This is a genomic window from Lactobacillus sp. XV13L (assembly GCF_059900875.1).
On the sequence record NZ_JBWXGD010000006.1, the window covers coordinates 1 to 56,535 of the forward strand.

At 45.8% G+C, this 56,535-nt stretch carries 54 protein-coding genes, 27 tRNA genes and 1 riboswitch (1 of these 82 only partly in view); of the genes, 71 read left to right on the plus strand and 10 right to left on the minus strand.

Features of this window, described 5'->3' with window-relative positions:
- The first annotated feature begins 57 nt into the window (after window positions 1-57).
- The 16 genes from AC2JF6_RS04670 to AC2JF6_RS04745 all read left to right on the plus strand — a co-directional run bounded on the left by AC2JF6_RS04670 (window position 58) and on the right by AC2JF6_RS04745 (window position 1,458).
- A tRNA-Val gene (locus AC2JF6_RS04670) sits at window positions 58-130 on the plus strand.
- Between the two features lie 4 nt (window positions 131-134).
- Window positions 135-207 (plus strand) — tRNA-Lys (locus tag AC2JF6_RS04675).
- A gap of 12 nt (window positions 208-219) precedes the next feature.
- A tRNA-Leu gene (locus tag AC2JF6_RS04680) sits at window positions 220-301 on the plus strand.
- A gap of 30 nt (window positions 302-331) precedes the next feature.
- Window positions 332-404: transfer RNA gene (locus AC2JF6_RS04685), tRNA-Thr, on the plus strand.
- Window positions 405-416: 12 nt separating this feature from the next.
- Window positions 417-488, plus strand: a tRNA-Gly gene (locus tag AC2JF6_RS04690).
- A 10-nt stretch (window positions 489-498) separates the two neighbouring features.
- A tRNA-Leu gene (locus AC2JF6_RS04695) sits at window positions 499-584 on the plus strand.
- A gap of 9 nt (window positions 585-593) precedes the next feature.
- A tRNA-Arg gene (locus tag AC2JF6_RS04700) sits at window positions 594-667 on the plus strand.
- A 5-nt stretch (window positions 668-672) separates the two neighbouring features.
- A tRNA-Pro gene (locus AC2JF6_RS04705) sits at window positions 673-746 on the plus strand.
- A 28-nt stretch (window positions 747-774) separates the two neighbouring features.
- Window positions 775-848 (plus strand) — tRNA-Met (locus AC2JF6_RS04710).
- Between the two features lie 13 nt (window positions 849-861).
- Window positions 862-935, plus strand: a tRNA-Ile gene (locus AC2JF6_RS04715).
- Between the two features lie 31 nt (window positions 936-966).
- Window positions 967-1,040 (plus strand) — tRNA-Met (locus tag AC2JF6_RS04720).
- A 3-nt stretch (window positions 1,041-1,043) separates the two neighbouring features.
- A tRNA-Asp gene (locus AC2JF6_RS04725) sits at window positions 1,044-1,117 on the plus strand.
- 6 nt (window positions 1,118-1,123) lie between these two features.
- A tRNA-Phe gene (locus tag AC2JF6_RS04730) sits at window positions 1,124-1,196 on the plus strand.
- A gap of 18 nt (window positions 1,197-1,214) precedes the next feature.
- A tRNA-Gly gene (locus tag AC2JF6_RS04735) sits at window positions 1,215-1,285 on the plus strand.
- 5 nt (window positions 1,286-1,290) lie between these two features.
- A tRNA-Ile gene (locus AC2JF6_RS04740) sits at window positions 1,291-1,364 on the plus strand.
- Between the two features lie 4 nt (window positions 1,365-1,368).
- A tRNA-Ser gene (locus AC2JF6_RS04745) sits at window positions 1,369-1,458 on the plus strand.
- A gap of 20 nt (window positions 1,459-1,478) precedes the next feature.
- Here AC2JF6_RS04745 and AC2JF6_RS04750 read toward each other — a convergent pair.
- Both AC2JF6_RS04750 and AC2JF6_RS04755 read right to left on the minus strand, forming a co-directional pair.
- Window positions 1,479-1,706 carry a transposase gene (locus AC2JF6_RS04750; RefSeq protein WP_500729626.1) on the minus strand — a complete coding sequence of 76 codons (228 nt, stop codon included), beginning with the start codon at window positions 1,704-1,706 and terminating at the stop codon, window positions 1,479-1,481.
- Window positions 1,707-1,723: 17 nt separating this feature from the next.
- Window positions 1,724-1,933: a transposase gene (locus tag AC2JF6_RS04755; RefSeq protein WP_500729627.1), complete on the minus strand. Its 210-nt coding sequence runs from the start codon at window positions 1,931-1,933 to the stop codon at window positions 1,724-1,726.
- Window positions 1,934-2,493: 560 nt separating this feature from the next.
- On the opposite strand from AC2JF6_RS04755, the gene AC2JF6_RS04760 reads away from it, so the two are divergent.
- From AC2JF6_RS04760 to AC2JF6_RS04865, 22 genes are all read left to right on the plus strand, one after another.
- Complete coding sequence (locus AC2JF6_RS04760) at window positions 2,494-2,634, plus strand: hypothetical protein (protein ID WP_500729628.1); 141 nt, start codon at window positions 2,494-2,496, stop codon at window positions 2,632-2,634.
- 25 nt (window positions 2,635-2,659) lie between these two features.
- Entirely contained in the window at window positions 2,660-2,989 is a 330-nt protein-coding gene (locus tag AC2JF6_RS04765) for a hypothetical protein (protein ID WP_500729629.1), read from the plus strand.
- A 357-nt stretch (window positions 2,990-3,346) separates the two neighbouring features.
- Window positions 3,347-3,418: transfer RNA gene (locus tag AC2JF6_RS04770), tRNA-Glu, on the plus strand.
- A 27-nt stretch (window positions 3,419-3,445) separates the two neighbouring features.
- A tRNA-Ser gene (locus tag AC2JF6_RS04775) sits at window positions 3,446-3,532 on the plus strand.
- Between the two features lie 10 nt (window positions 3,533-3,542).
- Window positions 3,543-3,616: transfer RNA gene (locus AC2JF6_RS04780), tRNA-Met, on the plus strand.
- A 3-nt stretch (window positions 3,617-3,619) separates the two neighbouring features.
- A tRNA-Asp gene (locus tag AC2JF6_RS04785) sits at window positions 3,620-3,693 on the plus strand.
- A gap of 6 nt (window positions 3,694-3,699) precedes the next feature.
- Window positions 3,700-3,772, plus strand: a tRNA-Phe gene (locus AC2JF6_RS04790).
- 7 nt (window positions 3,773-3,779) lie between these two features.
- A tRNA-Tyr gene (locus AC2JF6_RS04795) sits at window positions 3,780-3,861 on the plus strand.
- Window positions 3,862-3,865: 4 nt separating this feature from the next.
- Window positions 3,866-3,936: transfer RNA gene (locus tag AC2JF6_RS04800), tRNA-Trp, on the plus strand.
- A 13-nt stretch (window positions 3,937-3,949) separates the two neighbouring features.
- Window positions 3,950-4,022: transfer RNA gene (locus AC2JF6_RS04805), tRNA-His, on the plus strand.
- Between the two features lie 7 nt (window positions 4,023-4,029).
- A tRNA-Gln gene (locus AC2JF6_RS04810) sits at window positions 4,030-4,101 on the plus strand.
- Between the two features lie 24 nt (window positions 4,102-4,125).
- Window positions 4,126-4,196, plus strand: a tRNA-Cys gene (locus AC2JF6_RS04815).
- Window positions 4,197-4,237: 41 nt separating this feature from the next.
- Window positions 4,238-4,322 (plus strand) — tRNA-Leu (locus tag AC2JF6_RS04820).
- A 116-nt stretch (window positions 4,323-4,438) separates the two neighbouring features.
- A complete protein-coding gene (locus tag AC2JF6_RS04825; protein WP_500729630.1) occupies window positions 4,439-5,611 on the plus strand; it encodes a glycosyltransferase family 4 protein in 1,173 nt (390 codons plus the stop codon).
- Window positions 5,604-6,647, plus strand: a complete 1,044-nt coding sequence (locus tag AC2JF6_RS04830; RefSeq protein WP_500729631.1) for a glycosyltransferase family 4 protein — start codon at window positions 5,604-5,606, stop codon at window positions 6,645-6,647. The genes AC2JF6_RS04825 and AC2JF6_RS04830 overlap by 8 nt, the downstream gene beginning before the upstream one ends.
- Entirely contained in the window at window positions 6,647-7,672 is a 1,026-nt protein-coding gene (locus AC2JF6_RS04835; protein ID WP_500729632.1) for a lysylphosphatidylglycerol synthase transmembrane domain-containing protein, read from the plus strand. The genes AC2JF6_RS04830 and AC2JF6_RS04835 overlap by 1 nt, the downstream gene beginning before the upstream one ends.
- A gap of 69 nt (window positions 7,673-7,741) precedes the next feature.
- Window positions 7,742-9,802: an LTA synthase family protein gene (locus tag AC2JF6_RS04840; protein WP_500729633.1), complete on the plus strand. Its 2,061-nt coding sequence runs from the start codon at window positions 7,742-7,744 to the stop codon at window positions 9,800-9,802.
- A 69-nt stretch (window positions 9,803-9,871) separates the two neighbouring features.
- A complete protein-coding gene (secG, locus tag AC2JF6_RS04845; RefSeq protein ID WP_500729634.1) occupies window positions 9,872-10,105 on the plus strand; it encodes a preprotein translocase subunit SecG in 234 nt (77 codons plus the stop codon).
- A gap of 65 nt (window positions 10,106-10,170) precedes the next feature.
- A complete protein-coding gene (gene rnr, locus AC2JF6_RS04850; protein WP_500729635.1) occupies window positions 10,171-12,507 on the plus strand; it encodes a ribonuclease R in 2,337 nt (778 codons plus the stop codon).
- Window positions 12,508-12,516: 9 nt separating this feature from the next.
- On the plus strand, window positions 12,517-12,975 hold the full coding sequence (gene smpB / locus AC2JF6_RS04855) for an SsrA-binding protein SmpB (RefSeq protein ID WP_500729636.1): 459 nt from the start codon (window positions 12,517-12,519) through the stop codon (window positions 12,973-12,975).
- 271 nt (window positions 12,976-13,246) lie between these two features.
- Entirely contained in the window at window positions 13,247-13,903 is a 657-nt protein-coding gene (locus AC2JF6_RS04860) for a nitroreductase (RefSeq protein ID WP_500729637.1), read from the plus strand.
- A gap of 74 nt (window positions 13,904-13,977) precedes the next feature.
- Window positions 13,978-15,312: a hemolysin family protein gene (locus AC2JF6_RS04865; protein WP_500729638.1), complete on the plus strand. Its 1,335-nt coding sequence runs from the start codon at window positions 13,978-13,980 to the stop codon at window positions 15,310-15,312.
- Window positions 15,313-15,361: 49 nt separating this feature from the next.
- On the opposite strand, the gene hpt is transcribed toward AC2JF6_RS04865, so the two are convergent.
- Window positions 15,362-15,937, minus strand: coding sequence for a hypoxanthine phosphoribosyltransferase (gene hpt / locus AC2JF6_RS04870; protein WP_500729639.1), 576 nt, complete (start codon window positions 15,935-15,937; stop codon window positions 15,362-15,364).
- A gap of 240 nt (window positions 15,938-16,177) precedes the next feature.
- On the opposite strand from hpt, the gene AC2JF6_RS04875 reads away from it, so the two are divergent.
- Window positions 16,178-17,260 carry a M42 family metallopeptidase gene (locus AC2JF6_RS04875; RefSeq protein ID WP_500729640.1) on the plus strand — a complete coding sequence of 361 codons (1,083 nt, stop codon included), beginning with the start codon at window positions 16,178-16,180 and terminating at the stop codon, window positions 17,258-17,260.
- Window positions 17,261-17,420: 160 nt separating this feature from the next.
- Window positions 17,421-17,511, plus strand: a riboswitch (TPP riboswitch).
- A gap of 46 nt (window positions 17,512-17,557) precedes the next feature.
- Window positions 17,558-18,142: an ECF transporter S component gene (locus tag AC2JF6_RS04880; RefSeq protein ID WP_500729641.1), complete on the plus strand. Its 585-nt coding sequence runs from the start codon at window positions 17,558-17,560 to the stop codon at window positions 18,140-18,142.
- A 153-nt stretch (window positions 18,143-18,295) separates the two neighbouring features.
- On the opposite strand, the gene udk is transcribed toward AC2JF6_RS04880, so the two are convergent.
- Window positions 18,296-18,937, minus strand: coding sequence for a uridine kinase (gene udk / locus AC2JF6_RS04885; RefSeq protein WP_500729642.1), 642 nt, complete (start codon window positions 18,935-18,937; stop codon window positions 18,296-18,298).
- Window positions 18,938-19,128: 191 nt separating this feature from the next.
- On the opposite strand from udk, the gene AC2JF6_RS04890 reads away from it, so the two are divergent.
- The 19 genes from AC2JF6_RS04890 (at window position 19,129) to AC2JF6_RS04980 (ending at window position 36,227) form a co-directional block, all read left to right on the plus strand.
- On the plus strand, window positions 19,129-19,980 hold the full coding sequence (locus AC2JF6_RS04890; RefSeq protein WP_500729643.1) for a LysR family transcriptional regulator: 852 nt from the start codon (window positions 19,129-19,131) through the stop codon (window positions 19,978-19,980).
- A 99-nt stretch (window positions 19,981-20,079) separates the two neighbouring features.
- On the plus strand, window positions 20,080-21,555 hold the full coding sequence (locus AC2JF6_RS04895; RefSeq protein ID WP_500729644.1) for an FAD-binding protein: 1,476 nt from the start codon (window positions 20,080-20,082) through the stop codon (window positions 21,553-21,555).
- 13 nt (window positions 21,556-21,568) lie between these two features.
- Window positions 21,569-21,811, plus strand: a complete 243-nt coding sequence (locus AC2JF6_RS04900; protein WP_500729645.1) for an SDR family NAD(P)-dependent oxidoreductase — start codon at window positions 21,569-21,571, stop codon at window positions 21,809-21,811.
- 5 nt (window positions 21,812-21,816) lie between these two features.
- Window positions 21,817-23,010 carry an MFS transporter gene (locus tag AC2JF6_RS04905; RefSeq protein WP_500729646.1) on the plus strand — a complete coding sequence of 398 codons (1,194 nt, stop codon included), beginning with the start codon at window positions 21,817-21,819 and terminating at the stop codon, window positions 23,008-23,010.
- 745 nt (window positions 23,011-23,755) lie between these two features.
- Window positions 23,756-23,977, plus strand: coding sequence for a hypothetical protein (locus AC2JF6_RS04910; RefSeq protein WP_500729647.1), 222 nt, complete (start codon window positions 23,756-23,758; stop codon window positions 23,975-23,977).
- Between the two features lie 262 nt (window positions 23,978-24,239).
- The gene (locus AC2JF6_RS04915) at window positions 24,240-24,575 is read left to right on the plus strand and encodes a PTS sugar transporter subunit IIB (protein WP_500729649.1); all 336 of its coding nucleotides are present in this window, start codon (window positions 24,240-24,242) and stop codon (window positions 24,573-24,575) included.
- Between the two features lie 14 nt (window positions 24,576-24,589).
- Window positions 24,590-24,961 carry a PTS sugar transporter subunit IIA gene (locus AC2JF6_RS04920; protein ID WP_500729650.1) on the plus strand — a complete coding sequence of 124 codons (372 nt, stop codon included), beginning with the start codon at window positions 24,590-24,592 and terminating at the stop codon, window positions 24,959-24,961.
- A 169-nt stretch (window positions 24,962-25,130) separates the two neighbouring features.
- Window positions 25,131-25,403, plus strand: a complete 273-nt coding sequence (locus AC2JF6_RS04925; RefSeq protein ID WP_500729652.1) for a hypothetical protein — start codon at window positions 25,131-25,133, stop codon at window positions 25,401-25,403.
- A gap of 308 nt (window positions 25,404-25,711) precedes the next feature.
- Window positions 25,712-25,873, plus strand: coding sequence for a helix-turn-helix domain-containing protein (locus tag AC2JF6_RS04930; protein ID WP_500729653.1), 162 nt, complete (start codon window positions 25,712-25,714; stop codon window positions 25,871-25,873).
- The gene (locus AC2JF6_RS04935) at window positions 25,824-25,991 is read left to right on the plus strand and encodes a hypothetical protein (RefSeq protein ID WP_500729702.1); all 168 of its coding nucleotides are present in this window, start codon (window positions 25,824-25,826) and stop codon (window positions 25,989-25,991) included. The genes AC2JF6_RS04930 and AC2JF6_RS04935 overlap by 50 nt, the downstream gene beginning before the upstream one ends.
- A gap of 219 nt (window positions 25,992-26,210) precedes the next feature.
- On the plus strand, window positions 26,211-27,788 hold the full coding sequence (locus tag AC2JF6_RS04940; protein WP_500729654.1) for an ATP-binding cassette domain-containing protein: 1,578 nt from the start codon (window positions 26,211-26,213) through the stop codon (window positions 27,786-27,788).
- Between the two features lie 287 nt (window positions 27,789-28,075).
- On the plus strand, window positions 28,076-28,291 hold the full coding sequence (locus tag AC2JF6_RS04945; protein ID WP_500729655.1) for a garvicin Q family class II bacteriocin: 216 nt from the start codon (window positions 28,076-28,078) through the stop codon (window positions 28,289-28,291).
- Between the two features lie 725 nt (window positions 28,292-29,016).
- On the plus strand, window positions 29,017-29,439 hold the full coding sequence (locus AC2JF6_RS04950; protein WP_500729656.1) for a helix-turn-helix domain-containing protein: 423 nt from the start codon (window positions 29,017-29,019) through the stop codon (window positions 29,437-29,439).
- Entirely contained in the window at window positions 29,432-30,070 is a 639-nt protein-coding gene (locus AC2JF6_RS04955; protein ID WP_500729657.1) for a Fic/DOC family protein, read from the plus strand. The genes AC2JF6_RS04950 and AC2JF6_RS04955 overlap by 8 nt, the downstream gene beginning before the upstream one ends.
- 17 nt (window positions 30,071-30,087) lie before the next feature.
- Window positions 30,088-30,906 (plus strand): Fic family protein, encoded by an 819-nt coding sequence (locus tag AC2JF6_RS04960; RefSeq protein ID WP_500729658.1) that lies wholly within the window; start codon window positions 30,088-30,090, stop codon window positions 30,904-30,906.
- 39 nt (window positions 30,907-30,945) lie between these two features.
- Complete coding sequence (locus tag AC2JF6_RS04965; RefSeq protein WP_500729660.1) at window positions 30,946-31,920, plus strand: Fic family protein; 975 nt, start codon at window positions 30,946-30,948, stop codon at window positions 31,918-31,920.
- A gap of 72 nt (window positions 31,921-31,992) precedes the next feature.
- Window positions 31,993-34,275, plus strand: a complete 2,283-nt coding sequence (locus AC2JF6_RS04970; RefSeq protein WP_500729661.1) for a DNA topoisomerase — start codon at window positions 31,993-31,995, stop codon at window positions 34,273-34,275.
- 436 nt (window positions 34,276-34,711) lie between these two features.
- Window positions 34,712-35,062 carry a hypothetical protein gene (locus tag AC2JF6_RS04975; RefSeq protein WP_500729663.1) on the plus strand — a complete coding sequence of 117 codons (351 nt, stop codon included), beginning with the start codon at window positions 34,712-34,714 and terminating at the stop codon, window positions 35,060-35,062.
- 568 nt (window positions 35,063-35,630) lie between these two features.
- Complete coding sequence (locus tag AC2JF6_RS04980) at window positions 35,631-36,227, plus strand: recombinase family protein (protein WP_500729664.1); 597 nt, start codon at window positions 35,631-35,633, stop codon at window positions 36,225-36,227.
- A 189-nt stretch (window positions 36,228-36,416) separates the two neighbouring features.
- Here the strand turns inward: AC2JF6_RS04980 and AC2JF6_RS04985 are convergent, their stop codons facing one another.
- The 3 genes from AC2JF6_RS04985 to AC2JF6_RS04995 form a co-directional block, all read right to left on the minus strand.
- Entirely contained in the window at window positions 36,417-36,497 is an 81-nt protein-coding gene (locus AC2JF6_RS04985) for a putative holin-like toxin (RefSeq protein WP_500729701.1), read from the minus strand.
- Between the two features lie 877 nt (window positions 36,498-37,374).
- On the minus strand, window positions 37,375-37,782 hold the full coding sequence (locus AC2JF6_RS04990; RefSeq protein WP_500729665.1) for a hypothetical protein: 408 nt from the start codon (window positions 37,780-37,782) through the stop codon (window positions 37,375-37,377).
- Window positions 37,783-38,658: 876 nt separating this feature from the next.
- Complete coding sequence (locus AC2JF6_RS04995) at window positions 38,659-40,104, minus strand: 6-phospho-beta-glucosidase (RefSeq protein ID WP_500729666.1); 1,446 nt, start codon at window positions 40,102-40,104, stop codon at window positions 38,659-38,661.
- Between the two features lie 299 nt (window positions 40,105-40,403).
- On the opposite strand from AC2JF6_RS04995, the gene AC2JF6_RS05000 reads away from it, so the two are divergent.
- The 4 genes from AC2JF6_RS05000 (at window position 40,404) to AC2JF6_RS05015 (ending at window position 43,504) form a co-directional block, all read left to right on the plus strand.
- Entirely contained in the window at window positions 40,404-40,874 is a 471-nt protein-coding gene (locus tag AC2JF6_RS05000; protein ID WP_500729667.1) for a Dps family protein, read from the plus strand.
- A gap of 129 nt (window positions 40,875-41,003) precedes the next feature.
- Entirely contained in the window at window positions 41,004-41,702 is a 699-nt protein-coding gene (rpiA, locus tag AC2JF6_RS05005; protein ID WP_500729668.1) for a ribose-5-phosphate isomerase RpiA, read from the plus strand.
- Between the two features lie 143 nt (window positions 41,703-41,845).
- Window positions 41,846-42,766 carry a nucleoside hydrolase gene (locus AC2JF6_RS05010; RefSeq protein ID WP_500729669.1) on the plus strand — a complete coding sequence of 307 codons (921 nt, stop codon included), beginning with the start codon at window positions 41,846-41,848 and terminating at the stop codon, window positions 42,764-42,766.
- 12 nt (window positions 42,767-42,778) lie between these two features.
- Window positions 42,779-43,504, plus strand: a complete 726-nt coding sequence (locus AC2JF6_RS05015; RefSeq protein ID WP_500729670.1) for a GntR family transcriptional regulator — start codon at window positions 42,779-42,781, stop codon at window positions 43,502-43,504.
- 65 nt (window positions 43,505-43,569) lie between these two features.
- Here AC2JF6_RS05015 and AC2JF6_RS05020 read toward each other — a convergent pair whose 3' ends face one another.
- On the minus strand, window positions 43,570-43,941 hold the full coding sequence (locus AC2JF6_RS05020; protein WP_500729671.1) for a bacteriocin immunity protein: 372 nt from the start codon (window positions 43,939-43,941) through the stop codon (window positions 43,570-43,572).
- A gap of 4 nt (window positions 43,942-43,945) precedes the next feature.
- Window positions 43,946-44,710: a DeoR/GlpR family DNA-binding transcription regulator gene (locus AC2JF6_RS05025; RefSeq protein ID WP_500729672.1), complete on the minus strand. Its 765-nt coding sequence runs from the start codon at window positions 44,708-44,710 to the stop codon at window positions 43,946-43,948.
- A gap of 275 nt (window positions 44,711-44,985) precedes the next feature.
- Between AC2JF6_RS05025 and AC2JF6_RS05030 the strand changes: the two genes are divergently transcribed.
- The 6 genes from AC2JF6_RS05030 (at window position 44,986) to AC2JF6_RS05055 (ending at window position 53,394) form a co-directional block, all read left to right on the plus strand.
- The gene (locus AC2JF6_RS05030; RefSeq protein WP_500729673.1) at window positions 44,986-47,385 is read left to right on the plus strand and encodes a phosphoketolase family protein; all 2,400 of its coding nucleotides are present in this window, start codon (window positions 44,986-44,988) and stop codon (window positions 47,383-47,385) included.
- Window positions 47,386-47,654: 269 nt separating this feature from the next.
- Window positions 47,655-50,324, plus strand: coding sequence for a calcium-translocating P-type ATPase, PMCA-type (locus tag AC2JF6_RS05035; protein ID WP_500729674.1), 2,670 nt, complete (start codon window positions 47,655-47,657; stop codon window positions 50,322-50,324).
- A 204-nt stretch (window positions 50,325-50,528) separates the two neighbouring features.
- A complete protein-coding gene (locus AC2JF6_RS05040) occupies window positions 50,529-51,266 on the plus strand; it encodes an amino acid ABC transporter ATP-binding protein (protein WP_500729675.1) in 738 nt (245 codons plus the stop codon).
- Between the two features lie 10 nt (window positions 51,267-51,276).
- Window positions 51,277-52,092 carry a glutamate ABC transporter substrate-binding protein gene (locus AC2JF6_RS05045; protein ID WP_500729676.1) on the plus strand — a complete coding sequence of 272 codons (816 nt, stop codon included), beginning with the start codon at window positions 51,277-51,279 and terminating at the stop codon, window positions 52,090-52,092.
- Complete coding sequence (locus AC2JF6_RS05050; protein WP_500729677.1) at window positions 52,089-52,727, plus strand: amino acid ABC transporter permease; 639 nt, start codon at window positions 52,089-52,091, stop codon at window positions 52,725-52,727. Before AC2JF6_RS05045 ends, AC2JF6_RS05050 begins: the two co-directional genes overlap by 4 nt.
- 13 nt (window positions 52,728-52,740) lie before the next feature.
- The gene (locus AC2JF6_RS05055) at window positions 52,741-53,394 is read left to right on the plus strand and encodes an amino acid ABC transporter permease (RefSeq protein WP_500729678.1); all 654 of its coding nucleotides are present in this window, start codon (window positions 52,741-52,743) and stop codon (window positions 53,392-53,394) included.
- A gap of 186 nt (window positions 53,395-53,580) precedes the next feature.
- On the opposite strand, the gene AC2JF6_RS05060 is transcribed toward AC2JF6_RS05055, so the two are convergent.
- On the minus strand, window positions 53,581-54,489 hold the full coding sequence (locus AC2JF6_RS05060; RefSeq protein WP_500729679.1) for a LysR family transcriptional regulator: 909 nt from the start codon (window positions 54,487-54,489) through the stop codon (window positions 53,581-53,583).
- 254 nt (window positions 54,490-54,743) lie between these two features.
- On the opposite strand from AC2JF6_RS05060, the gene AC2JF6_RS05065 reads away from it, so the two are divergent.
- Window positions 54,744-56,024 carry an SLC13 family permease gene (locus AC2JF6_RS05065; protein WP_500729680.1) on the plus strand — a complete coding sequence of 427 codons (1,281 nt, stop codon included), beginning with the start codon at window positions 54,744-54,746 and terminating at the stop codon, window positions 56,022-56,024.
- Between the two features lie 18 nt (window positions 56,025-56,042).
- Window positions 56,043-56,535, plus strand: partial view of an FAD-dependent oxidoreductase gene (locus tag AC2JF6_RS05070; RefSeq protein WP_500729681.1) — the start only. Its footprint extends 989 nt past the window's final position; the window shows 493 of its 1,482 coding nt (coding positions 1-493); the start codon lies at window positions 56,043-56,045; its stop codon lies beyond the right edge, outside the window.

Consider the following 56,535-nt stretch of genomic DNA (forward strand, 5'->3'; position numbering starts at 1 on the left):
CGCCGAGAGTAGTTGGTGGGAGACTGCCTGCGAGGGTAGGACGCTGCCGTGCTTTATGGAGGATTAGCTCAGCTGGGAGAGCATCTGCCTTACAAGCAGGAGGTCACAGGTTCGAGCCCTGTATCCTCCATACCGAGTCGTTAGCTCAGTCGGTAGAGCATCTGACTTTTAATCAGAGGGTCGACGGTTCAAGCCCGTCACGACTCATGGCCCCATTTTGCGGGTGTGGCGGAATTGGCAGACGCGCTAGATTTAGGTTCTAGTGTTCTCGGACGTGTGGGTTCAAGTCCCACCACCCGTATTCGCCAGTATTGTACCATATTTACATTATGCCGATTTAGCTCAGTTGGTAGAGCATCTGTCTTGTAAACAGGGGGTCGTACGTTCAAATCGTATAATCGGCATTACATATTTATGCGGAAGTAGTTCAGTGGTAGAACATCACCTTGCCATGGTGGGGGTCGCGGGTTCGAATCCCGTCTTCCGCTTTCATTACTTGCCGGGGTGGCGGAATTGGCAGACGCACGGGACTTAAAATCCCGCGGTTGGTTTCAACCGTACCGGTTCGACTCCGGTCCTCGGCACTTAATGACGCACCCTTAGCGCAACTGGATAGAGTGTCTGACTACGAATCAGAAGGTTGAAGGTTCAAATCCTTCAGGGTGCATATAACGGGAAGTGGCTCAGTTTGGTAGAGCACCTGGTTTGGGACCAGGGGGTCGCAGGTTCGAATCCTGTCTTCCCGATTAGTAATCTTTTTGTGGTTACTTTATTGGCGGTGTAGCTCAGCTGGCTAGAGCGTCCGGTTCATACCCGGGAGGTCGAGGGTTCGATCCCCCCCGCCGCTATTTGCTAGAGCTTGGACCTTTAGCTCAGTTGGTTAGAGCAGACGGCTCATAACCGTCCTGTCGTAGGTTCGAGTCCTACAAGGTCCATTTGATGGGTTTTGTACTTTTATATTAACATCGCGGGATGGAGCAGTCTGGTAGCTCGTCGGGCTCATAACCCGAAGGCCGGTGGTTCAAATCCACCTCCCGCAATATGGTCCATTGGAGCAGTGGTTTATCTCGCCTCCCTGTCACGGAGGAGATCATCGGTTCAAATCCGATATGGACCGTAAGATGGCTCGGTAGCTCAGTCGGTAGAGCAAAGGATTGAAGCTCCTTGTGTCGGCGGTTCGATTCCGTCCCGCGCCATTAACAAAATAATTTTGTGCGGGTATGGTTTAGTGGTAAAACGAAAGCCTTCCAAGCTTTAGTCGCGAGTCCGATTCTCGTTACCCGCTTTTTGGGGCCTATAGCTCAGCTGGTTAGAGCGCACGCCTGATAAGCGTGAGGTCGATGGTTCAAGTCCATTTAGGCCCATTATGGAGACTTACTCAAGTGGCTGAAGAGGCGCCCCTGCTAAGGGTGTAGATCGGGTTATTCCGGTGCGAGAGTTCAAATCTCTCAGTCTCCGTTTATAAAAGCCTTCAATTGTCACGATTGAAGGCTTTTTTGTCTCTTTGGCAAACATCCTGTTGATAGAGTTTGATAATATTTTTGATCGAGCATCAGGTGACTGAAGCTGCGGTAGCCGTATGCAGTGCGTTCAATCTGTTTGATCTTGCGGTTGACCCCTTCTAGGCAGCCGTTAGATTCTTTGTACTTGGCTGCGTTAAGCAGGTTAGATAGATTGTCCTTGAAAGTTTTGCGCGTAGTCCTCATCTGCCAGCCTAATTTTTCTAGCTGGTCAAAGGGCTTGAGATAGAGTCTTCAGAAATATTTGAGCAGGCGATAATTGCGACTAGCCTGGGATACTGCTTCATGATCTGAATGCGGCAGGCGTTAAATGAGCGGTTGAGCATCTGGACGACGTGGAAGCGGTCCAGAATCACCCGAGCATTCGGGAAAAGTTCCTTGGCCATGCCCGCATAATAGTAGTTGAGGTCCATGGAAACCGTTTTGACGCGGCGGCGTACAAGCCGGGGTAATGTCTGAAGTAGGTCATGATGGCCTGCTTATAGCGTGTTGGCAGGATCTTGACCACCTGGTTAATTTTCAGGTTAGGGTCTTTAATGTTGAGTAAAAGTTTAATATAATCAAGTTGAGAGGTCATTAGTAAACTCCTAAATAGATCTGAAGAGTAGTGTCAAAAGATATATGGCAAGAGGGTTGAGGGCCTCTTTTATTGTGCCCAAAAAATCCTGCTGGTAGCATATCATAGAAGCTAGACTAAGATATCTATCAACAGGATTTCTTATAGAGCACTTTTACGTGCTCTTGCCACTACTGTCGCAAGAAAAAATTTATAATATTTGGTTGGATATCAAGCAAGCAAATTGTTTGGTGCTGTTAGGATTTGTTTAAAATCATTACCATTCAAGATCAATTGAATGCATCTGGCGAATGATGATAATGACTTTATATCAGATGTTATAGCTAAATATATATAACCAATAATGTGGACCGTGACCTCTATTCTACAACTAAATTAAAGTAATAGAAATAAACTATGCAGGCATATGCCACTGCTATTGTTACAATTGATCAGGTCAACAAGGAACTGGAAAAGGAATGGCAAGAAGCCATTAGTAAACTTCAAGGTAGTTACGGTTCAGAGGCAATTACTTCTAGTGTTAACGGGCACGTTTAGCCAAAAAGTTTCTGATAGCAACTCGATGGCTGAGTTTGAAGCTGCGAAGCTAAAGGCGGAGCAGAATATTGCCAAAGCTGTTATCCAGGACGCGGCTGCGAGCGCTAAGAACAGAGTCGATGAAGACGAAGTCAAGCACAAGGACGGCAGCAAGTTCGCAGACAGTGAGAAGGCTACAATCAAGGCTAATATTGACAAGGCAGCAGCTGATGGCGTGGGTAAAATCAGCACAGACAAGACTGCTGGTGAAGCCAACAGCATTTGTGACGATGCGGTCAATATTGATGGCAAGTCGTTAAGATTGGTTCACGATGCATATAATTGGGATTATCTGACAAATCGCTTCTATAACTAGAACCAAGCAAAATGCATCCAAAATGCCGGGCACCATGTTAGTAAGTTAAAAATCATTGCTAAATGAGTGTGTCAAAGTTGCCTGACTTTGCCGCTAAGCGGCAATTGCTAAATGGTGCGGGGGAGAAGTGTTATGGTGGCCAGCAGCGGGTGCTGTTTGGTGCTACTTAATGAAGATAAGATAAATTGGCTTTTTTTATTTAAAGGACTTGCAAGTTGACTTGTAATCCTGTATTATGAATAGCGTTGTGATTGAGTATGCACGCACGAATAAATTTATCAAGCGCGAAAAAGTTGTTGACTTTTACGGGTGAATTAGGTATTATAATTAAGCGTGTTGTCAATGTAGCAGCAATATGACCCGTTGGTCAAGTGGTTAAGACATCGCCCTTTCACGGCGGTAACATGGGTTCAAATCCCGTACGGGTCATTACCGTTATTGGTATATTTACATTTTGGAGGATTACCCAAGTGGCTTAAGGGGACGGTTTTGAAAACCGTTAGACGGTTCTGCCGTGCGTGGGTTCAAATCCCACATCCTCCTTTAATATTAGCGCGGGATGGAGCAGTCTGGTAGCTCGTCGGGCTCATAACCCGAAGGCCGGTGGTTCAAATCCACCTCCCGCAATATGGTCCATTGGAGCAGTGGTTTATCTCGCCTCCCTGTCACGGAGGAGATCATCGGTTCAAATCCGATATGGACCGTAAGATGGCTCGGTAGCTCAGTCGGTAGAGCAAAGGATTGAAGCTCCTTGTGTCGGCGGTTCGATTCCGTCCCGCGCCATCAGCCTGGAGGAGTAGCGAAGTGGCTAAACGCGGCGGTCTGTAAAACCGCTCTCTCTGAGTTCGGCGGTTCGAATCCACCCTCCTCCATAATAGGGATATAGTATAAAGGTAGTACATCGGTCTCCAAAACCGCTAGTGTGGGTTCAATTCCTACTATCCCTGTTTAACCTTCATGGCGGAATTGGTGAAGGGGTTAACACACCGGTTTGTGGATCCGGCATACATGGGTTCGAATCCCATATTCCGCCCTAGCATTGGGATATAGCCAAGCGGTAAGGCACTAGACTTTGACTCTATTATGCGCTGGTTCGAATCCAGCTATCCCAATCTATTAATAAAATATTATTCGATGGCGGTGTAGCCAAGTGGTAAGGCAGAGGTCTGCAAAACCTTAATCGTCGGTTCAAATCCGATCCCCGCCTTAGGTGGTTCACTCATTGAACTATTCTTAACAAGATATTATGGCGGTGTGGCGGAATTGGCAGACGCGCCAGACTCAAAATCTGGTGTCCGTTTAGGACGTATCGGTTCGACCCCGATCACCGCTATCAGTTAGCAGCTCCAAGCAGGAGCTGCTTTTTTGTTATAAAAAGCAGGTTTTTCTTTCCAAAAATTGCACAAGCAGGACCAAATCTTTATAATACTTCTAGATGGAGGTGTCTACATGAATATTGGTATTTTTACCGATACATATTTTCCCCAGCTGAGTGGTGTGGCGTCATCGGTTAAGACGCTGAAGGAGGCGCTCGAAGAGCAGGGGCACAACGTTTTTATCTTCACGACGACCGACCCGCACCTTGAGAAGGGGATGGTTGAGGCCAACGTCTTCCGCTTCAGCAGCGTGCCGTTCATCTCCTTTACCGACCGGCGCGTAGCCTTTAGAGGCTTCTTTGAAGCGACCAAAATTGCGCGCGAGGTCAAGCTGGACGTCGTTCACACGCAGACCGAGTTTGCGCTCGGGATGATGGGCAAGTATGTTGCGCACCAGCTAAAAATCCCCGCAATCCACACGTACCATACGATGTATGAGGATTACCTGCATTACGTCTTAAACGGACACTTGCTCCGCCCGTACCACGTGAAGCAGTTTACGAGTGTTTTTCTTAAAAATATGGACGGCGTCATTGCTCCAAGCACGCGCGTACAGGCGTTATTAAGGCGCTACAAGGTGACAATTCCAATGAAGGTTATTCCGACCGGTGTGGACGTTGCCAGCCTTAAAAAGCCCGCAACGCACGATGTCCGCAGCGAACTCGGCATATCACCGGATGCCCCGGTTTTATTGACCCTCAGTCGGATTGCCGAAGAGAAGAAGATCAACCGCATTTTGAACGTCATGCCGGAAATTGTCGATGAGTTCCCCTACGTACAGCTGGTAATTGCCGGGGACGGTCCCGGCGTCGAAGTCTTGCAGGAGCAGGTGGAGCGGCTGACGCTCGAGGACAACGTGATTTTCACCGGGGACGTTCCGCATAGTGATGTGGGCTCGTTTTACCAGATGGCTGACCTGTTTGTTTCCGCCAGCGACACCGAAACACAAGGGCTGACTTACATCGAGGCACTGGCTGCTGGTACCAGGTGTGTCGTTTACGACACGGACTACACGGAGGGCGTCTTTAATGATGCGTCTTTGGGCACGGTCTTTACCCGCCCCAGTGAAATGCGCGATCAGATTTTGTTCTACCTGCGGCAGGGACGCCAGGCCATTCCCGAAGATAAGCTGACGGCGAAGCTGGACCAGATTTCCGCACGGCGTTTTGGCAGCGAAGTGCACCGGTTTTACGAAGAAGTAATTGCGAATTACCAAGAAAGTTCTAAAGAGGAAACAAATGATTAGGATCAACATGTTCTCACAAGCTACATCAGTCAAGGGCCAGGGCGTAGGATCGGCCTACCAGGAACTAATCACCCTGCTCAGGACGCACCTGGTTGACGAATTTTACGTAACCAACAACAAGTACGGTGTGAGCGATTTGACCCATTATCATACGATCAACCCGACTTACTTTGCCAATAGCTTCTCACCGGCGCGCGGCCGCAAAATCGGCTACGTCCACTTTTTGCCGGAAACGCTGGAGGGTTCGGTTAAACTCCCAAAAGGCGCCAAGAAGATCTTTTACCGCTACGTCGTCGACTTCTATAAGCGCATGGACCAGATTGTTGTTGTTAACCCAATCTTCATCGATAAGCTTGTCAAGTATGGCATCAAGCGCAAAAACGTGAGGTACATTCCCAACTTTGTGGCCAGGGATGAATTTTACCCCGAGTGCCAGGAACAAAAAAATGCGTTTCGGCACCAGTTGGGCATTCCGCTGGATAAGTTTGTTGTCTTTGGCGACGGTCAGGTGCAGGCCCGCAAGGGTGTGGACGACTTTGCCAAAATGGCGAGGGCCAATCCGGACATGCAGTTCATCTGGGCGGGTGGCTTTTCGTTCGGCAAAATTACCGACGGCTACGACCACTTCAAGGAACTAGTCGATAACCCGCCACAAAACCTGCAGTTCACGGGAATCATCGACCGCAGCCGGCTGGTTGATTACCTCAACGTTGCCGACCTCTTCGTGCTTCCATCTTTTGATGAGCTTTTTCCCATGTCCGTTCTCGAGGCCTTCAGCTGTGGTACGCCGGTGCTGCTCCGCGACCTTGACCTGTATGAGGCAATTATTAGCGGGTACTACATGAAGGGCAGCGATTTTGCGGAAATGAACGCACGGCTGCGCCAGGCGGCCGGTGACCCTGTGCTTTTGAATAAGTTCAGGGACTTATCTCGGCAGGCGAGTGAAAAGTATTCAGAAGACAACTTGGTCCGGATTTGGAGTGACTTTTACCACGAACAGTATGAAATCGGGCGCAATTTAGGACAAATACGCTGATGAATAAAAAACATTTTTGGGGCGTTCTGGTTGTTTTGGCAATCAGCTGCGGCGTTTTGTACCTTGACCTGAAAAAGACGCCGGTTAGGCAATTGGTTGGGGCCGCCCGCAACATCAATGTGGCTGTCTTAATCGTGACCATGCTCTTGATGCTTTTATCGTACGTCTTCGAAGCCAGCATCATAGCGGTCCTCGCCCAGCGCAAAAACGAGCCACACCGGTCGAGGTGGGCTTTTTTGCGCATCCCGCTGATTCAGGCCCTCTTCAATGCGATCACGCCGATGTCGACCGGTGGTCAGCCGTCACAGTTGGCCGCCATGGTGCAGATGGGCATCGAAGGTGGACGCGCGACGTCCATTCTGTTAATGAAGTTCATCATTTACCAGGTCGTCGTTTTTTTTGCCTACGTGGTGACGATCGTTACCGGCTTTCACATGGTGGCAGCCAAATTTGCCGGGCTGGCCTTTTTCATTGCGTGCGGCTTCGCAATCCACGTCAGCTCGATCGTTTTTTTGCTGGCGGTCTTGTTTGCCCACGATTGGACGAAGAAGACCGCCAACCGGCTGATGGACCGGCTGGCCCGGGTGATTAGTCCGAACCGGGTGGAGAAGTGGCGCAAAAATACGGTGGCGAAGATTGATACTTTTTACGGGGAGAGTCAAAAGCTCAAGCGGGAGAAAAAGAAGTTGGCACTGAGCGGCCTCCTGACGGTGCTGCAGCTACTGTGCTTCTATTCCATTCCCTATGCGATTCTAGTGACGCTGAACGTTGCGGCCGACTGGGCGAGCGTCACGCAGATGAACGTGATGATCATCATGTTCATGTCAATTGTGCCGCTTCCGGGCGCGTCAGGCGGTGCCGAGTACAGCTTTCAAACGCTCTTCGCGACTTTTATTTCCACCCGGGGAAGCCTGGTTTTGGGCATGTTTTTATGGCGCTTTGTGACCTATTTCCTGGGCATGATCCTGGGCATTTTCGGCTGGATGGTCAAACCGCCCCAAATTTTTAGCTCCAAAAATAATTAATTTTTGCTAAAATCACTAGGCTTTGGTCCAGTTAAGGGTAATATATTAGCTTAGTGAGAGGAGAATGGGATGACACGCACCAAGTATTTTATGCAGTGGTTGACTAAGACCAAACTTGGTTTTTTTACCTTTGTTCTAATATTATTTTGGTTAAAGACATACCTGATATACATAACCAAGTTTAACCTGGGTGCGGAAGGCTCGATGCAGAACTTTCTGCTGCTGGTCAACCCGCTGCCCGCGGGAATATTGCTGCTTGGGCTCGGCCTCTTCTTTAAGGGGCGCAAGTCGTACTGGATTATTATCACAATTGACCTGGTGCTCACCCTGTGGCTGTTTTCCAATATTTTGTATTACCGCGAGTTCTCTAATTTTTTGTCGCTCTCGATCATCAAGACGTCGGGATCAACTGCCGATAATTTGGGCAAAAGCATTGTGGGCATTACCCGTGCCAGCGATTTTTTGGCCTTTCTAGACGTTGCGGTTGTTTTCGGCTTGATGTGCGCACGGGTGATTCGATACGACTTGCGGCCTTTAAAGCCGCGGTTTACTGTGCTCGTAGAGGGACTGGCGGCCGCCTTGATTGGGGTCAACCTGATGATGGCGCAGGCGGACCGTCCCGGTCTGTTGACCAGGACCTTTGACAACAGCTATATCGTGAAGTACCTGGGCATCAATGAGTATGCGGTCTATGACGGCTTCAAAACGGCCCAGACCAGCGAGCAGATGGCCAAAGCCAACGTGTCCGACCTGGGATCGGTTAAAAAGTATTTGAAGTTCAACTACGTTAAGCCGAACCCGCAGTACACGGGCGTGGCCAAGGGCAAGAACGTCATGGTCATTCACCTGGAAAGCTTTCAGCAGTTTTTGATTGGCTACAAGTGGAAGGGCAAGGCGGTGACGCCCAATTTGAACAAGCTCTTTCATTCTAAAAGCACCCTGAGTTTTGCCAACTTTTACAACCAGGTGGGCCAGGGCAAGACCTCGGATGCCGAGATGATGCTGGAAAATTCACTGTACGGCCTCCAGTCCGGATCAGCGATGTCCAGTTACGGGACGTCGAATACGTTCGAAAGCGCCCCGGCAATTCTGCACCAGCAGGGCGGTTATACTACGGCGGTAATGCACGGCGGGGCCGGGTCCTTCTGGAACCGCAACAATGCCTACAAGCAGTTCGGCTACCAGTACTTCATGCCGCTGTCCTACTATGAGAACAAGCCCAAGTACTACATCGGCTACGGTCTCAAGGACAAGATTTTCTTTTCCCAGTCGATCAAGTACATCGAGCGCCTGCCGCAGCCGTTCTACCTGAAGCTGATCACGGTAACCAACCACTACCCCTATGACCTGGACAAGCCCAACCAATCAATCGAGCGAACGGATACCGGCGATGAGACGGTCGACGGCTACGTCCAGACTGCACGCTACCTCGACCAAGCAATCGGTCAGCTTCTCGCCTGGATGAAGAAGACCGGTCTTGCTAAAAACACGCTGCTTGTCCTTTACGGCGACCACTACGGGATTTCCGGCAACCACCACAAGGCAAGCGCCCAGCTGCTCGGACAGGACGAGTTCACTGATTTTGATAACCTGAAGTTTCAGCGGGTTCCCCTGATGTTCCACATGAAGGGACTAAAGGGGGGCGTTAAGAAGACGTACGGCGGCGAAATTGACGTGTTGCCAACCTTGCTCAACCTGCTCGGAATTAATAGCCGGAAAACGATTCAGTTTGGTCACGACCTGCTGAGCAAAGACGCCCCGCAGCTGGTGGCGCAGCGCAATGGCGACTTCATTACGCCGCAATACGCCAAGGTGGGCAGCACCTACTACGATGTTCGGTCCGGCCAGGAGATTGTTGATCCCCCTAAAAAGCTGCAGGTGCGGCTGGTTGGCCTGTCGAACAAGGTCACCACGCAGCTCTCCTTGTCTGACCGGGTGATTGCGGGCAACCTCCTGCGCTTTTACAAGCCGAAGTGGTTTAAGAAGGTCGATCCGCACGATTATGACTACAATAGTGCTGCGGCGCTAAAGAATCTTTACGCCAAGAACAAGACGTCCTTGTGGCATAAGAATCACAATAAGAGCACGCAGAAGGATTTTAGGACCGACGCGCCTGAACTAGAAAAATAAAACTCGAATTAAATTACATTTTGTGCTAGAATTTATCAGTAATCGTATTTAAATATTGGAGGCAGCGTATTGTATAACTTATTTATGACGCTACTAATTATTGTTTCAATTTTAATCGTTGTTGCAACGATGATGCAGCCGCAAAAACAGCAAGATGCATTGAATGCCCTATCCGGCGGAGCAGTGTTTAGTGGTCAAACAAAAAAACGCGGTTTTGAGGCATTTATGGAAAAGGTGACGGCGGTCCTGCTGGTTCTCTTTTTCGCTTTTGCAATTGTATTAGCTTATTTGTCTTCAAAATAAGCGTTGGTTCCTCCCGATCAAGCGATGGGGGGATTTTTTATTTTTAAGGAACGGAGATTAAGTGCATGGCACAAAATGAGCATATTTTAGCTAGTGTTTTAGAAATCTTTCGCCATCACCCCAAGAAACAGTATCAAGTAGAAGAAATTGACCGGCTGTTGCGGCGCGACCGCCTCGGCAATTTTTCCGATATGGTCAAGGCACTGTCTTTTTTGGAACAGAAAAAGCAGATTATTACCGACGGCAACGGTCGTTACCAACTGGCCCAGGAAAACACTGTGGTCACCGGTTCATTTAAGTCCAACAGCAAGGGCTTCGGCTTTGTTAAGCTTGATGATGACGAGGAGGCAGACGATGTCTTCATCGCTAAGGAGGCGACCGCGTGCGCACTGGATGGCGACCAGGTGCAGGTCAAGATTACGGCTGGGGGCAACACTTGGAACGGCAAGGGTCCTGAAGGCCAGATTGAAAAGATCCTTGAACGCGGCGTTACCGCTGTGGTGGGCGAATTTCACCCACTGACGGACGCCCAGGTCAAAATCAGCCACTTTATCGGCTACGTTGTAAGCACGAACAAGAAGCTGGCTGACTACCGCGTGTACGTCGGCCAGGATGGTTTGCGGCCGCAAAAAGGCGATATTGCCAAGGTTTCCATTAAGGAATATCCAACCAAAAACAACCCCGATTCACTGACTGGGGTTGTTACAAGCGTGATTGGCAATAAGAATATGCCCGGCGTTGACGTCATGGCCATTGTTTCGAGCCATGACGTGCGTACCGAGTGGGATGAGGATGCGCTGGCACAGGCCAACGCCATTCCCGACCACGTGACGGAAAAGGAAATGGCAGACCGCGAGGACATCAGGGACCAGCCGGCCGTGACGATTGACGGCGACGACTCCAAGGACTTCGATGATGCGGTTGTATTGTGGAAATTGCCCAACGGCAACTTTCACCTCGGTGTGCATATTGCCGACGTTGCGCACTACGTCAAGGAAAAGACGCCACTCGACCAAGAGGCCTTTACCCGCGGCAACAGTACCTACCTGGTTGACCGGGTGATTCCGATGCTGCCGTTCAGGCTTTCTAATGGCATCTGCTCGCTCAATGAGGGCGAGGACCGGTTGGTTTTGTCGTGCGACATGGAGATCACGCCGGCAGGCGAGCGGGTAAACTACCGTATTCACCCTTCGGTGATGCGTTCGCACGGCCGGATGACCTACAATAATGTCAACAAGGTCCTCGATCCGGACAACCATGAGCATTTGGCGGACAAGTACGTCAAGCTAGCACCAATGCTACAAGATATGGCGGAATTGCACAATGCCCTTTACCAGCAGCGGCACCACCGTGGGGCAATCGACTTTGAGGAGCCGGAAGCAAAGATTATTGTTGATGACAAGGGCAAGCCGACCGACATCGTTCTGCATGACCGGGGAACGGCCGAGAAGATGATCGAATCCTTCATGCTGATGGCTAACGAGACGGTAGCGGAGGACTTTTACCGGAAGCACGTGCCGTTTCTTTACCGGGTGCACGAGACGCCGGACGGCGAGCGCATCAAGAGCTTCTTTGAATTTTGCAGTGCCTTCGGACTGCATATAACGGCTGACCCCAACCACGTTAAGCCTGCGGACCTGCAAAAGGTGGTGGCTAAGACAACGGGCACGCCCGAGGAAGCCGTCGTGCAGATGATGATGCTGCGGAGTCTGAAGCAGGCGCACTACTCGGAAGAGCCGCTCGGCCACTTTGGGTTAGCCGCCAAGTTTTATACGCACTTCACCTCGCCCATCAGGCGTTATTCCGATTTGATGGTGCACCGGATGATTCATGCATACAGTGCTGAGGGCACGGGCAAAGAGGTGCAGGACCACTTCAAGAGCTACCTGCCTGACGTTGCCGATCAGACTTCAACGCAGGAACGCGTTTCGGTTGACACCGAGCGCGAGGTGAACGACCTGAAGATGACGGAATACATGGAAGACCAGGTCGGCCAGCACTTTGATGCAATCGTTTCGTCGGTGCTCAGTTTTGGGATGTTTATCCAGCTGCCGAACACGGTGGAAGGACTCATCCACATCTCAAATTTGACCGATGACTTCTATAGCTTTAACGAAAAGAATATGACCCTGACCGGTCGGGGCACGCACAAGCAGTACCGCGTGGGGATGCCGATTAAGGTGACGCTGACGAATGCAAACGTCGAGCAGCACCAGCTGGACTTTGAGGTCTACGACCCCAACGCTCCTAAAAATCCGCACAACAATCGTGCTGCAGGCAACCGCAGGCGCGGCAACCGCGGCTTTCACAACGATCACGGTCGACGCGGCGGAAATGGCGGCAATAACGGCAAGTTCCGCCACAACGGCAACCACCCGCACATTAGCAGATACAAGCATTAGGGTAGAAAAGTGAAGAAAGAAAAGAACGAAAACTTAGTTGCTCAAAATAAAAAAGCCCACCATGATTACTTTATCAAGGAAACTTTTGAGGCCGGTATCGCGTTGACCGGTACTGAGATTAAGTCTGTCCGTGCTCGCCGCATCAACTTGCGGGACGGCTACGTGCAGATTATTAACGGTTCTGCTTTTTTGGAAAATGTGCACATCAGCGAATATAAGCAGGGCAACCGCTATAACCACGAACCGCTGCGCCAGCGCCGCCTCCTGCTGCACAAACGGGAAATTTTGCGGCTGGCTAAGCAGCAGGCAGAACGGGGAATTGCGCTTGTTCCTCTCAGGGTTTACCTCAAGCACGGCTTTGCCAAGGTTTTGATTGGCGTAGGCCTGGGCAAGAAGAAGTATGATAAGCGCGAAACGATTAAGAAGCGCGACCAGGAGCGTGAATTGCGCCGGCAGTATAAAGTTTGAATTTAAGGTTTGATTAGCTTGCTAATTAAACTTTTTTATTGCAGCTATATGGACGCAAAGCCAGAAGGAAGGGCCAGCTGACCGCTTATTTTGCAATGTTTGGGTTTATCCATTATATTATTAGTAAGAGGGGCAAGGCAGCGCTTTTTTGTAGCACATTTGCTCCGGACGCTGAACTTTTGGCCCGAAAGTAGAGCGCATATTTTTAAAAATCATTTTTGTGGTGTATAGTATCTTCTTATACACAGTTTTGAATATGAGAATTTGAAGAATGGAATTTAATGACGTATACAGACATGAACGTGTGACCCGCAAGTTTACCAGCCGCAAAGTTAACGAAAAACTTCTGGCCGAGATTATCAAACGAGCTCAGCAATCTCCGTCCCTGCTCAATTCGCAGCCCTGGAAGGCGTACATGGTAACAGGCAAGGCCCTCAGCAACCTGAAAAATGCCGTAAAACAGAAGATCGACAATAAGATTAAGCCCCACGAGAACTTCGCGACAATGCTAGCGCTCAACTGGGACCCTTATCCTAGTCAGAATATGGCTGCGGTAGGCGCGTTTCAGCCTTATTTTTTCTATAACAAGATGGAATTGTTTACCACCGCAAATAACTCCATGTTTAATGCGCCGGACATTGTATTTCTGACGATTCCACAGTCTTCACCGGCTTGGTCGGTCTACGACTTGGGAATCTTTTCGCAGAGCATCATGCTTTTGGCAATTGACGAAGGGTTAGCGGTCATGCCGGCACACTCGATGGTGTCATATCCGGAACTGGTCCGCAAATACGGACATATTCCCGAAGATGAGCTTGTGGGTATGGCAATCGGCTTGGGTTATCCAGACAAGGCGGCCGAGGTCAATAATCCGAAATATATTCCGGGGCGGCTGCCGTTCGAAAAAATTTATAAATTGGTTAAATAGACATGCTTGCCGGACCACGGAGCGTAGTCAATGCTAGGATAGAGTAAATTGATTTTTTTAAAGGTGATATAAATTTGAGTACTCCCCAAATAGTTACTAATTTAATAGCAACTTTGGTAATTTTTGTTTTCGCGGCCTTCTTTGTGGCCGCAGAATTTGCCCTGGTGCAGACGCGGCCCAGCCAGCTTGAGGACATGCTGAACAACAACACGGGCAACCGGCGCAAGGTCAAGTGCGCACTGCATATGGCACGCAACCTCAACGAGTATCTGTCGACCACCCAGGTTGGTACGACGCTGGTCGGCGTTGTCCTGGGCTGGTTTTCAGCGGATACCTTTGCGGCGCTCTTTGAGCGGGTCCTGCATTTGATGCAGCTGAATCATGCACTGCTTAGGTCCGTCAGTGCTGTTTTGGGCGTAATCATGTTGACCTACCTGGAAGTGGTAGTGACCGAGATAGTGCCCAAGAATATTGCAATTGACATGCCGGTTAAAATGCTACTGAAAATGGTCACGCCGCTGCAGCTTTTTCATACCCTGGTATACCCATTTGTTTGGCTGCTTAATACGAGCTCGAGCGGCCTGCTCTCTTTACTGGGCTTCGAACCCGCGGAAGAAGAAAACCAGGTATACTCGCAGTCCGAAATCATTAAACTCTCCCGCAAAGCGGTGCACGGCGGCGCACTCGATCAAAACGACCTGACCTACATGAAGCGCGCCTTTGAGCTCAACGACAAGGTAGCCAAGGACATCATGACCGACCGGACCAGGCTGATTGTCATCAATGCAACCGACACAATCAGGCAGGCCCTGAAGATGTACCTTGATGAAGGTTCCAGCCGCCTGCCGGTTGTCCGTGACAATAACAAGGACGATATCGTCGGCTACATCTATGCTTTTGACGTTGTTCAGCAAAGCCAGGTTGATGCAAGCGTTCCGGTGACGCGCATTATCCGCACGATGATCACGGTACCGGAGTCGATGCAGATTCAGGATATATTGCACCTGATGATCAAGAAGCACACGCCGATTGTTTTGGTGGTGGATGAATACGGAGGTACCAGCGGCATGGTGACCGATAAAGATATTTACGAAGAGCTTTTTGGCACGGTTAAGGACGAGATTGACGATGTTTCAGACGACTACATCATCAAAGATGAAGGTGGCAACATTCGCGTCTCGGGCAAGACCACGCTCTACGACTTTGCCCGCTACTTCCACCGGGACCTCAAGAGCTTTCAGAACAGCGACATCATCACGATTGGCGGCTACATGATGGAGCACTACCCCGACCTGAAAAAGAATGAGTCGGTGGAACTGGAGGGGTTCAGGTTCACGCTGGACAGTACCGAGCAGGGGTTCATGCGCTGGTTTGTTGTTAAGCCGCAAGAAGAGCGGGAAACGGAATAAGGCCGCACACAATAAAAAGGAATTACCATCCAGGTAATTCCTTTTTTGCTTATCCTTGCTTGTTGTTGGCACGCTTGATTATTTCGGGTTTGACCACGCCAATGTAACGGAGGTTGCGGTAGAAACCCATGAAGTCCAGCCCGTAGCCGACGACAAATTCATTGCCCACCTTTGAACCGTAGTATTCAATCTCGACGTCGGTGTTGCGGTTGGCCTCCTTGTTGAGCAGAACGCAGCACTTCACGCTGCGGGCACCGCGCTTTTTGAGCAGGTCCTTCATGTACTTCAAGGTTAGTCCAGTGTCAACAATGTCTTCAACGATTAGAACGTCGCGGTTCTTAACGTCGCTGGCAAGGTCAGAGATGAGTTTGACTTCGCCGGACGATTCAAAACCGTCGCCGTAGCTGGAAACATCTATAAAATCAATTTCTTCCTTGACGTCCATTTCCCGCACCAGGTCGGTTAGAAAGAAGATGGCCCCTTTGAGGGCACCAACAACTAACGGCTTCTTGCCTGCATAGTCAGCAGTCAATTGCTTGCCCAGCTTAATGCACAGCGCGTGAATGTCCTCTTCGGTAAACAATTTATGATCAATAATACTGTTAATATCGTCGCTCTTCGGCATTTATCTACCCTTCATTTTAAGTAACACAAAATTCCTAATAATCTCGATTATATCATTTTTCTGCTAAAAAGGTACTGCGTATGACGATTTTCGGATAAACTTGGCGCTTGCGGCGGCACAAGCGGGCTCCTTAACGGGCACGCTGACGATTTTGCTGAAAATAAGCTTAAATTGCGCACGCAGGTCTTAAAGTTTTTGCTACAATGAAGGGAGATATTATTCAAGCGAAAGGTCACTACAATGGAAAAAGAACAAGAAATCAAAATGCTCAAAGCATTCTCGGATGCAAATGCCACCTCGGGCTTTGAGGAAGAATTCGTTAAAATGTTTATCGAAAACGTCAAGGAGATCGCCGACGTCAACGTTGATGGCATGCTCAACGTGTACGCTGCCAAGAAGGAAAACAAGGCGGGCCGGCCGGTGATTCAGCTCGATGCGCACTCAGACGCCGTTGGCTTCATTACGCAGGCGGTGCGCCCCAACGGGATGATCAAGTTTGTTCCGCTCGGTGGGTGGGTCAAGTACAATATCCCGGCTCTGCGCGTCAAGATTAGGAACAGAGACGGTGAATACGTGCCGGGCGTTGTTGCCACCAAGCCGCCACACTTCATGACTGCGGCCGAAAAAAACAACGTGCCCGATGTTGCCGACATGTCGATCGATGTTGGTTCGACTTCACGCGCGGAAACTATCAATGATTACCGAATTGATACAGGCTGTCCGATTTTTGTGGACGTTAAGTGCGAATATAACGACAAGTCCGGTCTGTTCTTCGGCAAGGACTTTGACGACCGCTTCGGTGCTGCTGCCATGGTCGATGTCTTGGACAACCTGCAGGGCGAGGAGACTAATCTTAACGTTGTCAGTGCACTCTCCAGCCAGGAAGAAGTGGGCCTGCGTGGCGCCTATGTTACTGCCCGTGCGGTTAAGCCCGACCTGGCCATTGTCCTCGAGTCTTGTCCCGCCGATGACACGTTCACGCCGGACTGGCTCTCCCAGACCGGCTTAAAGCGCGGTCCAATGCTGCGCGACATGGACACGACCTTCTTGCCGAACCCCAAGTTCCAGGAGTATGCTTGCGCATTAGCCGATAAAAACCACATTCCGTACACGCGCTCCGTTCGGACCGGTGGCGGTCAGGACGGTGCTGCGATTTACTACGAGAACGGGGCACCGACCATCGTGATTGGCATCCCGGTCCGCTATGAGCATTCACCGTACTGCTTCAGCGCCTACCATGACTTCAAGGCGTCCGTTGATTTGGCCGTTGCGATTATCCGGGACATGACTCCAGAAAGACTGGCCAGCTTTAGCAAGTTTTAATGGCGCTCTTTTTGGTAAAAGACATGCAGATGAAGCTACGCATGAAAAGAATCATTAAAAAGCAATGGGCAAACGGTTCAGATTGAACAAAAAGCGCCTGGGCGAAAAGTCCCCGGGACAGATAACGTCGAATGTGTTAAACTGTTAAGAGTAAAATAATGAGAGTCACTAGGGGTGCCGCATTAGCTGAGAAATACCCTCCGAACCTGAACGGGATAATACCTGCGCTAGGGAAGTGTTATTGAAGTAGATATGATCGTACTCCTACTGACTTAAGATTAGTTAGGAGTATTTTTTATGTTTACAAGATCATCGAAGTGGAACGTCAAGTCGATTATTCTGATTGCACTGATTGGCATAATCATGGGTGTGGTTTACACCTACGGCTTTAACTGGGCCTTTAATATAGTTAAGTTGGCGTTAGTTTCAACAGGTTATGCGCCACTTACCGACACCGTCTTTTGTGGCCTCTGGTTGCTGGCAGGACCGCTAGCTATGTACTTTGTGCCAACAACAGGGTCAGGAATGATTGGTGAAGCCCTGGCTGCAATTGTAGAAATGGCAATTGGGGGTCAGTGGGGGGCAATTACGGTTCTGCAGGGCTTCATTCAGGGCGCTACCAATGAGATTGGCTTCTTTCCGAAAAAAGAAAACTACCGTAATTTTTCTTGGCGAAGTGTTCTTACAGGGGCCTTTTTTGCCAGTCTTGGTAGTTTTATACCGACCTATTTCTTATATGGCTGGGGTAAGTACAGCGTCCAACTGCAAATTGCCATGTTTATCACAACTGTACTTTCATGTCTTATCTTTGATGGTGTCTTTGCCAAGCTGATTACTAATTTGTTTGATCGGACTTTGCAGCCTCGTGTTGATCATGATTAGTTAAAATAACTAGTAAAAAAGAGTCTGGGAAAAAAGTGCCCTTGAAGTTAAATTAAAAAATTTCACAATTTAAAAAGACCGATAAATCAACGTTTGATTAACGTGATTTGTCAGCCTTTTTAGTTAGATTAGAGTTTTTTCCCAGACTCTTTTTTATTTAATGCTTTTGCCGAGAATAGAATGAACCTTGGTCGTCAACATGTCGATAGCCACGTTGTTTTCACCGCCCTCGGGTACGATAATGTCCGCGTAGCGCTTGGTCGGTTCAACGAACTGGTGGTACATGGGCTTGACCGTACTAAGGTACTGGTCAATGACTGACGCGCTCGAGCGGCCACGCTCGTCCATGTCGCGCTCGAGTCGCCTAATGAAGCGGATGTCATCGTCGGTATCGACATAGACCTTAATATCCATCAAATCACGAATTTCCGCGCTGGCCAGAACCAGGATGCCCTCGAGAATGATGATGTCGGCGGGCTCAACGTGAAGGGTCTTATTGCTGCGCGTGTGGGCCTTAAAGTCGTATATAGGCATTTCAATGGGTTCGTAGCGCAGCAGTGCGGCCAGCTGCTTTTTCAGCAGCGGGACGTCAAACGCATCGGGGTGGTCGTAGTTGATGTTCAGCCGAACGTCCATGGGGATGCCTGTATTATCTTTATAGTATGAATCCTGAGTCATAATCAAGACGTGTTCATTTTCCCGCATTTGCTCGACGATTTTACGCGCAATAGTCGTTTTACCACTGCCTGAACCACCAGTAATGCCAATCACAACGGGCTTTTCGAGTTTTGCCATTTGGATGCTCCTTTTTAATCACTAAACATTTTACTTTATTTTGGAGTGAATTACCAATAGTTGAGGATAAAAATCGCGTCTTTACCGGCGCTTTTTAATTTTGGCTTTGACTTGTTGCGCTTTTCTTATAATATTAAATGTGAAAGCAATAATTTGATTATGAAATGGATAAAAAAATGAACTATAACCTAATGCCAGTAAAATATTTTATTGATGTGGTGCAGACGCATGGCTTTATCTCGGCCGCTAAGCGCAATTACGTTTCTGAGACTGCAGTCAGCTCCGCAATTAAAAAACTTGAGGTCGAGCTGGGTCAGAAGCTGATTAACCGTTCAGTAGGAGAATTAAAGCTAACGCCGGTGGGCGAAGAGTTTTACAGGCGCGCGGTAGAGATAATTAACCTGTATAGCGAAATCTGGCATCACCCTAACTTTGACCCCAAGCAGCTTCTGCGCATTCACTTCCTACCTGGTTTCGAAAATGAGGCGGTGGTGTTTGCCGCAAAGCTCCCGCAGAATTACCAGTTTAGCTTTGACGAAGAAGACTTCGAAACAGGCATCAGACGGCTGATTAATGGTAATTATGACCTGCTGGTCGGCTTTGAGCTGGCCTTTGCGGGCAACAGGAAGGTGGAATGTTTGCCACTGCGAACGATTAGCTTTGATCTCTTGTTGAATCGAGACGAACTTGAGGAGTATAACGGCAATGCACGGGCACTTGCTCAAAAGAGCACAATTTACATGCAGAACTGGCAGTCGACAGGCATCATGAATATTCAGCGGGCAATACTGGAGATATATAACGGTGATGGCTGGGGCTATCAGCAGATTGATCAAATTAACAGTTTTTCCGCGGCCTGCCTCAATGTCAACTATAACGGTGGGCTGGCCATGGTTCCGGAATCCTTTGTCTTGCCCGCCAAGTGCATGAATATTTACCGCTGCTCACCGGCTCATCTACAGGGTGCGTTCACTGTTGTTCTTGCACTAAATGCGGGTGTTTCTGACCAATTAAAAAAAGTCCTTAAGTGGGCAACAACTTAAAGTTATTGACGGCAACTTTTATGTGTTAGCGATTACAAGCAAGCTAGATTAAAATTTATTTGTAAGTTAAATTACAATCAAGAAAGGAAGTAAATAAACATGGATTCTATTTCAACCCAAGTTGTCGTTGTGGGATCTGGTTCATCCGGCATCTCTGCTAGTTTCGAGCTATACCAAAGAAAAGTCCCATTCGTATTGCTAGAAAAGGGTAATAAAGTTGGAGGTGCCGGTAAGTTTGGCGCCCATGGTGTTTTTGCCATTAATTCGGACGAACAAAAGGAACGCAAGGTTAAATACGGTTACCGGGAAGCTTTCACTGGTTTGACCGATTATAATCATTTCTTTGTCAACGGTGAATTATTGGCGCGTTTCTTGAAGCGGTCAGGGGCAAACATCAGTCGACTTGTAGAAATGGGTCTACCAGTGACGGTAGAGCAGAGTGAGCAGAAGGCCCACATGAACGATCCACTTGTCTACCACAAATTTGATAACTTTGGCGAAAAAATAGTCAACTGGGACAAGTTGCCGGCTAAGTTTGAAGCTGCTAACAACAAGGTCTTACTTGAAACTGCGGCGGTGGACCTGGATTATGCAGATGGATTAAAGGCCGTAATTGCTGAAGGCAAGGATGGACACCGCATTAGGATTAAGGCTCAAAAGGTTATTTTTGCCGATGGTGGCTACTGCGGTAATGAGCAAATGCTTAAATCAAGATATTCAGATGCTGCTGAGCTGCTTAACCTGGGTGAGCACAAGTCGGACGGTACGGGCATCAGACTGACCCATAAGCTTGGTGCAGACTGGCGGCATAGCCCGGCTTTGTTTGCTCATGGCTGCGCACCAAGCAGGAACATCAACCCATTGAAGCGGGACAGTGCCGTTGAGACCTTGACCAATCTGCCGCTTCTCTGGCTTGACCAGACTGCCAATCGCTTTGTCAATGAGGATGTGGTCTACGACTTCGCCATGTGGGGCAATGCAGCCCACAACGTGCATGGCAAGTACTACGTTGTGGTTGACCAGAAGACGCTTGACACGTTCAGTCAGACTGAGATTAACCTTGAAGACACGTTTGAGCGCCAATTTTGTAACGTAGGAGAGACCCCGAGAACAACTGTTGGACCGTTATCGCATATTCAAGCGGACTTTGACGAAGCAGTCAAGACGGGAGAAGTAGTTAAGGCAAAGACACTAGAAGAGTTAGCCCAGAAGCTGCATCTGCCACTTGCATCATTGAGAAGAAACATTGATGTATATAACCGGGCGGTTGAAGAGAACAATGATGAAACATTTTTAAAGCCAGCGGACGAATTACTGTTTGGAGTCCATGAAGGTCCGTATTACGCTATCATTGAACACTGTGCAATCTTGGGAACAATGGATGGCATTAACGTTGACCGCAACTGCCAACCGGTCACTGAGGATGGCACGCCGCTCAAGGATCTGTATATTGTCGGCAATAATGCTAATGGTTTATATTCAGACGGCTACCCTAGCTACGAGGGTATTGCCAATGGCTTTGCCTTCGTGTCGGGTTGGATTGCTGCTGAGGAAGCAATTAAAAGTTTAAATTAGTAGGATAAACAAATTGTTAGAGGGAAAAGTTGCAGTTGTTACGGGCGCACCCCAAGGGATTGGTTACGCAATTAGTGAAGAATTTGCTAAGCAGGGCAGCGATGTGGTTTTAACGGACTATAATGACAAGGTAGTAAGCGCAGCTGGAATGCTGGTTGGCGATACCTATGCGGTTACCCCGCCGGGCAGCACCGCCGGTTACGCTGTCTTTTCCGGTCGCAATGCCGTTAGCAGCATATGCAAGGGGGGAAAATAATTACAATGGATACTATTGATAAAGCTTACGTTGCCAAAACGCGAATTGGTGTCCTTGCGGTCAGCATGATTGGCATGGCCGCTCTGGCCATCACGCCATCGTACGCGGCAATTGCCAGAACATTTACTTTGAGCGCTACTAGCGTACAAATGTTGACTTCTCTGCCTAATCTTTTCATGATGTTTGCGGGGATTATCATCGGGAAGCTGACTGCTACCAGAATCAACCTGAAGACTTTGACCGTTGCTTCAATTCTGCTGGTAACGGTTGGCGGCCTCTTGCCGCTGGTGTTCCACACGTCCTTCATGTTCCTAATCTTTTGTTCGTGCCTGGTTGGACTCGGTCAAGGTGCCTGTACCAACCTGACGCAGGTGCTGATTTCGCAGATTTTGCCCAAAAAAGAGCGCGAGGCGACGATGGGCCTGTCGACCACGTTCATCAACATTGGCGGTGTCATCTTCATCATGGGTGGTGGGCAGCTGGCAGCTGCCAGCACATGGGTCAATAATTACTGGATCTACCTTTTCTCATTATTCATTCTGCTTGTGGTCGTGCTCTTAGTGCCCCTGAAACCCAGGGACATTAATCCGGACGCAAGAAGCGGGCAAAATCACAAGATTCACCTGAATAAGTACGTCTTTTACTGCGCGCTGTGGGCCTTTTTGACCATGTTGCTGAACAACGTCCTGAACAATAACATTTCGCTGTTCGTCGTGCAGCAAGGCCTAGGCGCCACTTCCCAGGCTGCACTGACGTCAACCGTTTCGCTAATCGGTGGGATGCTGTGCGGCCTGATTGTAGGCCTAATTGGCAGGCGGTTCAAGTTTTCATCAATCGCTTTATCATTTTTACTCTATGGCTTGGCCTACCTGTTGATTGGCCTCTCCCATTCACTGCTAGTCGTCTTTCTTGGCAGCTTCCTGGTCGGGGCCGCGATGAGCATCGCGATGGGACAGTTCCCGTACCTGATCTCGCTGGTGGTTGACGACAGTAGCGTCTCGATGGCACTGGGCGTGTATGTCGCTATCTACTCAATCGGCGGCGTCATTAGCCCGCTGATCATCAACCCGCTGATTGAGTTAGTTAAGAACATCGGCCTGAACGTTTTTTCCGGTAGCGGAATCCTGGCACTCACAATTAGCTGCATTTGCTTGCTCGTCAAGTTTCAGGAAAATCTGGTCGAACACGCGCTTGACTAAAAGCTAAATAGTTTGATTTAAGAATTCTCCTGCAGTATTAAGCTGCAGGGGGGGTTGTCTGGTCAAAGTTGGTGCCACAGTGGATAATGGTGTTTATAAAGGTGATTTTGAGCGGTGATGTACTTAGAGTTATGAGTGAGCGGTACTTGCTATGACCAGAAAAGAATACCGGGAATTGATGTCACTGCACGATGCAGGCAAGTTGCTATTGTCTCAAAAATACGATTACGTTATGCGCTAAAAAATATGGGCTTGTCGGTGACCGGTGAGGATGATACATACTATGATCAAAAGGTGAAAATTAAGTATGGGGTTAAGGATATTTTCAGCGAGCGTACCATTAAGAAATACAAAATTTTGGATTTCATGGCATTGGTTGTTAAATTTGTGATTATCCAAATCCTGTTCAATTCAGATAATATTCTGTCATGTGGTCTGAACCCCTCCATAATTGAGACAATCTTTGTCACCCCTCAGAAATACAACTATTGTAATTTTAAAAAGGATACTATAATATTGAAATGAGTCCCGAAAGTTAGACAACTTTCGGGGCTATTTTTTAGGTAAGATTGGCATTTTTATCTGAAGTTGTGAAAAGGATTACGCAGTTTTGCACGCCATTTCGTCTAAAAAACTTTGCAAAATCATCTTAGTGAATTCTCTTTAATGATAAAGGGTGTTATGATATACTGTAATAAATATCAATAAAGCGCTTTAACGCTTGTTTTTAAAGGAGGGCTAGAACATGGCAAACTTTTTTGGCAGCAACCTGTTTTACCTGATAGTTTCAGTTTTGCTGATTGTCATCGGAATATATCAGTTGGTAACCAGCGTAGTTTATATCAAAGGCGTATTGCACCAGGGCACGGATAACGGCTTCATGCCGATTGCCATGTGGACCTCGCTATTGATTGGCGTGTTCTTGGTAATTGCAGGAATGATTGGCATTTGGCTTCACGCGTTTTAGACACGGGGGCGGCACGATTGTTGTGGATTTGCGGGCCGTCCTGCTATATGGCGCGTTTTATAAGTGAATGATGGGGCACCAGGCTTGTTAGTCTGATGCCCTTTTTTGACTATGGTGTGTTGGTCGCACTCCGGTTGCTTTGGCGTAAAACACAATTTTTCTTTGGTCTAGACAGAATTAAGCACATTCATGGAAAGCGCTACCGCAATAAGTGTTATAATAATATAAAACGTTGTTATAATTTTTAGAGGAGTAGATTACAATGGCAAAACTAACAATTATGCTGAATTGCAGCGCTGGCATGAGCACTTCATTACTGGTTACCAAGATGCAAAAAGCGGCCGAAGAAGAGGGCATCGACGCCAATATTTTCGCCGTTCCCGCAGCCGAAGCAGATAGCCACATTGAGCAGGACGATTTGGACTGCGTTTTGTTGGGGCCGCAGGTGCGCTACATGGAAAATGACTTTAAGAAAAAGGTCAAAGGCCAGGGCAAGGATGGCAAGGATATTCCGCTGGGCGTAATTGACATGCGTGCTTACGGCTTGATGGACGGCAAGAAGGTCTTAAAGCAGGCTGAAGACCTGATTAACGGCTAAGGCGAGGTAGAGAAATGGCTGAAAAAGAAGTATCCGAAGAAAAAGAACAAGAAACTTTGATGGCCGCGATGGGGCTGATTGCCAACGGCGGCAACGCCAAGAGCCTCGCCTTTGAAGCAATCCGCTGTGCAAAGGCCGGCGATATTGCGGGTGCCCGGGCCAAGCTCAAGGAAGCGGATGAGTCGCTGACCGAGGCGCATAACTCCCAGACCGGGATGCTGACCAAGGAGGCCCAGGGTGACCACACCACGGTAACCTTGCTGGTTGTCCACTCCCAGGACCACCTGATGAATGCAATCACGTTCAGGGATTTGGCCGGTGAGATGGTGGACTTGTACGAGAAGCTGTATGAGGCTAAGGCCTTAGAAAAAGAAGCAGCAGAATAGGTTAAAGCAATTTAAAACGGCGAAGAATAATATCAACCTCGAAATTTAGACGATTTCGGGGTTTTATTATGGCTGAATTCTGCGGCCTTATTTTAGAAGTTCACATCTTACGCTGCAGATTATTACTTTTCAAATGATATGACCGACCTCAAGGACTGGGCGTATCAAAATGGAATTTCGGGCATGGGGCCAAACTTGCAGGTACACGCGCAGCACAAAGGCCAAAAACTATGGCATTGATACTCGAGATTACACCGTAGATTACATTGCTGGCTGGACAGACAACGGAAAAAAGCTTGATCAATTAGATCCAGAAGTGCAATCGAAAATTCTATCGAATACCACTAAGGCTGCCGATCGCATGGTAAATTTTATCGAAGAGAAGGAAATTGAAAAGAATAATGAGAAGCATACGACATCACAACCACTTTCTCAACTATAATTGACAACAATATATAAACAATATAAAAGAGGACAAGGGAAAGAAGAAGAGTTAGAGCTTTAATCTATTTTGTTTAACTTTGCCTTGCCTGTACCAATATTTTTTATTTATAATAATTAAATTAAAAAAATATTGACTTTTAATTCAATACATATCACAATATTGGATATACTACATTATTGGAGGTTAATAATGGGGTAAATTGTAAAATGAAGTTGAACACTTGCGCTGATTAAAAAATAAAAAAGTCCATTGGACTTCTCTGATAGAATGTAATTAACCCAATCAATTCTAGAAAGAAGTTTCCAATGAACTCGCTTAATTCTACCATATCTAGTCACCAAAAGGGCCAACATCTTGCTTTGCAAGACCGCGTGCTTATCCAAGTCTTGCACAGACAAGGTCAGTCCCTGCGCCAAATTGCCGCTAGTCTTAATTTGTTCGCCCACAACCGTGAAATACGAGCTTGAACGCGGTCAGATTGCACTCTATCACGGTAAACGGCACCGCTATGATGCCAAGCAGCGCTGGTCCCTTGATGCCCTGCGCAGGTCGAGCCTTAGCCAGCGGCACATTTGTCCGGAATGAAACGGTCTGCACCAAGACGCTTTACCATTATGTGGAACGTGGTTTATTACAGATTAAGGCAACTGACTTGCCTGAATGCTTAAGCCGCAAGATCTTAGCCTACCACACACCCGATGAATTATATGTGAAAAGATTAGATTGCATCTATCAAAGCAAATAAGGTGTTCAACTTAAAATTGCATTTTTCGAATTATTTTTAATATTAGGCAAGGAGAAATTATGATTGCTAGATATTATACTAAATGGAAACTTATAGCACTTGTAATACTTGGCATAATTGCTAGTACGCAGAATATTGTTATGGCTTATGTGTTAGAAACCATGACAAATGCATTAGCAGATAGAAATTTGCATGAATTACCCCGCATGTTTTTAGTTGCTCTAATTTTGTTTTTAATCGTTTTAGTGGCTGAGTTAGGCTACAATTATTTAAAAAATGATGCTGTTAAGGAAGTCAATACCCTTTTGCGAACTAAAATTCTCGCGGGAATGTTAGAAACGTCTAAAGAAGATAATGCTTCGGCTTTAGGCTTTTTAACCAATGATTTTAAATTATTAGAAACTAATCGATTTAATGCTGAAATTAATATTGTCTTTTATTTTGTGACAGTGGCGTTTTCATTAATTTATGCAATATATATTAATATGATTTTGACGGTATTTTTCCTAATAGGTTCTACTCTTCCAATATTGGTTTCAGCTTTATTACAAAAGCCAATACGTAAAGCTTCAAATCAGTGGACCGAAGCTAATAGCAGGTATGTCAGTCAAGTAAAAAACATTTTAGCAGGAACGGATTCATTAAAGTTATATCACAAGCAAGCTAATGCTGTTGATGAAAATCTACCAAAAATTTCAAAATTAGAACAAGCTCTGTGTAAGATGAATTTGTTGAGTAATAATATTCATACAGTTGTAGGCTTTGTAGGAATTTATGGTACATTTGTTATTCCAGCCTATTTAGGTGGGCTAATGGTGTTACACGGGCAAACAACTATGGGTGTCCTATTTGCAATTGTTCAATTATCAAATTCGTTTATAAATCCGCTTATGCAAATTTTGGAAGAGCGCAATCACTTATCAACGACTAAAGATATTGTAAAAAAGGTTAATTATTATTTGGATCTGTCAGCCGACAAAGGGTCGTCTGACAAATATACTTTCAATAAACAAGTAAATTGGCAAAATATCTGTTTGGTAAGGGATAAAAAGCAACTTCTCAGTGGGCTTAATTTAATTATTAATCCTGGAGAAAAGATAGCGGTTATTGGACCTTCTGGCAGTGGTAAGTCTACTTTGTTGTATTTTATGATGTCTAATAAATTTGGAAAAGCATCAAATATTTTGATTGATAATCAAAAAGTCAAGGCCAATCAAATATCTAATCTATTTGCATATTCCAGTCAAGCACCGGTTATTTTTGCTGATACACTTTGGTTTAATTTAACATTAGGTGAAAAATTACCTGTAAACGAAGTTGAACAAGTTTGTGAGCAATTAGAGTTAAATACAATGGTGGAAGAAAAAGATTTTAGTTATCAATTAGGGGATAATGCCGACAAGCTATCTGGTGGGCAGTTAGCGAGAATCGAATTAGCAAGAGCAATTTTATCAAAACGTCCAATTCTTTTACTTGATGAAATCAATGCTTCACTTGATCAAGCGACTTCAGCCGCAATTCATCAGATATTATTGCATTCAAATTTAACCTTCGTAGAGGTAATTCATCATTATCAAATTGCTGATTTGGACAAGTATGATCAGGTAATTAATTTAGCGGATTATCAGGATAGGTAAATAATAGATTGGAGAAAGAGGATGACATTATAAATGTGATTAAATGTAATAGTATTGTAGAGTGCATATATAAAATCATAATTTTATCTATAAAAAAACAAATTGGTGAATTGTAAAATGAAGCTAAACAAGTTCCTGATAACACAGTACAAGCCTCTAATAAAGGAGCAGAAGCAAAACAGGCTGCTATAAACACAGCACAAGCTTCTAATAAAGAAGTTAAAGTAAAACAGGATATTAAAGCTGGACAAGTTCCTGATGAAGCCGTTAACCCATTATTACGCTCGATGGCACATACAGCAAGTACAGGATATTTTCCTAAAAATAAAGTAACTTGGCATGTAGTTGATAGTACCACTGGTTCTAATGGGGTACTTATACAAAGCAATACTGGACAATATAAATATGTTGTAATTAGATCTCCCACACAAACAGTTTTACATGTAATGAAACAAGGTTGGGGACATGCTATGAGTAAGGGTTTTGGATTTGGGCATAACTGATGAAAGTGGATTATATGAACAAAGAAAAAGTTAAACTATTTTATTTAATGAAATAAATTATTGTTTACAAGGCCTCATTACGACAAAAGAAAGAAAAATATTTCTTAATATAAAAAAGCGTTTAGAAAAAAGAATATTTTCCTGCTATAGTTAATTCTCTCAAAATGGAACTAACTCCTCTTGCTATTCGACAAGAGTTATCAGATAACGGAAGAAAGATTTATCGATTATTACTTGATCCACAATTCCCTGCAGACAAGGGATTGGGCATAGGATTAGCAACAATTTTTGGTGGACATGTAGGCTAAGTATTATCATTTATTGTATAAACAGAATATCAACGATTGAAACCTAACAAAAGTTAGGTTTTTTGCTTGGCATAAAAAATGCTCTATTTTGAGACAATTTACCGAAACTTTAGGCAATTTTAGCAGTTTCATTAATTTAATTCTCTGGTGTTCTGAGAAAAATAGCTACGATATTGTAGCAATATGCAATTATTTATTGGGGTTAAGGATCCTCAAAAGTTGTCGATTAGAACAAGAACCATGACCCAAAAACAGCTAGCCGCTATGTATGCTAAACAGCAAAATCCAGTTCAAGATGAAGGTCTAGAACTTCAACAGATATACGTTTCGCATTAAGACACTTCCATAAATGGAATATATATTTCCAAATATGGTATAATATATTTAGGAAATATTTTTAGAAATGAGCATTTTAAAATGAGCGCAACAATTACAAAACTACTGAATAATAAACACGTTTCGGTAAGGGAAGTTGCCGAAAAGAGTCACGTTTCAGAAAGTACACTAAGAAAAGCAATTGCTAGGCCTATTGAAGCTTGGTCAATCAGAATTCTTGACGCCTTTGCGGTCGGTTTAGATAAAAGAGCGGGTGATTTATTAAACATGTTAAAACCACAATCATATAATTTAGAAATTGATGATGACGCGCAGACCATTCAGGGCGTCTTTATACCAGATAAAGAAATGTATTTTGAAATCCGGGGAGTAGTAGAAGCTAGTCATTTAGAGGGCTGGAACCCCACTAAGGAGAATATTCAAGCCGTCCTGGACGGAGTTGTAAACCCTGATCCAGAAGAAGTTAAGGAAATTGCTGCAATTTGGGATAGTAACAATGAGTGACTGGATACAAGATACGCTGTACCCTAACGGCGTTTTGAAAAACAAATATCATATTCGGGATCAGCAAAAGCTTGAACAAGTAGAGTATTTGAAAGCAACGCGGAGAGCAGCAATTTTTCTCCACTCCAAGCCCCAAATTAAAAATATTCAGGATATAAAAAAGGTTCATAAAATCATGTTTGGCCGTTTATATGATTGGGCCGGAAAATACCGACCGGGTAATTTCCAAAAAAACGGCTATGATTTTTTTGACCATTCAAGATTTGGGTATGCGGAAACCAATATTAATAACATCATGCATAATCAGCCCGAAAAGAGGGCTTTAGCAGCTGAGGATTACGCTAAACTATTAGATGAAATCAATTTTATGCACCCGTTTAGAGAGGGCAACGGCCGGAGCTGTAAAGTTTTTCTTTCTGCCTATGCAGCAAACCATGGCCAAGTGATTGACTACCCACGAAAAAATGAAGAGATGATTCAAGCACAAAATAACGCCGATGTGGGACGAATTGCGCAATTAATTAAGATTCAAAATATGCCTAGCCGAGAGAATGCTTTTACTATATTAGCTAATAGGTATGGCAAAGAGCAGCAGGAGTTTGATCAAGATGAAGGCCTTGAATTAGATTAGAAAGCAGGATAAATCAATTGAAGTATGAAGACAAATTTAGGCTAACGCCTGAAGAAAATAGACGCTTTGCCAAAACCAATTTAACCAAATTGGTCTTCACTAACTCACGCTTTGAAGGCCTGACTACCACCATGCCGCAAACCCAGACAATCATTGATGGTCTGGGTGTTGACGGAGTTCCAATTGATGATATTAATATCATTGTTCAACTAAAGCGGGGCTGGCAGTTTGCTATCAATGAAAAAAAGCCCCTGGACTTAAACATGGAAAAGCAGATTAATGCGATTGTTGCACGCGATACGGCGGCCTTTCCAGGATATTTGCGCAATGGTTCAGGCGGTGTGGAAACTTACCGGGGCGAGTTTGAAACGCCTATGGTTGAAGAAGACCAAGAACAGGAATATTTAAAGCAGCTGCTAGCCAGTGATCGCTCCGCCACCGATAAGGCACTAACTCTGATGTATCATAATATGCGCCAACAAATGTTCTACGACGGCAACAAGCGCACTGCCACAATTGCGGCTAACAAGATAATGATTGATAACGGAGCCGGTCTGATTAACGTGCCGCTTGACAAGTGGCCAACGTGGCAGCAAAAGCTGGCTGATTATTACTTTTCAAATGATATGACCGACCTCAAGGACTGGACGTATCAAAATGGTATTTCCGGTATGGAGCCAAACTTGCAGGCGCGGGCGAAACATAAGAATCAGGAATTATCGGCTGCCGAAGAAAAAGAAACTATTGCCGAATTTAAAGAGTTAATTAAATCTTCTAAGCAGGACAAACAAAATAAGCAGTCTAGTCTTAATCGTGACGATGGACTTGAGCTTTAGTTGGCCAAAAATATTAATTTAAATTAAGAAGGTATCACAATGGAATATGACCAAAAATTAGCTGCAATTACAAACTTAAAAAATAAGATGGATACCTACAGACCATTATCCCCGCTTGAAGTTAAGCAGCTCGAACAAACTATTAGGATTGAGCACGTGTGGTCTTCGGCCGCAATTGAAGGCAATACGATGACCGAAGCTGAAACTGCCGAGATTCTTAATGGCGGGCTAGGCGCAACCATTCATGGTAAGACCATTAAGGAAACGCTGGAGATTATTAACTTAAACGAAGCATACAGTTACATGCAGGACCTGGCGACCAAAAAGCAACCAATCAGGAATGAAGATATTAGAAATTTGAACCGCATTGCAACTTTAGCAACAATTCAGCCTCAAGAAGAAGCCGGTAAGTATCGCAACATTGATGTTTACCCTTATGGTTCAGAATCGCGGCCTTACGCCCACTTTTATGAAATACCCGAGAAAATGCAACAGTTACAAGCATGGAGTAATGAAGCACAAGACAAGCTGCACCCGGTACAGTATGCGACCGACTTGCACCAAAAATTTGTTACTATCCACCCGTTTAAAGACGGCAACGGCCGTACGGCTCGATTGGTAATGAACTTAGTCTTAACCGAAAATGGTTATCCAGTGATTAACGTTAATCCATCTAAACCAGCACGAAAGCAATACATGAAAGCATTAGCTGCTTCTCAACAGCCCAATAATGATCCTCAACCATTTAGAAATTTGATCGCTGATTATGTAGAAAAAGAGCTAAAAAAGCGAATTTTAAGTCTGCAATTTGCTAAAAAAAATGAAGAGGAAGCTAAAAAAGACTTCAAAAACAGTCAACTTGACTGGGATAAATTGCAAAAAGAATATGACACTGCTAAGAAAGAACAGCAGTCAAAACCAACCGACAGCCAAGCTGAACTTGCAAAAAAATACGCTGAACAACAGGAAAAAGAGCAGCAGGGGCTTGAGAGTGACGATGGGCTTGAGCTTTAGTTAGCTCCAAAACTTTATTATAAGATCCAACAAAAGTTGGGTCTTTTTTTTACTTAAAACGGAGATAGAAATTTGAAATATTTAATCCTAGCTGAAAAGTCACCAGCAGCACAAAAATTTGCGAATACTTTAGGCGGTTTTAGCGGCTTTATTAATTTAATACCCGGTGGCTCCGGAACAGATAACTACGATATTGTCGCAGCACATGGTCACTTATTGGAGCTAAAGGAGCCTCATGAAATGGTGGCGCCAGACAAGGTGGCCCAATATAAGGACTGGACTGATTTAGCCAATTTTCCGTGGAATTCTACAGATTTTACCTGGGAAAAACGTCCCAAAAAAGACGCTAAAGAGACACTTGACCGGATTAAAAAGGCTGCCCTTGGCCACGACGCTATTATTATCGCAACTGATGATGATCCATCGGGAGAAGGTGACGTTCTGGGCCAAGAAATAATCGATTATATTGGTTGGCATAAGACCGTCTTACGTGCCCGCTATGTGGATGAGTCGCCCAAATCTTTGAAGAAGGCTTTGACCGCGCTTACTGATGTCAGCAATAAAGCAACGTATGGTCAATACCAAAAAGGCTTAGCCCGGGAACGGTTTGATTACTTATCAATGCAGCTTTCTAGAATTGCATTGATCGCCGAACGAACAGCAGATTACAACGTCAGAAGGCAAGCTCTAGGACGCCTTAAGTCGGTAATCATTGGTTTAATCAATTACCAGCTTGAAGCCCGGCAAAATTATGTCAAAAAGCCATTCTACGAGGTTCGTTTTAAAGATGCAGCTAACCATGTTTTCAAAAATCCGGCTGGTCAACACTATGAGCAGCAAGCCCTTGCCAAGCAGGCAGCAACTGCTTTAACGCTTTCTAAAATTCAAATAACCAGTGAAACTTTAAAACACCAGGCTCCACCCCAAATGCTTGATCTCAGTCACCTTTCGGTAGTTGTTGGAAAGCAGGGCTTCCAGTCTCAGCAGGTCCTTAAAACCTATCAAAAAATGTATCAAAATAACGTCGTATCTTACCCCAGGACGGCCGACCGAAAGATTACCCAGGAAGACTTTAATGAATTGCTGCCCCTAGCTCCTAAAATTGCTAAAGCAGTCAATATCGATCCGCAGCTACTAACGCAAACAACTTGTCGGCCAAAGTTTTTAATCAAAAAGGCAGATCATGGTGCCAACCGTCCAGGTCCCAACGTTCCTGAAAGTCTGGCCCAAGTAGAGCAAGAATACGGGCGCTGCGGAAGAATAATCTATGAAACGCTGGCACGTTCTTTCCTGGCAATTCTGGGTAATGACTATACCTACAAGCAAGTTGAAGCCTGCCTATCTTCATATCCCGACTTCAAGAGTAGTATCAAAATACCTCAAGACCAGGGCTACAAAGACATTTTCAACTTTGAGGCCCTGCAAGATCCAGATGAAGAGGTGTCTAATATTCGCTTTGAAGGTCAAGCTAGCCCGTTTGTCTTCGAGGGGCAGAATCCTAAGCCGCAAGCCCCAGGGCACCTATTCGTCGTCAACTATTTAGCAAAACACAATATTGGCACTGGTGCTACGCAAGAGTCAACGCTGGCGGAAATGTCAACTGGTAAAGGCAAATTAATTGAGAACAAAAACGAGAAATATACTCTTACTAGTGTTGGTTTGATTCAAGCAATGATTAGCAGACACACGCAAATTGCTAGTCCAACCGTGACTCTGAAACTGCAAGAGGCGATGGATCAGGTCGGCCAGCTAAAAATGCCGATGATGACTGTGCCCAATACGATGGCGCAGATTGTTAACCATGATAAGCAAGCAATGCTAAATAATCAGGCCGCTTTGGCTTCGTCTCCGCAATTGCAAAAGGCTAAACAGGAGTGGGCCAAAGTACAAAAGGTAATGAACGTGCCCAAAGTTACGGGGAACTGGCAGGGACAAGAAGTCGCAATCAAGACCAAATGGTGTGACCATAGTTTTACCCAAAGCGAGTTAACGCAGCTTTTTGCGGATAAAACAATCACGATTGACACAGAACGGGGTCAAGTTAGCGGCAAGCTCGCAGAACAAACGTATAAAGGCTACAAATTTGTCGGCTTTAAATCTAACTTATCAGATAAAACGCAGAGTGAAGACTATGTTACTGGCATATTTACACCAACGGGGAAGGAAGTAACCTTTAAAAAGCAATTTGGTACGCATATTTTTACTCCGCAAGAAACCAAACAATTGTTACAAGGCGAAGAAATCACGGTCCAGGCCACTAGTAAAAGCGGCAAACCGTATTCAGTAACAGGGCAACTCAAGAATTACGTCTATAAAGGAAAGCGTCATTTTGGCTTTAAAGCTGATTTTAAATAGAAAACATTGATTTTAAATATCAGCAATCAAAAAACTCGTTGTATTCTCACAGCAAGTTTTATTGTTGAAATAATAAAATATTTTTTACAAAAAATTGTTGACTTTTTGGTAATTACATATTATATTATCCTTAATCATATATGATTAAGGATAATATATAATAATAAATTGATAAAAGTATCAGCAGCTTCTATTGATAATTCCGCTTACGCTCAATCCACTGATGTCTTAAGTCAAGACGTCGTAAACAAAATTGACCCATATATAGAAGTTAAAAATAATAAATATGTTCTTAATGGTAATGTTAAAAAGGTTCTTACTCAGGCTGAATATGCCTCCGCTCAAGAAGTAATAGCCCATACCAATCAACTTATTAGTGGATCATCTTTTGTAATAAATAAAAGCACAAAAACTGCAACTCTAGAATTTGAAATTAATGATTCTGGAAAATCGGTTAGTGTTTTACCATCAACAGAAAATTCCAAAAATCAGCCCCGTGCAAAGCCATCATTTTGGAGTAAATAAAGTTGAATTTGGATGGAATTACATCAGAGTTTTTTTAGATAAACGCACTGCTAAAGCTGCTGCTGCAGGCAGTATTGCAGGTCTCACCGCTCTTATCATCTCTGCTATTGGCACTGGTGGAGGCGTTGTAGCAGCTGTAATTGGAAGTTATCTAGGTTCGATAATTGGTGACAATATAAAAGCTGGTGTCTGGTTTGATGTTAATTGGATACTTACTGGTATCAATAATTATCCAGTAGTTACTGGTTGGGGCTGGCAATAATTGAATTTATAAAAATAAAATGAATAGAAAGAAAAAGACTGAATCTGATTATTATGAATCGGTAAAATATCGTAATGTTCTAGCATACGGAATATCGATTGGAATTATAGTTTTCATATATCAAATTTATTTATCACCTTACATAACCAACAAGTGGACAAATATTTTTGTACAAATTTGCATTATACTTTTGGATATTTTTATAGTTAATTGTGCGTTTCATTGGTATGACAGCAACAGAAAATAATTTAAATCAAATATTTTGTAGTCAATAAATGTAACGCATAACTTAAACTTAGACATCTAATTATTATACAAGAGTCAGTGCATGATCCCGATATTGATACGACCCCCGAAATTAAGATGATTTTGGAGGCCGTATTTTTATGACTAAATTATCTTAATTTTGGAGTTCACATCAATTACTCAATGATTTTTTGTATACTTTTTAATTTTAAGTTAGCACCAATTGTTCATTAGAGTACACCCTTTTGAACTTCACAAAAATCATGTTATTATTAATAAGATAAGTGTTCAATAGAGTATGTTCAAAAAGGAATCTTAAACTATGGCAAAAATTGGTTATGCACGCGTTAGCAGTCGCGACCAAAATTTAGATCGGCAAATTGAAGCCCTAGAAAATTTTAAAGTAGATAAATTATTCTGCGACAAAATGTCGGGAGCAACTACCAAACGCCCGGAACTGCAAAAAATGTTAGATTACATTCGTGATGACGATGTGGTAATTGTAACCGAACTAGATCGCTTAGGCCGTAATAACCTGGATTTAACTAAGATTATGGGCGCAATTAAGGCTAAGGGGGCCACACTAGATATTTTAAGTTTCCCGTCTCTCCGGGGCATTGAAGATCCTAACTTGCGGCAATTAATGAATAATCTCATTTTAGAGTTATATAAATATCAGGCTGAAAGCGAACGCAAACGCATTAAAGAACGGCAGCGACAGGGGATAGCAATTGCTAAAGCTGAGGGCCGCTATCATGGCCGCAAGCCCAAATTCAATAAGGACAGTCCCCAATTGCAACACGCCTTTAAACTTTATCAAAGTGGTATGACTGATACTGCCGTCAGCAAGGTAACTGGAATCAATCGGATAACATTCAAACGGTATAGAGAAAAATTAGGAATAACCCGGATAAGTTAATCAAGTTCTTGTGCAAGATTAGTTTAATCATGCTAAAATAGAGCTATAGAGAAAAAGAAGCCTTGCAAAAGCAAGACTTCTTCTCTGAATTTCAAGCAGCCGCTTTAAAGGCGGTTGGCAAAGTTAGTAATTAATCAAAAAGACCAATCCTACAACTCGTCAAAGTTATTGTTGGGACGGTCTTTTTGTTTACCTGTGCTTGTTGATATACGTCAACAAGACAACAATAAACGAGGCAAACGCCAGCGCTAATTCTAGTGCATGGTACACACTCAATTGTTGGACACCTTCCTAAAAGATTTCGTGCCATAGGCACCCTCTCCTTTCAAGTGAAGCAGCCAACCGCCCTCAAAACAAGTTGCTATCAATTCAAACCTGATTATAGTAAATATTGCTTTATTCCTAAACAACAGCAATCACTTAATTTAAAGGAGGGAACCACTTCATTGTAATTGTCCTCCTTGTTTTATTTAATTAAGACAAAAGTACCAGGAAGGGAAGGGCGAATTCCCTTCTACTGGCTTACCTAAATGGTAAAAGTAATTTTGATAGTTACAATGAGCAAATGAATCCTAGTCGATACCTTTGTAAGTTGTAGCTTTTTGTTTTCATTTTCAACCATAAGGTATGAGCATAGAAGCAAAGTTATGCACTCCCCTTAGTGTGTGGTAATTAAAAATAAGCGTTCTAAGGTATTTTCGAATAGACCTCCAAAATTGTTTTAATAAGCGCAACCTAAACCTATACTAAAACCCTCCAGATAGATTTTGATCGAATCTGGAGGGTTAACCACACCGACTTTTGCTTACTAATTATTATCAGTTCCACTTAATTGCAACTTTTGCTCTTGCGCCTATCAAAATGTCCGTTGTACTTACTTTCATTTTGATACAAAGACATCTTTCAAAATTAAGCCTACCCCGTAGAGCTGCAAAATGAATAGCAACTCGGCTACTATTTCAATTCTATATGATAATAAAATGCCAACAGAGGTTGTTAAACAAATAATAAAGCCCCTGTATCTTATTAAATAGCTGCCCACTTTATTCTGTTTAAGCTTTTTTTGTAATGCTCGTGATTGGGAAGTGAAAAGGGCAGCAATAATTGCCAAAGTATTAATATATGTAAACATGGTATTTCTCTTTTCTTAATAAGCCACAATCCGATAAAATCCAAGCCAATTAATATCTAAATAATAACTTCTATTTTGATAAATTTGTTCCTGATATGTCATATCATTTACTACTTTACCAAGATAGGCTATACCTAGAGAACCAATTGCTGCTAGTCCAACCGAGGGTAGGCCACCAATCACAACCACTCCAGCTAAAACCTCTGCAGAATTTTTGATCTTATTTTCAAAATAAAGCAGTGACATCTTGTCTTTAAAATAATAACGTGTTCCCCAATTATATCTTTGGACTTTATACGTAGTTGTTTCACCAGAATTTACCGGCGACTTTGCACTATTAATCATGTTAAAGCTGAACAAATCAACAACTATCATTATGATAATCATAATAAGCGCAAGCTTTTTTATTAGTCTTTTATTCATAAGTGGCCTCCACAAGCACCAGTATAAGCTTTTGAAGTTGGATTAATAACCGCTGATTATTTTTTAACTTCTATGAGGCATTTATCATCTTTTCCATTTGTAAATATGCTGCAGGGGTTAACCACCTTTTTAATTTAGGGTCAACAACATACTGATTGTTTTGTACAGAAATATATGGATCTGCTTTATTAAGCGCCTCTTGATCAATAACTTCAAAACTTTCAACACGATTTGTCGAATCTGATTTGACGTCTAATCTTGTACTTATTTATTGAGATGAATTACTATTTGAGGCAGCTAAAACCGGTGCACAAATATTAGCAACAATTTGACATACTAATGCCGCTGCCATCATAGCTCTTGCTGATTTTTGGTCTTTTTATAATGAAATATATTAATTTTAATATAATAATAAAGTGCTTACATTTTAAAGTCAACTCATTTTTAATTTATTTTCTGAATTTCAAGCAGCCCTTCAAAGACGACCAGCCAGCTTGTAAGGCAATCAAATACCTATCCCATAACCCGGCAAAGTTTACGTTGGACCAGTCTTTTTCTACATGCAACTGTTGACATGGGGCAGCAGATAGTTAAAGTGTTCCTCTAAATTGGGGCAGAACTGAGTCGACGCTCTCGGGTTAGTTCATGCCCAGCAGGGGCAATTCGCTGGACGACGGGCTGATGAGGGGCTTATTTGGCGTCTTAAAGAATAAGCAATCAGAAAGCACATTGACTACTGCAACGCCAAAAGAATCAAGCGCAAACTAAGAGGGCCAACGTCTTCTGAATGGTGGCGTTAGTCCTCAGTTAAAAGTTATTATGCGGGGCCAATTTTGGGGATTACACCTTTATCTTCGCCTTTTGTGGTGCTTGAATTTAGTCTAATTCTGCACCATTAGAACCGATTACCTTTTTGTACCAGGCAAAAGAGTCCTTGCGTGAACGCTTCAGCGTGCCTTCACCGGCGTCATTTTTGTCAACGTAGATGAAGCCGTAGCGCTTGTCCATTTGGCCGGTGCCAGCAGAAACGAGGTCGATTGGTCCCCACGGCAAGTAGCCCATCAGGTCGACGCCGTCGAGTTCAACCGCCTTTTCCATTTCTGAAATGTGCTTGCGCAGGTAGCTGATGCGGTAGTCATCGTGGATCGAACCGTCTTCTTCCACCTGGTCGTAGGCGCCCAGACCGTTTTCAACAATGAACAGCGGCTTGTGGTAGCGGTCGGTCAGGTGGCTTAAGGCAATGCGCAAACCGGTAGGGTCAATTTCCCAGCCCCAGTCGCTTCGTTCAAGCGTCGGGTTGGGGGCGATGGCGGCCGCCAGGTCGCTCAGTTCGTCTGGCTTGACCTTCTCGGCGGAAACCGTGGTCGACTGGTAGTAGCTGAACCCCACGTAGTCGACGGTGCCTTCCTTCAAGACGATACGGTCCTCACTGGTAATGTCGGGTCTGAAGCCGTTGCGGTTGATATAGGCCTCAACCTCTTTAGGATATTCACCAAACACGTGAACGTCGGAGAACCAGTCGCGCCTTTGCTCAAACTTGTCGGCCAGCAGCACGTCCTCTGAAGACGGTGTGAGCGGGCGAACCGGTGAGTAGTTAATCATGCAGCCGATTTGAAAGTCGGGGTTAATCTGGTGACCAATCTTGACGGCCAGGGCGGATGCAACCAGTTCATAGTGTGCTGCTTGGTACATGGCGGCCTCTTTTTCCTGGTCAGATAAGCCTTTGAGGATGAGACCGGAGTTGGTGGCCATCAAGAAGTCGTTGTTGTAGGCCGATTGGTTGTCAATCTCGTTGAAGGTCATCCAGTACTTGACCTTGTCCTTGTAGCGGTCGAAGCAGACTTGGGCGAAACGCACGAAGAAGTCAATTAGCTTGCGGCTGGTAAAGCCCTTGTACTTCTTGACCAGGTGGTAGGGAATCTCGAAGTGCGAAAGCGTGATGACCGGTTCGATGCCGTAGTGGTGGCAGGTGTCAAACAAGTCATCGTAGAACTTCAGGCCGGCTTCGTTTGGCTCTTGCTCGTCGCCGTTAGGAAAAATCCGCGTCCACGCAATTGACGTCCTGAAGGCCTTGAAGCCCATCTCGGCCATCAACTTGATATCCTCTTGGTAGTGGTGGTAAAAGTCGATTGCAGAGTGGTTCGGGTAATTTTTTCCGGGAAGCACCCCATCGGTAATCGCGCGCGGCCTGGTTTCAGATCCAACCGTCATCACGTCGGCAACCGATACGCCCTTGCCATCCTGGTTCCAGGCACCCTCTAGCTGATGTGCAGCAACGGCGCCACCCCATAAAAAGCCCTTAGGCATTTTTGCAGAATACATCTTTAGCTCCTTTCTATCTAACCTTGTTAGCGTTATCACCTTACATTTTATACTAGTTAAGAACCAATGAACAATTTAGTTAACACCTTTTTGGCTTACTGAAACTGGGCGCGTGCCCACAGTCGTTAGGCAACGTGACAGCACCGTGTTTAAACGGGGAAAACGGTCTACGAGTTAAATCCGCTTGCTTGTGAACCACTTCAGAAAAATATTATTTTATAAACAAATTTTTAGAAATATTACCGCTTTCTTGGTATGATGGAATTGTTAATAAAGTTATCTAATGGAGGCATATTAAGATGAAATATCCTAAAACAAAAGAAGTATTGAACCAATTGGTTGCTGATTTGACCCAAATGCACATGATTGTCCACCAACACCACTGGTACATGCGCGGCAACCGGTTTTTGAAGCTACACCCATACTTAGACAAGGTAATGGATGAACTAGCAGAGCAGCTTGACGAGGTTTCAGAACGGCTGATTACGCTTGACGGTTCACCTGTTTCAACCCTGAGCGAAATTGCGGCCAAGACGAAGATCAAGGATGAAAAGGCCAACTGGAACGAGTCAATCGATGAGCGTTACGGCAAGATCATCGACGGCTACCACTACCTGGACAAGCTCTACGAGGAAGGCATCAAAGCCAGCGACGAAGAGGGCGACTACTCGACCAATGACATGCTGACCGGCTTCCATAGCGCCGTAGAAAAACGGATCTGGATGATGTCAAGCGAAATTAACAAGGCACCTGAAATCGATCCTGAATAAAAGTTTGTGGTAATAATTGCGGGACGGCTTGACTGAGCTGTCCTTTTTTGCTGCTTTTTTGAGGGTGATTTTTGCTATAATAAAATCAATGACGGATTATTAATAATGAGTGAAAAGAGAGCATGGAAGATGGATAAAAAAGAACAGGATGAATTGAAGAAGAGGGCGGCGGTTAAGGCTGCCAGCCTGGTCAAGTCGGGGATGAAACTGGGTGTTGGCACGGGCTCCACCGTTGCCTATTTGATCGATGAACTGGGCAGACGCAGAAAAGAAGAGGGCTTGAACCTGGCCGCAGTTGTCACCACATCCAGCAGGAGCAAGAAGCAGCTGGAAGAATGGGGCTTCAAGGTCGATGAACTGGCCGCGGTAGATGAACTCGACCTGACGATTGATGGTGCGGACCGCTTTGCAGCCAACTTCGATGGGATAAAGGGCGGCGGCGGCGCCTTGACCATGGAAAAGAACGTGGCGGTTAATTCCAAGCGGGTGATGTGGATTGTCGATGAATCCAAGTTGGTCGACCGGCTTAGCGGCTTTCCGCTGCCAGTTGAAGTTTTGCCGCTTTCATGTGTGCAGAATTTTCGCCGCTTTCAAGCAGACGGCTTGAGCCCTAAGTGGCGCATGGACCAAGGCAAGCGCTTCGTCACGCACTATGGCAACTATATCATTGACCTGCACGTTGACCCGGTTCCCGTCCCGTTGGGCCTCGCAGACTACCTTGACCATACCGTTGGCGTGGTTGAACACGGGCTTTTTCTTGGCATCTGTGACGAGGTAATCATTGCTCACGCAGACGGCGAAATCGAACATCGACGTAAAAATCAGTAACAGAAATAAGAGCTAAACGGGTATTATTCGGCTGCAATTGCAAGATTGTGGTGGGGTGTACCCGTTTATTGTGGTTAAAAAAGGGCAATTGCGCGTCTGATTTGGTATGATGGTCTTAGAAACTTTTATGAAGAGGAAATCCCATGACGAAAAAACCTTTAATTATTAGCACTGATCCTGGTATTGACGACGTCGTTGCAATCACGATTGCACTGTTCTCCGAGCAGCTTGACGTTAAGCTCATCGCGGCCACTTGGGGCAACGTTCCGCTCGCTAAGACGCTGGCCAATACCCTGAAACTGGAAACTTTCTTGAAGACGAGGGTGCCGGTTGTCAAGGGGGCAAAAGTGCCCCTGCTGCGGGCGGCGATTGACGCCTCCGACGTTCACGGCAAGAGCGGCCTTGCCGGTTATGAATTTCCTGAACCGGACCGGAAGCTGCTTCAACCGGGGCTTGCCGCGGACGCTATTCATGAGGTTGTGGCAAATAGCCCGCAGAAGGTCACCCTGATGCAGATTGGCCCGGCGACCGATTTTGCGTTGTACTTCAGGCAGTTTCCGGAGGACCTGGCTAACATCGACCAGCTGGTAATCATGGGCGGTGCGATTGGGCGCGGCAATTGGGGGCCCTATAGCGAGTACAACGTCGCGGGCGACCCTGAGGCGGCCCAGATTGTATTCGCAAGCGGAGTCAAGATCCTGCTTGCACCGCTTGAGTTGGGGCACCAGGCCTTCGTCACGCAGGACACGCTCCTGGAATTAAAAAAAATGGGCCAGACCGGCGACATGCTTTACCATGTACTGACCAGTCTAAACGACAAGACTGAAAACGGTGGCCGTGAGATCTACGATGCGCTGGCTGTCGGTATGCTTCTTAACCCGGCCATGTACACGTTTAAGCCGGCATACGTGGTCGTGGACACCAAGAGCCCCAGTGCGTACGGAGCATCGCTGATTGATTTTGACAACTTCTTTGGTCAGCGAGCTAATGCCCAGGTCGGCGTTGAAATTGATCGGAATACCTTCGCTAAGTGGTTCATTGCGGCAATCAAGAAGGCAATTTAGTTGAGGTGAAAAATGGCAGATTTCGTTTATCGTACGGTGATGCACGATATTAAGCAAAATATTTTGGATAACAAGTACGATGGCATGCGTCTCCCGGACGAGCGCAGCCTTGCGGACCACTACCAGGTCAGTCGCTCTTCGATGAAGCGCGCGATGGAGCAGCTATCGCAGCAGGGTATTGTTTTTAAAAAACGCGGCAGCGGTACGTTCATCAACCCGCTCTACTTAAAGAACCAGTCGCTTTTTCGCTACGAGGGCTCAAACCTGGGGTTAACGGACAGCTTGAAGATACCGGGCAAGACGCAGGGCATCAAGCTGCTCGACTTCAACGTGGTTAAAGCGCCGAAGGGAATCGCCCAGGATCTTTTTCTTAACGCCAATGACTTTGTCTATGAATTTCACCGCCTGCGTCTTTTGGACGAGCAGCCCTTCCTGATTGAAACGGGCTACCTGCCGATTAAAATCGTGCCGGAACTGAAGCCCGCGCACCTGAAAAAATCGCTGTTCAACTACCTGGAAGACACGCAAAACAAGGTGGTCACCAAGTCCTTCCTTAACATTACCGTTGAGCCTTCGAGCAAGGAGGACCAGGAGTGCCTCAAGCTGACCGCAAGCGAACCGGTCGGCGTCATGGAGGGCATCTTCTTTTTGGACGACGGCACGCCATTTGAAGTGTCGACCATGCGGATTCATTACCAGTACATGCGCTTCAACACGTTTGTCAATTTGAATAAATAAAAAAGCGGACTCGCCTTAACCGGCGGGTCCACTTTTTTGGGTATATTTTATCTAAAAGAAGAAAGTTAAATATTGAAAAACTGGCTGGGGTCCGTGATGGGGCCGGTGTAAACGAAGTTCAGGTTAATGTTCCTGGTCTTTTGTGCCACCTGGCGCAGCAGCTTGCGCTGCTGGCTGGTTAGGCGTATGTGGTCCAGGATCATTCGGGCCTGGATGTACATGACCAGCTTACCGGTGTAGTCCAGCGGGTGGTCGCCCTCCTCAAACTTGCGCAGCACGAGTCCAATTGCATCCCGGATCGGCTTGTATTTGGCAATATTCAATTCATTATAGATATGGGTAAAAAAACTACGATAAAACTGTTCCAACTCCTGATATACTTCCTTATTCAGCTGCTCCCGGTTTCTCGTTGAACCGCCAATAAAAAAGCTGCACATAACCTCACTTCCTTAGCACCGCGATTATTTGCGTATGCGGTGCAAAATTTTTGTGCACCTCTTGCGGCAAGGGGACATCCGTTATGAGAACGTCGATTTGACTCAAGGGTATTGACATGTAGGGAGAAGTATTCTGACTGTCGAACTTATATTTTTCCGCAATGACCACAACCTGCTTGGCCCTGGAAGCCGCCACGTGGATTAACTCCGAATCGCTCATTCGGGCAAGGTAAATGCCGTCCTCTTTGACGCTGGAGGTACCGATAAAGGCGGTGTTGAAGCTCATTCGCTTCAGGGTGTCGAGCGCCGCAACCGAATAATTAAAGCGGTGCTCCTTGTCGACCTTTCCGCCGAGGAGGCGGACGCGCGGCAGTGGGGAGCGCATTAACTCAAGCGAATTATCGATTGAATTGGTGACAACCTGCAGGTCCATCCCGCCGATCAACTCGCACAGCTTCTTGAGCGTGGTCGAGGGGCCGATGAAGTCGAACTGGTTCGGGTGGACGAAGCGCTGCGCCATCTGTGCCATTTTCGTCTTTAGCGGTGAAGCAATTTGACTTCTGGTCAAGAAGCCGGGGACGTCGTCTCCGGTATTTGCAATCAAGCCGCCGTGCACGCGGGTTGCCTGCCCGGTTGAAGTTAGGTGCAGCACGTCGCGACGAGCGGTATCGAAGGAAACGTTAAAGTAGGCGGCTAGTTCCCTGGTACTTAAATGGTGTTTTTGTTCTAAGAGCTGTTTAATCTTACGGATTCGTTCTGCTTGGATCATCTTCTTCTCCTTCACTTAATTTAGCATTTTTCCCCGCATAGTTTAATCATTATTTCAGTACATCCAATTAAAATTCAGCATTTATAAGCATTTGATCATAAAAGCACTGATATGTAAAGAAAAGGTGTTTTATTTTTTGGACGTATCGGGATACCTGTTACTTTTTTTAAAAAATGGAACGTACCAATTAGCAAAATGGTTGAACATTGCTAAAAAACTGTTATAATAGCGGTATGAGTAGAATCAAACAATTAATAGCTAAAGGGAGAAATAAAATGGCAATTGACTATGATTCACAAGAATTTTTAAAAAGTGTTGACGCGCACTGGCGTGCAGCCAACTATCTATCCGTCGGGCAGCTCTTCTTAATGGGCAACCCGTTATTAAAGCATGACCTTAAGGCCAGCGAGGTTAAGCCCAAGCCCATCGGCCACTGGGGAACGATTTCGCCGCAGAACTTCATTTACGCACACTTAAACCGCGTGATTAAGAAGTATGACCTGGACATGTTTTATATCGAAGGTTCTGGTCACGGCGGGCAGGTAATGGTATCCAATTCCTACCTGGATGGTTCGTACAGTGAGCTTTACCCGGAAATCCAGCAAGATGAAGCAGGCATGGCGAAGTTGTTCAAACGCTTCAGCTTTCCGGGCGGATCGGCTTCGCACGCGGCTCCCGAGACACCGGGTTCGATGCATGAAGGTGGAGAATTAGGCTATTCCGTTTCCCACGGCACCGGTGCGATCTTGGATAACCCGGACATCATCGCTGCGGTTGAAGTTGGTGACGGGGAGGCCGAAACCGGCCCGCTGGCTGCCAGTTGGTTCAGTGACAAGTTTATTAATCCGGTGAAGGACGGCGCCATCTTGCCAATTTTGCAGATTAACGGCTTCAAGATTTCCAACCCGACGATCGTTTCGCGGATGACAGACGAAGAATTAACCAAATACTTCGAGGGCATGGGCTGGCACCCGTACATTATTTCTGCTTACCAGGGCGGTGAATTTGACGGTTACAAGGACCACATGCAGGTGCACCAGGAAATGGCCCGTTTGATGGATACGGTGGTTGAAGAGATCAGGGCAATCCAGAAGAATGCCCGGGAAAATAATGATCAATCACTGCCGCACTGGCCGATGATCATTTTCCGCGTACCAAAGGGCTGGACCGGTCCTAAGGTCGACGTTGACGGCAACCCGGTCGAGAACTCGTTTAGGGCGCACCAGATTCCAATTCCGGTTGCGCAGGATGACATGGAGCATAAGGACATGCTCATTGACTGGCTTGAAAGTTACAAGCCAGAAGAATTGTTCGACGAAAATGGCGTGCCTACGGAAATCGTCACCAAAGACAATGTTCAGGGTGAGAGCCGGATGGCAATGAACCCGATCACAAACGGCGGCCGGGATGCTAAACGCTTGAACCTGCCGGACTACCGCAAGTATGCGCTCAAGTTCGACCAACCGGGTTCAATTGAGGCCGAGGATATGACCGAATGGGCCAAGTACCTCAACGAAATCGCCGAACTTAATCCGCATAATTTCCGCGGCTTTGGTCCGGATGAGTCCAAGTCCAACCGCCTGTTCAAACTAATTGATGAGCAGAAGCGGCAGTGGGAAAGTTCGATTCACGATCCTAACGACGAAAACCTGGCTCCGAGTGGTCGCCTGATTGACTCGCAATTGTCCGAGCACCAGGATGAAGGCTGGCTTGAGGGCTACGTTTTGTCCGGCCGCCACGGCTTCTTCGCTACTTACGAGGCGTTTGGTCGGGTGGTCGACTCGATGCTGACCCAGCACATGAAGTGGTTAAGGAAGGCCAAGGAGCAATACTGGCGCAAGGACTACCCATCCCTCAATTTTGTTGCAACGTCAACCGTTTTCCAGCAGGACCATAATGGCTACACGCACCAGGATCCGGGCATTCTGACTCATATGTACGAAAAGAACCGGCCGGATCTCGTGCACGAATACCTGCCAGCAGACACCAATTCACTCTTGGCCGTCTCTGAAAAGGCCTTTAGTGAACGGGAATGCATCAATATTTTGGTCACCTCTAAGCAGTCGCGGCCGCAGTGGTTCTCAGTTGCTGAGGCTGCACGGCTTGCTGACCACGGCTTATCGTATATTGACTGGGCGTCAACTGACCAAAACAGCAAGCCCGACGTGGTCTTTGCTTCTACAGAAACGGAGCCGACCATGGAATCACTGGCGGCAATTGACCTGCTGCACCAAAGTTTCCCTGACCTGAAGATCCGCTACATCAACGTCGTGGAAATCATGAAGCTGATGAACACGAAGGACAACCCTGAGGCCATTTCGGACGAAGAGTTTGACCAGTTGTTCCCTAGTGACGTGCCGGTGATTTTTGCCTGGCACGGCTACAAGGCAATGATGCAGTCAATCTGGTTCGGGCGGGGCCGGAGCAATATCCACATCCACTGCTATGAAGAAGAGGGCGACATCACGACGCCGTTCGACATGCGGGTGGTCAACGGACTTGACCGCTTCCACCTGGCCAAGGATGCCATCTTGAGCGTTCAGCGCATGGCCGCTAAGAGTGCGGGCTTTGTGGACCGGATGGACCAGATGCTTGCAAAGCACCACCAATATATCCGTGACAACGGCAAGGATATGCCCGAAGTTACCAGCTGGAAATGGACGGGCTTAAACTAGGACGTGGTCTTTTCTAGCGGTGAAGGGCTTGAATCTAGCCTATACTAGCAGCCCGTATCATTTGTGGTGCGCGGGGCAGAATAGGCGATGGTTAAAATTATTGCTTGTTAAAGCAAACAACTTTATTTATAATAGACTTCATCAAGGGAGTAACGGCAATTACTTGCGATAAGCCCAACAACCGAAGGAATACTTCTGGACTTATCTTAATTTGTGAGACTTGTGTGTATTAGACATACGAGTCTCTTTTTTATTACTAGGAGGTCAAAATGACGCCCAATTTTTATCAGGTAAACGTTAAGGCTGTGGAGCAGGAACTAGCAACAAATACTGCTAGCGGCCTGAGCCAGGAGCAAGTGCGCCAGCGCAGAGCAAAGGATGGTCCCAACAGCCTGGCCGGCGCAAAAAAGGTAAGCATCTGGCAACGATTCCTGGCCCAATTTAAGGACTTCATGATTATTGTCTTAATCATTGCTGCGCTTTTGTCTGGCTTTGTGGCCCAAGAATGGACCGATGCGGCTATCATCATGATCGTGGTCATCCTCAACGCCGTTCTGGGCGTCTTTCAGGAAACACGTTCAGAAGAGGCCATCAATGCCTTAAAAAAGATGGCAACGCCCAATGCCCATGTCCGCCGCGGCGGTCAGGTGGAAGAAATCCCGAGTACAGAGTTGGTTCAAGGAGACGTTGTTCTGCTTGAGGCGGGTGACGTTGTGCCCGCAGATTTGCGTCTGACCATTTCCAAAAGCTTGAAGGTGGAAGAATCTGCCTTGACGGGCGAGTCAGTTCCAGTTGATAAAGAAAGCGCGGCAATCGATCAGGATAAGGTCGCTCTGGCAGACCAGACGAACATGGCCTTCGCCAATACCAATGTGACTTATGGACGCGGGGAAGGAATCGTCACGCAGATTGGGATGAAGACGGAGGTCGGCAAAATCGCGACCATGCTGAACAACGCGGACGAAACCGATACGCCTTTGAAGCGTAATTTGAACCAGTTGGGCAAGACGCTGACCATCATGATTTTGCTGATCTGTGCGGTTGTCTTTGTCGTCGGCTTTTTCACCAAGGCAGGCACCGAACCAACTGACAAGTTGGCAATTGACATGTTTTTGGTAGCAGTCTCACTGGCTGTAGCTGCAATCCCTGAGGGCTTACCGGCAATCGTGACCATCATTTTGGCTCTGGGTACACAGGTGATGGCTGCCCACAAGTCGATTGTGCGCAAGCTGCCAGCCGTGGAGACCCTGGGTGCAACCGACATTATTTGTTCGGATAAAACGGGAACGCTGACCCAGAACAAGATGACGGTCGAGCAGCTTTATTATGACGGTCAATCTCATCCTGCCAGCCAGGAAGTGTCTCCGGACAACCACGCACTCTGGGCAATGGTCCTAGCCAATGACTCTAAATTGGACAATAATGACCAGCTGCTTGGTGATCCGACCGAAACGGCGTTGATCCAGTATGCACTTGACCGAAAAATTGCCGTGCGGCAGCTGATTAACGAACACAAACGCTTGCAGGAAGTACCCTTTGACTCAGGCCGCAAGTTAATGAGCACGGTTAATCAGGCCGGCGGAGAGTATTTTGTAGCGGTCAAGGGTGCACCGGATCAATTGCTGAAGCGCGTTAGCCGCATTGAACTCAACGGCCACGTTGAGGCAATTTCAGGTGAGCAAAAAGAAAAGATCATGGCCGCTAACAAGAAGATGGCGCAAAAGGCTTTGCGCGTGCTGGCTTTAGCGTATAAAACCACCCCGCAGCTATATGATGAACCAACCACCGACTCCGTTGAGCATGATCTGATTTTTGCGGGGTTAGTCGGGATGATTGATCCGGAAAGACCTGAAGCCAAGGAGGCAATTGTTGAGGCGCACGAAGCCGGTATTAGAACGGTTATGATCACAGGTGACTTCCAGGTAACAGCACAGGCGATTGCTGAGCGACTCGGCATCCTGAAGCCGGGCCAGGACGAACGCGTGGTAACCGGGGCGCAGCTGGATGAGTTTAGCGACAAGTACCTGCAGGATCATATTCGTGACTTCAGCGTTTATGCCCGGGTATCACCTGAACATAAGGTGCGCATTGTCAAGGCCTGGCAAGCTGAAAATAAGATTGTGGCAATGACCGGTGACGGCGTTAATGATGCGCCGAGTCTGAAGCAGGCTGATATCGGGATTGGCATGGGCATTACGGGCACCGAAGTATCAAAGGGTGCCAGCGACATGATTTTGGCGGATGACAACTTTGCAACCATTGTTGAAGCGGTCAAGCAAGGGCGCAAGGTCTTCAGCAATATTCAGAAGGCGATTCTTTACCTGATGAGCTGCAATGTGGGTGAAGTTCTGACCGTCTTCATGATGACGATGCTGGGCTGGGATATTCTCGCACCGGTGCAGTTATTGTGGATCAACCTGGTCACGGATACGCTGCCGGCAATTGCTCTGGGCCTTGAACCCGTTGAAAAAGGAATAATGAAACGCATGCCACGCGGCAAAAAGTCAAACTTTTTCAGTGGCGGGGTTTCGAGCTCGATTGTTTACCAGGGTATCCTGGAAGGCGTAATCGTGTTGACGACTTACCAACTGGGCCTGAATCTGGGACCGCACGTTGGAAATGCGCGCCTGCAGCATGGTGATGCCTTAACGATGGCATTCTTGACCCTGGGCTTAATCCAGCTTTTCCACGCCTTTAATTCCAAGTATATCCACCAGTCGCTTTTTTCCAAGCGCACGTTTGCTAACAAGTGGTTCAACTGGGCAATCGTGATTTCCGCACTTGTCATGGCGGCAGTTGAATTGCCCTTTATGACCAAGTTCTTCGATGTTACCGAGCTGGATGGTCCGCAGTGGCTGACGGTCCTCGGTGCAGGGATCGGCATGATTGTCATTGTTGAAGTAGTCAAGTTTGGCCAGCGTAAAGCAGGTAAAAAATAATATTTAACCAAAAGCACTTCATTGATGTGCTTTTTTGCTGGTTTTCTGCCACTTTGGTGTGCGTTTTATCCGCCCTTTACGGAAAATCGTTATATAATTTTTGGTAAAAAATTATGCATAACTTTTAAAAATCTTAACGACTATAGTAAAATAGATTCAACAACTTATTGTGATTTTACAATAAAGATGAAAGGGGCGATAAGAATGTCGATGATAGAATTTCATGACGTGCAAAAATATTATGGCCATTTTCATGCACTACACGACATTAATTTAGAAATTGACGCGGGAGAAACGGTGGTCTTAATTGGGCCATCGGGTTCCGGTAAGAGTACTTTAGTCCGTACGGTAAACGGTCTGGAGTCAATCCAGGAGGGACAACTAATTGTAAACGGTCACGACCTTTCTGATTCCAAGACCAACCTGAATATCCTGCGCAGTGACGTCGGGATGGTATTTCAGCACTTCAATTTATACAAGAACAAGGATGTGCTTGAAAATATCATGCTCGCTCCACGTATTGTTAGCCATATACCGGAAAAAGAAAACAAGGAACGAGCAATTAAGCTACTGGAAATGGTTGGTTTGGAAAAATGGGCCCACAACATGCCTTCACAGATTTCCGGTGGGCAAAAGCAACGGGTAGCGATTGCCAGAACGCTGGCGATGCAACCTAAGCTTATTTTGTATGATGAACCAACTTCTGCCCTTGACCCGGAAATGATTGATGACGTTTTGCAGGTTATCAAAAAGGTCGCCAATGAAAGTGGCATGACTTCTTTGATTGTGACTCATGAAATGGGCTTTGCCAAGGAGGTTGCCAATCGTGTAATCTTTATGGACAAGGGACAAATCGTTGAAGATGATGATAGTAAGAGTTTTTTCAAGCAGCCTAAGACGGAGCGAGCACAACAATTTTTGAGTAAGATTATCTCACATTAAGGGGGCAATCATGAAAAAGAAATTTTGGCTAATTCCCTTACTGGTATGGGTGCTCTTTTTGACTGGCTGTGGTAAGAGTCTAAACGACCAGTCTGTCCTAGAGAACGTTGAGCAGGCTAACACCATTACTTGGGGCGTTAAAGGCGATGTTAAACTCTTTGGTTTGATTGACGTGCGCGATGGACAACAAAAGGGCTTTGACGTCGACATGGCCAAGCATATCACCAAGCATATTCTGGGCCCCAAGGGTAAGGCAATTTTTGTTACGACGACCTCGCAATCACGAGTGCCGCTACTCAAAAATGGTAATGTTGATGCAGTGATTGCAACTATGTCAATTACTCCTGAACGGAAGAAGACCATCTCTTTTTCCAAGTCGTATTTTGATGCAGGCCAATCGCTATTGGTGCCTAAAAACTCACCAATCAAGAGTACTAATGACTTAAATGGAAAAACCGTGATCGGAGTTGTCGGTGCTAATTCGGTGCAGAATATTAAAAAGGTGGCACCGAAGGCGCGGGTAATTGAATTGCAGGACTATGCACAGGCCATGAACGCGCTCAAGTCTGGTCAGGGCGATGCCCTGACAACCGATAATGGCATTTTGTTTGGCCTGGCTGTCCAAAATCCTGGTTATGAAGTTCGCGGCAAGACTTTCACTGTTGAACCTTATGGTGTAGCCGTCAATAAGGGCCAGAAGTCCTTTACCAAGGCAGTAGACCAAGCCGTCTTGGAGATGCAACACAACGGCGAATACAACCGCCTCATTAAAAAATGGTTCGGCGAGGTTCCGGGATTTAAGTATAAGGAGTTGTATCGCCAATGATTAATATCTTTACCAAATTTAGTGGTCAACTGTTAGTTGGCTTGGGTTGGACCGTCCTTTCAAGCGTAATAGCACTGTTCTTTAGTTTGATAATTGGAACAGTGTTTGCGATTATGGAAGTGGTCCCAAGCAAAGCAATGCGGATAATTGGCCGCGCCTACGTGGAAATTTTGCGGAACATTCCTTTGCTCGTTATTACCATGTTCTTCTATTTAGTGATCCCAATGTACGTTGTCAAAATCAATGGCTTTACTGCCGGGACGATTGGGCTCACGCTTTACACTTCAGCCTTTATTGCCGAGACGATCCGGTCGGGAATACAATCTGTTTCTAGTGGCCAGATGGAGGGCGCACGATCCACAGGCATGACCTACTGGCAGGCGATGCGTTACATTATCCTGCCGCAGGCCTTTAAGATTGTAATTCCACCGTTGGGCAATCAGTTTGTTAATCTAGTTAAGAACTCATCGGTATTGGCGTTTGTTGCCGGCTTTGATCTGATGTACCAGGGCAATTCGATAGCGTCGACGACCTTTGATACGATCAATAGCTACCTGGTTATTGGCGTCTTGTACCTCATTATTACCTTGCCGCTGAGTTACTACATGCAGTACTTGGAAAAGAAATTAGCCTAGGAGGTGAAGCAAAATGCAAAATTGGATTAACGCCTTTTCATGGCTTAATGTTCGTTTTTTATTGATGGGCCTCTGGGTGACTATTTATATTTCAGTGATCTCGGTTGTTTTGAGCTTCATTCTAGGGTCAATTTTGGGAATTATCAGGTACTCCAAAATCAGATACTTGTCAAAAATCATCGGCTTCGTAATTGATATTATCCGCAATGTTCCACTGCTCTTGATTATCTTCTTCACCTACTTTGGTCTACCAAACTTCGGTTTACGGCCGGAAACGATTCCGGCCGCCATCATCGCGATGACGGTGTTTGAGTCAAGCATGATTGCGGAAATCGTGCGGTCTGGGATCCAGTCAGTTTCTGGTGGCCAGATGGAGGGCGCGCGATCAACGGGCATGTCCTTTATCCAGGCGCTCTGGCATGTTGTTTTGCCGCAAGCCTATAAAAATATGATTCCGACAATTATCAGTCAGTTCGTCTCGTTGATTAAGGACACGTCGCTTGCAACGATCATCGTGGTGCCAGAAATGATGCAGCACGCGCAGGTTATTTACGGGCAGAATGCCAACTATATCCTGCCGATGTTCGCGGCTCTAGCCGTATTATACTTCATCGTCTGCTTCACCTTGTCGGTGATTGGCAACGCAATCGGCAGGCGCTTGTCGTAAAGCTAATGGTTAGTTGTTTTAAGACCAGGTTCTTTAGTTATCGGCTGGCAAATTGATTTTGCGGGTCAAACTGAAAAGTACCAGAGCAAGAATGCTCTGGTGCTTTTTTTGCTATTTTAATAAGAACAGTTGGTCAAGTTGGACGGACTGGCCGCCCGCAGTATTATAAAAATATTATGACAAGCATTAACCGTTCCATTTTTCTTTAGTGAAATTAATTGCCTTTTGCATATTAACTATTACGTCTTGGTAGGACGGATCCTTTTGCGTTTCCTGCAAGCAGCCAAGGCCATACGCTGTAAAATGATCCCAATCTAAAAAGCGGTAATAAACCTCATTGTTACTGCGGTCGTAAGCAAAACTTGGAACAATAGCTATTCCATCGTTAGCCTGCACTAACATGGTTGCTACGGAAACCTTGTGGATGATTTCTATTTTAGGAGCAGTATGAACATTTTCTATTGCTCTTTTTAGTTGTGCAACGGATTGTAGCGGAATTCTGCTGTCCCATAAATATATTTTTTTATTCAGTTCCTGCAACGGAACCTTAGCGTACTTTTGCAGGGGACTGTCCCGACGAATAATTACGGAAAAGCCAGCACGCATCATTGGATAAAAATGGTACTTGTCATCATTAAAGAAGTCTGACTGATAGATCATAAAATCAATTTGCTGATTATCAAGCATGTTTTTAAAGTCCGACTTGCTTAAACTAATCGTTTTAAGCTCCACAGACCACTTTCTTTTTTGCTGCATTAATTGAATAAAAACCGGCAAAAATTGTTTCTCAAAGGGAAGGCCGGAGTAACCGAGTGAAATGGTGCGCTGCTTTGATATCTCACTTTTTTTGATCTTTTGAAGTGCATTATCGATGTCTGCGGCAACTTTTAAAAGCACTTCGTGGAAATATTTGCCTTCCTCGGTTAAACAAATCTTCCGGTGGTCGTGAAAAATTAGTTGGATGCCAATTTCTTTTTCTAGATTATGAATATTTTTAGAAACCGTAGGCTGAGCCAGGTAAAGTTCTTTGGCTGTTTGAGTAAAATTGTGCGTTTTTCCTAGTGAATGAAAACATTTAATTTGGGTAGAATTCATTTTTACCTATTCTAATTCGTAATAGATCTATTCTTTTTACCGTTAATCATACTCCTATTCGAATGATAAACTCAACAATGTAAACGGAATCAATGAGTGGTTTCAGAAGAAAGGGGTATTTGATTTGTGCATCAAAATGAGACAAAACATATTATAAAATTCCCTTATTTATATTTTTATAAAAATATAAATAAGGGATCTTAACAGTCCAATGAGTGGGATCATATGTTTCAAAGATAATTAAGGAGAAAATTATGGATCCAATGATTATAACGCTGCTGATCTTGTTAGCAGTAATTATCGCTTTCATTTCAGGGAAAGTTTCAATCTCGATGATTGGCGTCTTGGTAATGTTTGCATTAGCTGTTTTCCAAATATTGCCACCAGAACGGGCATTCGGGAACGTGACTAATACGTCTGTCTTGCTCTTTGCTGCCATGTTTGTCCTCGGCAAAGGCATTCAGAAAACTTCAATAATTACTAAGGCGGCGGAGTTTGTAAAACGCTTCAAGGATAAGCCCAGATTGTTGACGTTTTTCACCTGTATTATTGCAGCCCTGCTGGCAATTATCTCTAATGGCACTATTGCTTTAGTCATTATGTTGCCAATCCTGTGCGGAATTTGCGACGACATCGGATTGTCCCGAAGCAAAATTTTGTATCCTTTTGAGGTGACAGCAGTTTCTGCGGCTGGTGCTTGGTTTTTAGGCGTTGGGGCATTAAACATGTCTTGGTCTAGTGTAATGATGAAGCTGGGTGCGAAAGCTTCGGTCAACATTAACGATTTTCTGATTGCCCGGCTACCCTTTTTGGTTGTAGTTATTCTCTACATGACCTTTATTGGTCCCAAATTATTACCAGATAAGGATAATGCCGAGCTTGAAAAGCAGTCGCCAGAATATTCGGTCAGCAAGAAAGCCGAACCGCTGTCTAAAGGGAAAAACGCTGCTGGAATTATGATTAGCGCACTAACGATTGTGTTGATGGTGCTGTCATCATACATTCACGTTCAGTCCTATATTATTGCTATTGCCGGTGCCATACTACTAGTTTTGACGGGCGTCTTAAGCAACAAAGAAGCTTTGGGTGCCTTGAACTTGAACATCATCTTGCTGATTGCCGGTATGCTGGGTCTAGCCGATGCGCTGCAGGCAACTGGTGCCGGCAAGATGGTCGGAAACGCAATGGCGGGCGTTGCCAAGGGCATTAGCAACCCGTTCCTAATGATGGGATTATTCTTCCTGGTAACGCTGGTAATTGCCAACTTAGTTGGCGGATTAGCTGCTGTATCTATTCTGGTACCGCTGTGGACTCTGACCTGTCTGCGCATGGGACTGGATCCGCGGGGGGCGGTGCTAGCTGCAGCAACCGCAAGTTCCTTTAGCTTTCTAACGCCGATTGGCGGACATAGCCTGCCGCTAATAATGGATGCTGGGGGCTATAAGTTGAATGACTTCTTGAAATGCGGGCTGCCGCTAGCAATCATGCTTTGTGTTGTCGGGTGCTTTGTGACCCAATTGATGTATCCACCTTAATGTTTTAGGAGAAAAAAGATGAATAATAATTATGATGTAGTTGTTGTTGGTGGGTCCAATGCGGGCGGTTTTGCCGCTGCTGCTGCTGCCGAACAAGGTGCCAAGGTCTTGCTTATTGATAAGACCAGTACGGTAGAGCATTTATACCGGCATTGGCTAGGCGGGGTCAATACCAAGGCGCAGGCAAGGGCCGGCGTGCACATTGATAAAAATGACCTGGCTCAGTATCTGACGTCCTTTACCCAGGATAACGCAGACCAATCCTTGATTTGGGCTTGGCTCAATCACTCAGGCGAGACGGCCGATTGGCTGGAAGAAAAAGTTTTAAAGCCGCGCGGTGAACACCTCTACAGTGAACCCGATGCACACTATGAAACTTTAATCAATAAGGCCTTTCCGACCGAGCACCACGTTACAAAAGATGACCATTCTGATGATAAAGACTATGGCAACTATCTGATTGAATATGCACAGAAACTTGGAACAGACGTCAGGTTTAATACCAAAATGG

Coding starts and splice junctions, on each gene's coding strand:
- AC2JF6_RS04830 (WP_500729631.1), top strand. CDS start 5,604: ATGATTAGGATCAACATGTTCTCACAAGCTACATCAGTCAAGGGCCAG.
- AC2JF6_RS04825 (WP_500729630.1), top strand. CDS start 4,439: ATGAATATTGGTATTTTTACCGATACATATTTTCCCCAGCTGAGTGGT.
- AC2JF6_RS05015 (WP_500729670.1), top strand. CDS start 42,779: ATGGCAGATTTCGTTTATCGTACGGTGATGCACGATATTAAGCAAAAT.
- AC2JF6_RS05040 (WP_500729675.1), top strand. CDS start 50,529: ATGTCGATGATAGAATTTCATGACGTGCAAAAATATTATGGCCATTTT.
- AC2JF6_RS04990 (WP_500729665.1), bottom strand. CDS start 37,782: ATGAATAAAAGACTAATAAAAAAGCTTGCGCTTATTATGATTATCATA.
- AC2JF6_RS04895 (WP_500729644.1), top strand. CDS start 20,080: ATGGATTCTATTTCAACCCAAGTTGTCGTTGTGGGATCTGGTTCATCC.
- AC2JF6_RS05030 (WP_500729673.1), top strand. CDS start 44,986: ATGGCAATTGACTATGATTCACAAGAATTTTTAAAAAGTGTTGACGCG.
- AC2JF6_RS04755 (WP_500729627.1), bottom strand. CDS start 1,933: ATGGACCTCAACTACTATTATGCGGGCATGGCCAAGGAACTTTTCCCG.
- rnr (WP_500729635.1), top strand. CDS start 10,171: ATGGCACAAAATGAGCATATTTTAGCTAGTGTTTTAGAAATCTTTCGC.
- AC2JF6_RS04945 (WP_500729655.1), top strand. CDS start 28,076: ATGGCACATACAGCAAGTACAGGATATTTTCCTAAAAATAAAGTAACT.
- AC2JF6_RS05060 (WP_500729679.1), bottom strand. CDS start 54,489: ATGAATTCTACCCAAATTAAATGTTTTCATTCACTAGGAAAAACGCAC.
- AC2JF6_RS05025 (WP_500729672.1), bottom strand. CDS start 44,710: ATGATCCAAGCAGAACGAATCCGTAAGATTAAACAGCTCTTAGAACAA.
- AC2JF6_RS04965 (WP_500729660.1), top strand. CDS start 30,946: ATGGAATATGACCAAAAATTAGCTGCAATTACAAACTTAAAAAATAAG.
- AC2JF6_RS04975 (WP_500729663.1), top strand. CDS start 34,712: ATGATTCTGGAAAATCGGTTAGTGTTTTACCATCAACAGAAAATTCCA.
- AC2JF6_RS04750 (WP_500729626.1), bottom strand. CDS start 1,706: ATGAGGACTACGCGCAAAACTTTCAAGGACAATCTATCTAACCTGCTT.
- AC2JF6_RS05000 (WP_500729667.1), top strand. CDS start 40,404: ATGAAATATCCTAAAACAAAAGAAGTATTGAACCAATTGGTTGCTGAT.
- AC2JF6_RS05010 (WP_500729669.1), top strand. CDS start 41,846: ATGACGAAAAAACCTTTAATTATTAGCACTGATCCTGGTATTGACGAC.
- AC2JF6_RS04920 (WP_500729650.1), top strand. CDS start 24,590: ATGGCTGAAAAAGAAGTATCCGAAGAAAAAGAACAAGAAACTTTGATG.
- AC2JF6_RS04995 (WP_500729666.1), bottom strand. CDS start 40,104: ATGTATTCTGCAAAAATGCCTAAGGGCTTTTTATGGGGTGGCGCCGTT.
- hpt (WP_500729639.1), bottom strand. CDS start 15,937: ATGCCGAAGAGCGACGATATTAACAGTATTATTGATCATAAATTGTTT.
- rpiA (WP_500729668.1), top strand. CDS start 41,004: ATGGATAAAAAAGAACAGGATGAATTGAAGAAGAGGGCGGCGGTTAAG.
- AC2JF6_RS04955 (WP_500729657.1), top strand. CDS start 29,432: ATGAGTGACTGGATACAAGATACGCTGTACCCTAACGGCGTTTTGAAA.
- AC2JF6_RS05055 (WP_500729678.1), top strand. CDS start 52,741: ATGCAAAATTGGATTAACGCCTTTTCATGGCTTAATGTTCGTTTTTTA.
- AC2JF6_RS05065 (WP_500729680.1), top strand. CDS start 54,744: ATGGATCCAATGATTATAACGCTGCTGATCTTGTTAGCAGTAATTATC.
- AC2JF6_RS04890 (WP_500729643.1), top strand. CDS start 19,129: ATGCCAGTAAAATATTTTATTGATGTGGTGCAGACGCATGGCTTTATC.
- AC2JF6_RS04880 (WP_500729641.1), top strand. CDS start 17,558: ATGTTTACAAGATCATCGAAGTGGAACGTCAAGTCGATTATTCTGATT.
- AC2JF6_RS04980 (WP_500729664.1), top strand. CDS start 35,631: ATGGCAAAAATTGGTTATGCACGCGTTAGCAGTCGCGACCAAAATTTA.
- udk (WP_500729642.1), bottom strand. CDS start 18,937: ATGGCAAAACTCGAAAAGCCCGTTGTGATTGGCATTACTGGTGGTTCA.
- AC2JF6_RS04930 (WP_500729653.1), top strand. CDS start 25,712: ATGAACTCGCTTAATTCTACCATATCTAGTCACCAAAAGGGCCAACAT.
- AC2JF6_RS04840 (WP_500729633.1), top strand. CDS start 7,742: ATGACACGCACCAAGTATTTTATGCAGTGGTTGACTAAGACCAAACTT.
- AC2JF6_RS05035 (WP_500729674.1), top strand. CDS start 47,655: ATGACGCCCAATTTTTATCAGGTAAACGTTAAGGCTGTGGAGCAGGAA.
- AC2JF6_RS04875 (WP_500729640.1), top strand. CDS start 16,178: ATGGAAAAAGAACAAGAAATCAAAATGCTCAAAGCATTCTCGGATGCA.
- AC2JF6_RS04925 (WP_500729652.1), top strand. CDS start 25,131: ATGGAATTTCGGGCATGGGGCCAAACTTGCAGGTACACGCGCAGCACA.
- AC2JF6_RS05050 (WP_500729677.1), top strand. CDS start 52,089: ATGATTAATATCTTTACCAAATTTAGTGGTCAACTGTTAGTTGGCTTG.
- AC2JF6_RS05020 (WP_500729671.1), bottom strand. CDS start 43,941: ATGTGCAGCTTTTTTATTGGCGGTTCAACGAGAAACCGGGAGCAGCTG.
- AC2JF6_RS04835 (WP_500729632.1), top strand. CDS start 6,647: ATGAATAAAAAACATTTTTGGGGCGTTCTGGTTGTTTTGGCAATCAGC.
- AC2JF6_RS04905 (WP_500729646.1), top strand. CDS start 21,817: ATGGATACTATTGATAAAGCTTACGTTGCCAAAACGCGAATTGGTGTC.
- AC2JF6_RS04940 (WP_500729654.1), top strand. CDS start 26,211: ATGATTGCTAGATATTATACTAAATGGAAACTTATAGCACTTGTAATA.
- AC2JF6_RS04910 (WP_500729647.1), top strand. CDS start 23,756: ATGGCAAACTTTTTTGGCAGCAACCTGTTTTACCTGATAGTTTCAGTT.
- AC2JF6_RS04950 (WP_500729656.1), top strand. CDS start 29,017: ATGAGCGCAACAATTACAAAACTACTGAATAATAAACACGTTTCGGTA.
- AC2JF6_RS04915 (WP_500729649.1), top strand. CDS start 24,240: ATGGCAAAACTAACAATTATGCTGAATTGCAGCGCTGGCATGAGCACT.
- AC2JF6_RS04760 (WP_500729628.1), top strand. CDS start 2,494: ATGCAGGCATATGCCACTGCTATTGTTACAATTGATCAGGTCAACAAG.
- AC2JF6_RS04765 (WP_500729629.1), top strand. CDS start 2,660: ATGGCTGAGTTTGAAGCTGCGAAGCTAAAGGCGGAGCAGAATATTGCC.
- AC2JF6_RS05045 (WP_500729676.1), top strand. CDS start 51,277: ATGAAAAAGAAATTTTGGCTAATTCCCTTACTGGTATGGGTGCTCTTT.
- AC2JF6_RS04860 (WP_500729637.1), top strand. CDS start 13,247: ATGGAATTTAATGACGTATACAGACATGAACGTGTGACCCGCAAGTTT.